Origin of the sequence: Aeromonas sp. s4 (assembly GCF_040907855.1) — a bacterium.
Lineage (GTDB): Bacteria > Pseudomonadota > Gammaproteobacteria > Enterobacterales > Aeromonadaceae > Aeromonas > Aeromonas caviae.
Genome location: NZ_JBFOCP010000030.1, coordinates 55597 through 108669 on the forward strand (window position 1 = coordinate 55597; position 53073 = coordinate 108669).

59 protein-coding genes (1 of these 59 only partly in view) are annotated in these 53073 nt (G+C 62.0%); 19 read left to right on the forward strand and 40 right to left on the reverse strand.

Annotated elements, in window-relative coordinates:
* From mdh to AB5Y89_RS08940, 5 genes are all read right to left on the reverse strand, one after another.
* Positions 1-602, reverse strand: partial view of a malate dehydrogenase gene (gene mdh / locus AB5Y89_RS08920; RefSeq protein WP_010673076.1) — the 5' portion only. 334 nt of this gene lie to the left of the window's left edge; the window shows 602 of its 936 coding nt (coding positions 1-602); it begins with the start codon at positions 600-602; its stop codon lies beyond the left edge, outside the window.
* Between the two features lie 242 nt (positions 603-844).
* Positions 845-1507, reverse strand: coding sequence for an arginine ABC transporter permease ArtM (gene artM / locus AB5Y89_RS08925; RefSeq protein WP_010673075.1), 663 nt, complete (start codon positions 1505-1507; stop codon positions 845-847).
* Between the two features lie 2 nt (positions 1508-1509).
* On the reverse strand, positions 1510-2160 hold the full coding sequence (gene artQ, locus AB5Y89_RS08930; RefSeq protein WP_042014905.1) for an arginine ABC transporter permease ArtQ: 651 nt from the start codon (positions 2158-2160) through the stop codon (positions 1510-1512).
* Positions 2161-2163: 3 nt separating this feature from the next.
* Complete coding sequence (locus AB5Y89_RS08935; RefSeq protein WP_010673073.1) at positions 2164-2901, reverse strand: arginine ABC transporter substrate-binding protein; 738 nt, start codon at positions 2899-2901, stop codon at positions 2164-2166.
* A 24-nt stretch (positions 2902-2925) separates the two neighbouring features.
* Positions 2926-3666 carry an ATP-binding cassette domain-containing protein gene (locus AB5Y89_RS08940; protein WP_041214472.1) on the reverse strand — a complete coding sequence of 247 codons (741 nt, stop codon included), beginning with the start codon at positions 3664-3666 and terminating at the stop codon, positions 2926-2928.
* A 200-nt stretch (positions 3667-3866) separates the two neighbouring features.
* Here AB5Y89_RS08940 and argR point away from each other — a divergent pair, with 200 nt between their 5' ends.
* Entirely contained in the window at positions 3867-4337 is a 471-nt protein-coding gene (gene argR / locus AB5Y89_RS08945; protein WP_005308670.1) for a transcriptional regulator ArgR, read from the forward strand.
* Between the two features lie 79 nt (positions 4338-4416).
* On the opposite strand, the gene AB5Y89_RS08950 is transcribed toward argR, so the two are convergent.
* The 5 genes from AB5Y89_RS08950 to glnK form a co-directional block, all read right to left on the reverse strand.
* Entirely contained in the window at positions 4417-5322 is a 906-nt protein-coding gene (locus AB5Y89_RS08950; RefSeq protein ID WP_202044593.1) for a Dyp-type peroxidase, read from the reverse strand.
* Positions 5323-5411: 89 nt separating this feature from the next.
* Positions 5412-6446, reverse strand: a complete 1035-nt coding sequence (locus tag AB5Y89_RS08955; protein ID WP_104451894.1) for an ABC transporter ATP-binding protein — start codon at positions 6444-6446, stop codon at positions 5412-5414.
* Between the two features lie 40 nt (positions 6447-6486).
* The gene (locus AB5Y89_RS08960) at positions 6487-8112 is read right to left on the reverse strand and encodes an ABC transporter permease (RefSeq protein WP_368223567.1); all 1626 of its coding nucleotides are present in this window, start codon (positions 8110-8112) and stop codon (positions 6487-6489) included.
* A gap of 39 nt (positions 8113-8151) precedes the next feature.
* Positions 8152-9159, reverse strand: coding sequence for a Fe(3+) ABC transporter substrate-binding protein (locus AB5Y89_RS08965; protein ID WP_039039971.1), 1008 nt, complete (start codon positions 9157-9159; stop codon positions 8152-8154).
* Between the two features lie 228 nt (positions 9160-9387).
* On the reverse strand, positions 9388-9726 hold the full coding sequence (glnK, locus tag AB5Y89_RS08970) for a P-II family nitrogen regulator (protein WP_005332325.1): 339 nt from the start codon (positions 9724-9726) through the stop codon (positions 9388-9390).
* A 201-nt stretch (positions 9727-9927) separates the two neighbouring features.
* On the opposite strand from glnK, the gene arfB reads away from it, so the two are divergent.
* Positions 9928-10344 carry an alternative ribosome rescue aminoacyl-tRNA hydrolase ArfB gene (gene arfB, locus AB5Y89_RS08975; RefSeq protein ID WP_053288110.1) on the forward strand — a complete coding sequence of 139 codons (417 nt, stop codon included), beginning with the start codon at positions 9928-9930 and terminating at the stop codon, positions 10342-10344.
* 26 nt (positions 10345-10370) lie between these two features.
* On the forward strand, positions 10371-10865 hold the full coding sequence (locus AB5Y89_RS08980; RefSeq protein WP_286700349.1) for a methylated-DNA--[protein]-cysteine S-methyltransferase: 495 nt from the start codon (positions 10371-10373) through the stop codon (positions 10863-10865).
* 607 nt (positions 10866-11472) lie between these two features.
* Here the strand turns inward: AB5Y89_RS08980 and AB5Y89_RS08985 are convergent.
* The 7 genes from AB5Y89_RS08985 to AB5Y89_RS09015 all read right to left on the reverse strand — a co-directional run bounded on the left by AB5Y89_RS08985 (position 11473) and on the right by AB5Y89_RS09015 (position 18933).
* The gene (locus AB5Y89_RS08985; RefSeq protein ID WP_368223569.1) at positions 11473-12669 is read right to left on the reverse strand and encodes a NupC/NupG family nucleoside CNT transporter; all 1197 of its coding nucleotides are present in this window, start codon (positions 12667-12669) and stop codon (positions 11473-11475) included.
* Between the two features lie 182 nt (positions 12670-12851).
* On the reverse strand, positions 12852-13787 hold the full coding sequence (locus AB5Y89_RS08990) for a LysR family transcriptional regulator (RefSeq protein ID WP_368223676.1): 936 nt from the start codon (positions 13785-13787) through the stop codon (positions 12852-12854).
* 82 nt (positions 13788-13869) lie between these two features.
* Positions 13870-14406: a glutathione peroxidase gene (locus tag AB5Y89_RS08995; RefSeq protein WP_010673063.1), complete on the reverse strand. Its 537-nt coding sequence runs from the start codon at positions 14404-14406 to the stop codon at positions 13870-13872.
* Positions 14407-14466: 60 nt separating this feature from the next.
* Complete coding sequence (locus AB5Y89_RS09000; protein WP_368223572.1) at positions 14467-15030, reverse strand: NnrU family protein; 564 nt, start codon at positions 15028-15030, stop codon at positions 14467-14469.
* A 262-nt stretch (positions 15031-15292) separates the two neighbouring features.
* On the reverse strand, positions 15293-16426 hold the full coding sequence (locus tag AB5Y89_RS09005; RefSeq protein ID WP_041210943.1) for a glycerate kinase: 1134 nt from the start codon (positions 16424-16426) through the stop codon (positions 15293-15295).
* Between the two features lie 9 nt (positions 16427-16435).
* Complete coding sequence (locus AB5Y89_RS09010; RefSeq protein WP_042014914.1) at positions 16436-17698, reverse strand: GntP family permease; 1263 nt, start codon at positions 17696-17698, stop codon at positions 16436-16438.
* Between the two features lie 119 nt (positions 17699-17817).
* Positions 17818-18933, reverse strand: coding sequence for a sugar diacid recognition domain-containing protein (locus AB5Y89_RS09015; RefSeq protein ID WP_039039965.1), 1116 nt, complete (start codon positions 18931-18933; stop codon positions 17818-17820).
* Between the two features lie 206 nt (positions 18934-19139).
* Here AB5Y89_RS09015 and AB5Y89_RS09020 point away from each other — a divergent pair, with 206 nt between their 5' ends.
* The 3 genes from AB5Y89_RS09020 to AB5Y89_RS09030 all read left to right on the forward strand — a co-directional run bounded on the left by AB5Y89_RS09020 (position 19140) and on the right by AB5Y89_RS09030 (position 20846).
* Entirely contained in the window at positions 19140-19514 is a 375-nt protein-coding gene (locus AB5Y89_RS09020; RefSeq protein WP_039039964.1) for a YacL family protein, read from the forward strand.
* 49 nt (positions 19515-19563) lie between these two features.
* Entirely contained in the window at positions 19564-19854 is a 291-nt protein-coding gene (locus AB5Y89_RS09025) for a hypothetical protein (RefSeq protein ID WP_039039963.1), read from the forward strand.
* A 161-nt stretch (positions 19855-20015) separates the two neighbouring features.
* Complete coding sequence (locus tag AB5Y89_RS09030) at positions 20016-20846, forward strand: lysostaphin resistance A-like protein (protein ID WP_368223574.1); 831 nt, start codon at positions 20016-20018, stop codon at positions 20844-20846.
* Positions 20847-20921: 75 nt separating this feature from the next.
* Here the strand turns inward: AB5Y89_RS09030 and AB5Y89_RS09035 are convergent, their stop codons facing one another.
* The 5 genes from AB5Y89_RS09035 to AB5Y89_RS09055 all read right to left on the reverse strand — a co-directional run bounded on the left by AB5Y89_RS09035 (position 20922) and on the right by AB5Y89_RS09055 (position 23882).
* Complete coding sequence (locus AB5Y89_RS09035) at positions 20922-21341, reverse strand: DUF4426 domain-containing protein (protein WP_319884623.1); 420 nt, start codon at positions 21339-21341, stop codon at positions 20922-20924.
* A gap of 18 nt (positions 21342-21359) precedes the next feature.
* Positions 21360-21659 (reverse strand): DUF167 family protein YggU, encoded by a 300-nt coding sequence (yggU, locus tag AB5Y89_RS09040; protein ID WP_041210939.1) that lies wholly within the window; start codon positions 21657-21659, stop codon positions 21360-21362.
* Positions 21659-22210, reverse strand: a complete 552-nt coding sequence (locus AB5Y89_RS09045) for a YggT family protein (protein ID WP_103260855.1) — start codon at positions 22208-22210, stop codon at positions 21659-21661. The genes yggU and AB5Y89_RS09045 overlap by 1 nt, the downstream gene beginning before the upstream one ends.
* Before the next feature lie 23 nt (positions 22211-22233).
* Positions 22234-23058, reverse strand: coding sequence for a pyrroline-5-carboxylate reductase (gene proC / locus AB5Y89_RS09050; RefSeq protein WP_368223577.1), 825 nt, complete (start codon positions 23056-23058; stop codon positions 22234-22236).
* A gap of 122 nt (positions 23059-23180) precedes the next feature.
* Positions 23181-23882: a YggS family pyridoxal phosphate-dependent enzyme gene (locus AB5Y89_RS09055; RefSeq protein ID WP_263308808.1), complete on the reverse strand. Its 702-nt coding sequence runs from the start codon at positions 23880-23882 to the stop codon at positions 23181-23183.
* A gap of 39 nt (positions 23883-23921) precedes the next feature.
* Between AB5Y89_RS09055 and tapT the strand changes: the two genes are divergently transcribed.
* From tapT to yaaA, 3 genes are read left to right on the forward strand one after another with little or no spacing between them, the layout of a single operon-like run.
* On the forward strand, positions 23922-24956 hold the full coding sequence (tapT, locus tag AB5Y89_RS09060; protein ID WP_010673050.1) for a type IVa pilus ATPase TapT: 1035 nt from the start codon (positions 23922-23924) through the stop codon (positions 24954-24956).
* Positions 24957-24979: 23 nt separating this feature from the next.
* Positions 24980-26089 carry a PilT/PilU family type 4a pilus ATPase gene (locus AB5Y89_RS09065; protein ID WP_041214461.1) on the forward strand — a complete coding sequence of 370 codons (1110 nt, stop codon included), beginning with the start codon at positions 24980-24982 and terminating at the stop codon, positions 26087-26089.
* Positions 26090-26121: 32 nt separating this feature from the next.
* Entirely contained in the window at positions 26122-26895 is a 774-nt protein-coding gene (gene yaaA / locus AB5Y89_RS09070; RefSeq protein ID WP_323934456.1) for a peroxide stress protein YaaA, read from the forward strand.
* A 186-nt stretch (positions 26896-27081) separates the two neighbouring features.
* Here the strand turns inward: yaaA and srmB are convergent, their stop codons facing one another.
* A complete protein-coding gene (gene srmB / locus AB5Y89_RS09075; protein WP_041210934.1) occupies positions 27082-28302 on the reverse strand; it encodes an ATP-dependent RNA helicase SrmB in 1221 nt (406 codons plus the stop codon).
* Positions 28303-28429: 127 nt separating this feature from the next.
* On the opposite strand from srmB, the gene AB5Y89_RS09080 reads away from it, so the two are divergent.
* Together AB5Y89_RS09080 and brnQ are read left to right on the forward strand one after the other, a co-directional pair.
* Entirely contained in the window at positions 28430-29140 is a 711-nt protein-coding gene (locus AB5Y89_RS09080) for a tRNA1(Val) (adenine(37)-N6)-methyltransferase (RefSeq protein WP_368223580.1), read from the forward strand.
* Between the two features lie 190 nt (positions 29141-29330).
* Entirely contained in the window at positions 29331-30638 is a 1308-nt protein-coding gene (gene brnQ, locus AB5Y89_RS09085) for a branched-chain amino acid transport system II carrier protein (RefSeq protein WP_323934453.1), read from the forward strand.
* Between the two features lie 89 nt (positions 30639-30727).
* On the opposite strand, the gene AB5Y89_RS09090 is transcribed toward brnQ, so the two are convergent.
* From AB5Y89_RS09090 to zur, 3 genes are read right to left on the reverse strand one after another with little or no spacing between them, the layout of a single operon-like run.
* Entirely contained in the window at positions 30728-30955 is a 228-nt protein-coding gene (locus AB5Y89_RS09090; protein WP_039039956.1) for a hypothetical protein, read from the reverse strand.
* 5 nt (positions 30956-30960) lie between these two features.
* Positions 30961-31422, reverse strand: coding sequence for a chemotaxis protein CheX (locus AB5Y89_RS09095; RefSeq protein WP_010673043.1), 462 nt, complete (start codon positions 31420-31422; stop codon positions 30961-30963).
* Positions 31412-31870, reverse strand: coding sequence for a zinc uptake transcriptional repressor Zur (gene zur, locus AB5Y89_RS09100; RefSeq protein ID WP_039039955.1), 459 nt, complete (start codon positions 31868-31870; stop codon positions 31412-31414). Before zur ends, AB5Y89_RS09095 begins: the two co-directional genes overlap by 11 nt.
* 136 nt (positions 31871-32006) lie before the next feature.
* Here zur and dusA point away from each other — a divergent pair, with 136 nt between their 5' ends.
* Positions 32007-32993 (forward strand): tRNA dihydrouridine(20/20a) synthase DusA, encoded by a 987-nt coding sequence (gene dusA, locus AB5Y89_RS09105; protein WP_368223583.1) that lies wholly within the window; start codon positions 32007-32009, stop codon positions 32991-32993.
* Between the two features lie 2 nt (positions 32994-32995).
* Complete coding sequence (locus AB5Y89_RS09110; RefSeq protein WP_080944170.1) at positions 32996-33145, forward strand: hypothetical protein; 150 nt, start codon at positions 32996-32998, stop codon at positions 33143-33145.
* Positions 33146-33228: 83 nt separating this feature from the next.
* On the opposite strand, the gene AB5Y89_RS09115 is transcribed toward AB5Y89_RS09110, so the two are convergent.
* Complete coding sequence (locus AB5Y89_RS09115) at positions 33229-33654, reverse strand: hypothetical protein (protein WP_029313758.1); 426 nt, start codon at positions 33652-33654, stop codon at positions 33229-33231.
* Between the two features lie 113 nt (positions 33655-33767).
* The gene (gene hupA / locus AB5Y89_RS09120) at positions 33768-34040 is read right to left on the reverse strand and encodes a nucleoid-associated protein HU-alpha (RefSeq protein WP_005305063.1); all 273 of its coding nucleotides are present in this window, start codon (positions 34038-34040) and stop codon (positions 33768-33770) included.
* Positions 34041-34378: 338 nt separating this feature from the next.
* On the opposite strand from hupA, the gene AB5Y89_RS09125 reads away from it, so the two are divergent.
* Positions 34379-34861, forward strand: a complete 483-nt coding sequence (locus AB5Y89_RS09125) for an Rsd/AlgQ family anti-sigma factor (protein ID WP_029313757.1) — start codon at positions 34379-34381, stop codon at positions 34859-34861.
* A 102-nt stretch (positions 34862-34963) separates the two neighbouring features.
* Entirely contained in the window at positions 34964-35350 is a 387-nt protein-coding gene (locus AB5Y89_RS09130) for a PilZ domain-containing protein (protein ID WP_029313755.1), read from the forward strand.
* A gap of 53 nt (positions 35351-35403) precedes the next feature.
* Here the strand turns inward: AB5Y89_RS09130 and radA are convergent, their stop codons facing one another.
* Complete coding sequence (gene radA, locus AB5Y89_RS09135; protein ID WP_368223586.1) at positions 35404-36768, reverse strand: DNA repair protein RadA; 1365 nt, start codon at positions 36766-36768, stop codon at positions 35404-35406.
* 100 nt (positions 36769-36868) lie between these two features.
* Between radA and AB5Y89_RS09140 the strand changes: the two genes are divergently transcribed.
* On the forward strand, positions 36869-39244 hold the full coding sequence (locus AB5Y89_RS09140; protein ID WP_045523168.1) for a PilZ domain-containing protein: 2376 nt from the start codon (positions 36869-36871) through the stop codon (positions 39242-39244).
* Between the two features lie 56 nt (positions 39245-39300).
* On the opposite strand, the gene AB5Y89_RS09145 is transcribed toward AB5Y89_RS09140, so the two are convergent.
* Both AB5Y89_RS09145 and serB read right to left on the reverse strand, forming a co-directional pair.
* The gene (locus AB5Y89_RS09145) at positions 39301-40206 is read right to left on the reverse strand and encodes an alpha/beta fold hydrolase (protein ID WP_201969710.1); all 906 of its coding nucleotides are present in this window, start codon (positions 40204-40206) and stop codon (positions 39301-39303) included.
* A 28-nt stretch (positions 40207-40234) separates the two neighbouring features.
* Entirely contained in the window at positions 40235-41239 is a 1005-nt protein-coding gene (gene serB / locus AB5Y89_RS09150; RefSeq protein ID WP_368223590.1) for a phosphoserine phosphatase SerB, read from the reverse strand.
* 193 nt (positions 41240-41432) lie between these two features.
* Here serB and AB5Y89_RS09155 point away from each other — a divergent pair, with 193 nt between their 5' ends.
* Both AB5Y89_RS09155 and AB5Y89_RS09160 read left to right on the forward strand, forming a co-directional pair.
* The gene (locus AB5Y89_RS09155; protein ID WP_010673032.1) at positions 41433-42041 is read left to right on the forward strand and encodes an AhpA/YtjB family protein; all 609 of its coding nucleotides are present in this window, start codon (positions 41433-41435) and stop codon (positions 42039-42041) included.
* Positions 42042-42106: 65 nt separating this feature from the next.
* Positions 42107-44353, forward strand: coding sequence for a PAS domain S-box protein (locus AB5Y89_RS09160; RefSeq protein ID WP_368223592.1), 2247 nt, complete (start codon positions 42107-42109; stop codon positions 44351-44353).
* Between the two features lie 64 nt (positions 44354-44417).
* Here the strand turns inward: AB5Y89_RS09160 and deoD are convergent, their stop codons facing one another.
* The 7 genes from deoD to AB5Y89_RS09195 all read right to left on the reverse strand — a co-directional run bounded on the left by deoD (position 44418) and on the right by AB5Y89_RS09195 (position 51636).
* Positions 44418-45134: a purine-nucleoside phosphorylase gene (gene deoD / locus AB5Y89_RS09165; RefSeq protein WP_005341325.1), complete on the reverse strand. Its 717-nt coding sequence runs from the start codon at positions 45132-45134 to the stop codon at positions 44418-44420.
* Between the two features lie 133 nt (positions 45135-45267).
* Positions 45268-46476, reverse strand: coding sequence for a phosphopentomutase (locus tag AB5Y89_RS09170; protein WP_039039948.1), 1209 nt, complete (start codon positions 46474-46476; stop codon positions 45268-45270).
* A gap of 14 nt (positions 46477-46490) precedes the next feature.
* The gene (gene deoA, locus AB5Y89_RS09175) at positions 46491-47822 is read right to left on the reverse strand and encodes a thymidine phosphorylase (RefSeq protein ID WP_069652232.1); all 1332 of its coding nucleotides are present in this window, start codon (positions 47820-47822) and stop codon (positions 46491-46493) included.
* An 82-nt stretch (positions 47823-47904) separates the two neighbouring features.
* Positions 47905-48678: a deoxyribose-phosphate aldolase gene (gene deoC, locus AB5Y89_RS09180; RefSeq protein WP_039039946.1), complete on the reverse strand. Its 774-nt coding sequence runs from the start codon at positions 48676-48678 to the stop codon at positions 47905-47907.
* Positions 48679-49065: 387 nt separating this feature from the next.
* On the reverse strand, positions 49066-49236 hold the full coding sequence (locus AB5Y89_RS09185; protein WP_010673027.1) for a XapX domain-containing protein: 171 nt from the start codon (positions 49234-49236) through the stop codon (positions 49066-49068).
* A 123-nt stretch (positions 49237-49359) separates the two neighbouring features.
* Positions 49360-50634, reverse strand: a complete 1275-nt coding sequence (locus AB5Y89_RS09190; RefSeq protein ID WP_010673026.1) for a NupC/NupG family nucleoside CNT transporter — start codon at positions 50632-50634, stop codon at positions 49360-49362.
* Positions 50635-50847: 213 nt separating this feature from the next.
* Positions 50848-51636, reverse strand: a complete 789-nt coding sequence (locus tag AB5Y89_RS09195) for a TatD family hydrolase (protein ID WP_161653085.1) — start codon at positions 51634-51636, stop codon at positions 50848-50850.
* A 40-nt stretch (positions 51637-51676) separates the two neighbouring features.
* Here AB5Y89_RS09195 and tppF point away from each other — a divergent pair, with 40 nt between their 5' ends.
* Positions 51677-52291, forward strand: a complete 615-nt coding sequence (gene tppF / locus AB5Y89_RS09200) for a type IVa pilus pseudopilin TppF (protein WP_029313748.1) — start codon at positions 51677-51679, stop codon at positions 52289-52291.
* On the opposite strand, the gene AB5Y89_RS09205 is transcribed toward tppF, so the two are convergent.
* Positions 52260-52430 (reverse strand): DUF5363 family protein, encoded by a 171-nt coding sequence (locus tag AB5Y89_RS09205; RefSeq protein WP_164882078.1) that lies wholly within the window; start codon positions 52428-52430, stop codon positions 52260-52262. The two genes, tppF and AB5Y89_RS09205, sit on opposite strands and share 32 nt — an antisense overlap.
* Positions 52431-52511: 81 nt before the next feature.
* On the reverse strand, positions 52512-53021 hold the full coding sequence (locus AB5Y89_RS09210) for an N-acetyltransferase family protein (protein WP_368223678.1): 510 nt from the start codon (positions 53019-53021) through the stop codon (positions 52512-52514).
* Positions 53022-53073 lie beyond the last annotated feature (52 nt).

Here is a 53073-nt window from a genome sequence, read left to right on the forward strand (position 1 = left end):
GCAGCCACTTCCTCAGCGGTGAAGCTGGCGCCTTCAACCTGGGAGAGCAGCGGCAGAATGGTCACGCCACTGTGACCGCCGATGACGTTGACACGAACCTTGTCAACGTTCAGGCCCTTGGCTTCGGCCACGAAGGTCTCGCCACGGATCACATCCAGGGTGGTCACGCCGAACAGGCGACGCTTGTCATAGACACCGGCTTTCTTCAACACTTCGGCGGCGATGGCGACCGTGGTGTTGACCGGGTTGGTGATGATGCCGATCAGTGCTTTCGGGCAAGAAGCGGCACACTTCTCCACCAGATTCTTGACGATACCGGCGTTGATGTTGAACAGGTCGGAACGGTCCATGCCGGGCTTGCGCGCCACGCCGGCAGAGATCAGCACGACATCGGCGCCGACCAGAGCCGGGCTCGGATCTTCACCGCAGAAACCTTTTACTTTCACGTCAGTCGGGATGTGGCTCAGGTCCGCCGCCACGCCCGGAGTGACCGGGGCAATGTCATACAGGCTCAGTTCGGAACCGGCAGGCAGGCGGTTTTTCAACAGCAGAGCGAGGGCTTGGCCGATGCCACCGGCGGCACCCAGAACGGCAACTTTCATGATCAACTCCATGTCTAAGCGTAGGTTTAAGGTTGTTTCTAGTTGGGTTAACGCTGATTCTTATTGTGCGCCTCACCTTAAAGGATCCCCTCCTAAAAAACAATCTGATAACAGTTGTAATCACGGGTTCTGTGAGCCAGGGAACAAGCGGCGATGAAAGCGGAGAGGAATATGCGATAAATGGGAGGAAAGACACAGATTTTCTGTGCTTCCCTCACCATTAAGGGGTAAATGTGACTGCTTCAGGACTGGAAAGCCAGTGCCCGACGCTCACACCAGCGGAAACCAATTGTTAACAATCCATTCATGGTCAGATAGAGCGCTCCGGCCACGGTGAACACCGCCAGGGTGTCATAGGTCTGGGCGTTGAGACGCTGGGCCAGCCCCATGATGTCCATGATGGTGATGGTACTGGCGAGCGAACTCCCCTTGAGCACCAGGATCACCTCGTTGGAATAGGCGGGGACCAGCCGACGGGCGGCATGGCGGGTCTTCATCCACAGGGTCTGTCCGGCCGAGAAGCCGAGCGCACGGCAGGCCTCCACTTCACCGGCGGGGATGGCGTCGAGCGCCCCTTTGAACAGCCGGGTGGAGTAGGCTGCGGTATTGAAACCGAGCGCCAGCACGGCGCAGAACCAGGGTTGCTTGAGCAGCGGCCAGAGCGGCCCCGCCTTGAGCCATTCAAACTGGCCAGGCCCGTAGTAGATGAGGAAGATCTGGATGAGCAGCGGCGTACCGGTAAAGACCAGCACCCAGAGCTGCACCAGCTGGGTCGCCACCGGAATGCGACGCTCCAGCACCCAGGTCATGCCGGCCGCCATCAGCACGCCCAGCAACAAGCTGAACGCGGTGAGCTGCAGGGTGATCGCCAGCCCTCCCAGCAGGGTCATCAGGTAATCCTGCATGGTCAGCCTCCGTAACGGCGGGTATAGCGGGACGCCTGCTTCAAGCCGAATTCACTCACCAGACTGATGGCCAGATAGATGAGGGCGGCAGCGGCGTACCAGGTGAAGGGTTGATAGGTGCTGGCCGAAGCCATCTGTGCCTGACGCATCATCTCGTTCACCCCGATGAGGGAGACCAGGGCGGTGTCTTTCAGCAGCACCAGCCACTGGTTGCCGAGCCCGGGCAGGGCGTGACGCCAGGCCTGGGGCAGCACGATGCGAAAGAAGGTGTGCCCCTTGCCCAGGCCGAGCGCCTGCGCCGCCAGCCGCTGCCCAGGGGGCACCGCATTGAGGGCGGCACGCAGGGTCTGGGTGGCGTAGCTCGCAAACAGCAGGGAGAGCGCCAGCACACCGCAGGCGAACGGGCTGAACTCCACATACTCCCCGGTGATGAGGAACAGCACCTGGGTCGAGCCGAAGTAGATGAAGAGCACCACCAACAACTCGGGCAGACCACGGATCAAGGTGGTCAGGGTGGCCACGGGCCACACCAACGCACGCTGCTTGCTCAACTCAGCCGCACTGAATGCCAGTGCCAGCACCATGCCACCGACCAGGGATGCCAGGGCCAGCCCGAGGGTCATCCAGGCTGCATCCAACAACAGGCTCAACATGGCTTACTGCGCGAAGTACTTGTCATAGATCTTCTGATAGGTGCCGTTGGCCTTGATCTCGGCCAGCCCCTTGTTCAGCTGGGTCAGCAGTTCCTGGTTGCCCTTGGCCACCGCGATGCCAAAACCGGTACCGAAGTACTTGGCGTCGGTCACCGGGGTACCCACCACGGCGTATTCCTTGTGCTGCTTGAGCCAGTCGGCGGCCACCGCCGTATCGGCAAACACGCCGTCAGTACGGCCATTCATCATGTCGAGGAAGGCGCTCTGGTAGCTGGCGTAGGGCACGGTCAGCAGACCCTTGCTCACCCAGTTGTCCACCAGATAGGATTGGTGGGAGGTGCCGTTCTGCACGCCGACTGTCTTGTCCACCAGATCGTCCGGCCCCTTGAAGGTCTCTTTCTTGGCGACGAACACCGCGGAGTTCTCGTAATAGATGTCGGAGAAGTCGACCTGGGCAGCCCGCTCCGGGGTCACGTCCATGGCGGCGATGACGGCGTCATAGCGACGGAACTTGAGGCTGGGGATCAGGCTGTCGAAGGCCTGGTTGTGGAAGCTGCACTCCAGCTTGGCCTGCTCGCAGACCGCGCGGGCCAGATCGATGTCAAACCCCTGGAACTCGTTCTTGTCATCCAGGTATTCGAACGGCGCATAGGTTGCCTCGGTGGCGAACTTGATCTCTTTGGCCAGCACAGAAGTGCTCAGCAGACCCATGGCGGCGATCAGCAACAGACTCTTTTTCATGACAGCTTCCTTATCGACTCAATATCAATGCATCAAGAATTCGGCAAACCGGCTGGTTTGCGGGGACTGGAAGATGGCGGCGGTGCCGGATTCGATGATCCGCCCCTTCTCCAGATAGATCACCTGACTGGCCACCTTGCGGGCGAACTCCACCTCGTGGGTCACCACCACCTGAGTGATGCCTGTCTGGCTCAGGGTGCGGATGATCTCCGCCACCTCTTTGGTAATTTCGGGATCCAGGGCAGCCGTCGGTTCGTCAAACAGCAGCACCTGGGGATCCATCATCAGGGTCCGGGCAATGGCGACCCGCTGCTGCTGGCCACCGGAAAGCCGTGCGGGCCAGGCGTCCCGTTTGTCGGCCAGTTGCAGCTGGGCCAGCAGATAGGCCCCTTTCTCGATGGCCGCCTCGCGGCTCATGCCGAGCACCTTGACGGGCGCTTCAATCAGATTCTCCATCACGGTGAGGTGCGGCCACAGATTGTACTGCTGGAACACCATGCCCACCTTGCGGCGCAGCGCCTGTGCCTGACGGTTGAATTCGGCAGTAGAGAGGCTGGACGGGAAAGAAAATTCACTGTCTGCGATGCGCAACACACCGGCATCCGGCGTGTCCAGCAAGTTCATCATGCGCAGCAGAGAGCTCTTGCCTGCCCCGCTCGGGCCCAGCAATACCAAGGTCTCGCCGGGAGCAGTCCGAAAGCTCACCTGCTGCAGTACCGGCACCTTGTGCCAGGATTTTTCGATGCCGATTAATTCGATACCCATACAGCCCAATTGAATAAGTTTTCAAAATTTCGTCCTGATTCTAGCGCCAGCATAAGTTGATGCAAGCTATATTTGAATCAATATGCAGAACAAGCGCCGCTTCCTTGCCAAAACAGGCATATGAATGCAAAATAGCAGCGCTGTTCGTATCTGCCGCCTGAGCGTGACAGGCGGTCACTCCCCTCATTCGTGAGTCCAAGATGAAACATAACGACAAGCAAGAAAAACTGGCCAAGGCCTTTAAAGCCTTGCTGAAAGAGGAGCGTTTCGGCTCCCAGGCAGAGATAGTGACTGCCCTGCAAGAGATGGGCTTCGAGAACATCAACCAGTCCAAGGTCTCGCGCATGCTGAGCCGCTTCGGCGCCGTTCGCACCCGCAATGCCAAGATGGAGATGGTCTACTGTCTGCCGGTGGAACTGGGCGTACCCACCACCTCCAGCCCCCTCAAGAACCTGGTGCTGGATGTCGACCACAACGGCGCTCTGGTGGTGATCCACACCAGCCCCGGCGCAGCTCAGCTGATCGCCCGCCTGCTTGACTCCCTCGGCAAGGCCGAAGGGATCCTCGGCACCATCGCCGGTGATGACACCATCTTCATCACCCCGACTAGCGATACCGACATCGAGGAGCTCTACCTCTCCGCCCTCGAGCTGTTCGAGCAGACGCCCTGATCCGGTCGCCTTGGGCGATCCGCACAAAAATCCCGGCCTTGGCCGGGATTTTTTGTTTTGAACGGTCGGCAGGCCGGGTTTATTTGCCCTCTGCCACCAGAAAATCGACGGAAGGGGCGAAGAAGGCCGCGCCGGTCACCGCCCGGGTGAAGCGCAGCAGGTGGTCGAAGTGGCTGCCTTCCCCTTTGTACATACTGGCCAGCATGGCGTTGAAGTGCAGCGGCGTGCGGCAGCAGGAGATGAAGTAGAGCCCCTGCTCGCTCATGGTGCCCCAGGGCATGCTCTGGCGCAGGATCTCCATGGACTCCCCCTTCGGAGTCTTGAGGTTGACCCGCTTGATGTGGGAGGTGAGCGGCTTGTCGGCGGACTCGTATTCGATGTTGTCGACCTTGGTGCGACCTATGATGTCTTCCTGCTCCTTCAGGGCCAGCTTCTCCCAGTCGCTCATGGCGTGGACCCAGCGCTGCACGTGGATGTAGGAGCCAGCGGCGAACTCGCCGCCGTCCAGCAACGCCACCTCGGCGCGGTGCTCATCCTGCGGGTTCTCGGTGCCGTCGACGAAACCGGTCAGATCCCGGCAATCCTGGTTGCGAAAACCGCGGACTTCCTCGGCCAATTCAACAAGCCCGGCCAGCAGGGCCATGACGCGATGACCGGCATGATGCAGCACGTCCACCCGATCAGCACGCAATTGTACGAAGAGATCGAACGGGGTATTGGGGGCCTCCTGACCGTTGGCGGATTGCGCCATGAAACCGCGGAACTGGGGCGGCCGGGCGGCAGGATAGAGATCATCCCAGGCGTCGGCCCCGACGGCGACCAGACCGCTGAAGGCCGCATCGGGGAAGTCGGCGCTCACCGCCTCCCAGAGTGCTGGCAGGCTGGCCAGGCGGGAGGTCAGGGCAGCGGCGTCACCGGTGCGATTGAACATCAGATAGAGGGCGTGCAGATTCGGCTCTGCGCAGATCCCGGCTTGGGCTTTCATGTCTCTCTCCAAGTGCGTTGGCTATGGGCGTGGCGCGATTATAAACCAGCGCGCTTCCAGTTCATTGATTTCACGACAATACCACGCACTCAGGGCAAGGGGTCAAACAACACCAGGGCATGAGGCGCCACGGTCACCCGCGCGCGCTCCCCTTCCAGGGGCTCACCGATGCTGGCTTCCAGTTGCTGGCCGCCACACTCCACCAGAACCCGACAGTGATGGCCCAGGAACTGTTGCTCACGCACCCGGATCTCACCGTCATCCGCCGCCGTCAGCGCCAACTGCTGGGGTCTGAGCATGAGCTGCAACCGCTCCCCCACCGCGCGGCCATGGGGCTCCTGACCGCAGATGGTTCCAAGGAGGGTCTGCACGCAGTGGCTGTCCACCACCTCGGCCGCCAGATAATTGACCCCGCCGAGAAACTCCGCCACGAAGCGGTTCCCGGGGCGGCGATAGAGCTGCTCCGGCTCCCCCACCTGTTCGATGCGACCGGCGCGAAACAGAGCCAGCCGGTCGGCGAAGGCGAAGGCCTCTTCCTTGCTGTGGCTGACGAAGATGGCACCAATGCCTTGCTGTTTGAGCAGGGCGCGGATCTCGAGGATCAGTTTCATCCGCACCTGGGTGTCGATGTTGGAGAAGGGCTCGTCCAGCAGCATCAGGCGCGGCTTGCACACCAGGGCGCGGGCGATGGCCACCCGCTGCTGCTGGCCGCCGGAGAGCTGGTGGGGATAGCGCTCCCCCAACCCCTGCAGGTTGACCAGCGCCAGCGCCTCTTCCACCTGCTGCTGGCGGCTGCCGCGATCCTGCCCGGTCAGGCCGAAGCCGACGTTCTCGGCCACCGTCAGGTGAGGAAAGAGAGCGTAATCCTGGAAGATCATGCCGATATGGCGGGCCTCCGGCGGCACACTCACTCCGGGGGCATCGAGCAGGGTCTCTCCCAGCCGGATCTCCCCCTGGGCCAGGGGCAGCAGACCGGCCACCGCCTTGAGCAGCGTGGTCTTGCCACAGCCGCTGGCCCCCAGCAGACAGACGATCTCGTTGTCGGCCACCTGCAGGGAGAGCTGCTCCAGCACGGGGCGGCCATTGTAGTGACAGCTGACCTTCTCGATATTCAGGCAGGACAAGGTTCTTTTCCTCTCGCGTAGTGATGCCGGACGGGGCCGCTCAATGGCCTGGACCATCCAGGGTACGGTTGATCCACAGCAGGGGAACCAGCCCCACCAGCACGATGACGATGGCACCGAGCGCCCCCCGCTCCAGCATCTCGTCCGAGACGAACTGATAGACGTGGGTCGCCAGGGTTTCGAAGTTGAACGGCCGCAGCAGCAGGGCGGCGGGCAGCTCCTTCATGGATTCGATGAACACCAGTATGGCGCCGGCAAAGAGGCCGCGCCGTACCAGCGGCAGGTGAATGCGACGCAGCATGCCGCCCGCCCCCTGCCCCAGAGAGCGGGCCGCCATGTCGAGGCTGGGGGAGATCTTGCTCATGCTGCTCTCCACCGACCCGATGGCGATGGCCACGAAGCGCACCAGATAGCCGAACACGATGGCGGTGAGGGTGCCGGTCAGGAGCAGACCGGGGCCCGGCATCCCGAGCCGCTCGGCCAGATCGTTGATGCCAAAATCAAGGGCCGTGAGCGGCACCAGCACGCCGATGGCCAGCACGGTCCCCGGCATGGCATAGCCCATGGCGGCGAGGCGCAGGGGCAGCAGGCTGCGAGTCCCCCCATCGAGGCGACGGAAGAAGCCGAGCAGCAGGGCAATGGCCATGGCCAGCAGGGCGGTCAGGGCCGAGATGGCAAGGCTGTTGCCCGCAAAGCGCACGAATTCGGGCGTCCACGACAGCGCGAAGTAACGCACCCCGTAATCGAACAGGATGACGAACGGCAGGGCGAACCCCGCCAGCACCAGGCCCCAGCACCAGAGCCCGGCCAGCACGCCCCTCAGGCCCCCGAGGGGGTAACGCAGGGGCTGCTCGAAGCCCATGGACTTCTGGAACACCTGCTGACGCTGGCGGGAGCGGCGCTCCAGCGCGATGAGCAGCACCACCGCCAGCAGCATCAGACAGGAGAGCTTGGCGGCGGTCGCCAGGCTGCCGTAGCCGAGCCAGGTGTCGTAGATGGCGGTGGTCAGGGTGTTGATGGCAAAGAAGTGGACGGTGGCAAAGTCCGCCAGAGTTTCCATCGCGACCAGAGATGCCCCCACCATGATGGCCGGGCGGGCCAGGGGGAGGCTCAGGCGGCGAAAGCTCTGCCAGGGGGTGCAGCCGAGCAGACGGCTGGAGTGAATGAGGCTGACCGACTGCTCCAGGAAGGAGGCCCGTGCCAGCAGATAGACATAGGGGAAGAGCACCAGCGCCAGCACCCAGGCGGCGCCCCCGAGGGAGCGAATGGCCGGGAACCAGTAGTCGGCAGGTCCCTGCCAGCCAAACAGGGCACGCAGCCCCGCCTGCAGCGGGCCCGAGTAGTCGAGCAGGTCGGTATAGACGTAGGCAACGATATAGGAGGGCATCGCCATGGGCAGCATCAGCGCCCATTGCAGGGCGCGGCGCCCCGGCACCTCGCACATGGCCACCAGCCAGGCGGTGGGCACCCCGAACAGCAGGCTGAGGCAGACCACCCCCAGCACCAGGCCGGACGTGTTTCGCAGATAGTCGGGCAGTACGGTATCAGCGAGGTGGGCAAACAGTTCCCCATCAGCCGAGAAGGCGGAGAAGACCAGGGCGAGTACCGGCAAACCCAGCAGCAGGGCGGTGACCCAGCTGCCGGCAATCCATCCAAAATGTTTCATGAGTCCACAGAAGTTGATGGGGCCGTTGGCCCCATCTGATTACAAGTCGAATTTCACTTCATCCAGCAGTTGCAAGGCGTCCTTGCGGTGCTTGGCATAATCGCTGACCGGCATGGGGTCAGACTTGAACGTGCCCCAGGACTTGACCATGGCAGAAGGCTCGACCCCCGCCTTGACCGGGTACTCGGCATTTACATCCGCATACATGTGCTGGGCGGTATCCCCGGAGAGGAACTCCATCAGCTTCTGTGCTGCATCCTTGTTCTTGGCATACTTGGTCATGGCCACGCCGCTCACGTTGACGTGGGCACCGCGATCACCCTGGTTCGGGAAGTTGATTTCCACCGCGTCGGCCCAGGACTTCTGCGCCGGGTCCTTCAACATGGCACCCAGGTAGTAGCTGTTGCCCAGGGAGACATCACAGATGCCGTCCTTGATCGCCTTGACCTGATCACGGTCGTTGCCCTGGGGCTTGCGCGCCAGGTTGGCCTTGACCCCTTCCAGCCAGGTCTTGGTGTCCGCCATGCCGTGATGGGCAATCATGGACGAAACCAGCGCCACATTGTACTCGTGCTTGCCACTACGGGTACAAATTTTTCCTTTGAATTCAGGCTTGACCAGATCTTCGTAGCGGATGGTGTCGAGCTTGCCAAGACGCTCCTTGCTGGAGTAGATGGCACGCACCCGGGTGGTCAGGGCGAACCAGCGGTTGTCCGGATCGCGATAGATGGAGGGGATGTTCTCCTGCAGCGTCTTGCTGTCCACCGGCTGCACCAAGTCCTTGTCCACCAGCTCGGTCAGACGGCTGATGTCCACGGTCAGCATCAGATCTGCCGGAGAGAGCTTGCCTTCCCGTTCCAGACGCTCGTTCAGCCCCTCTTTGGCAAACACCACATTGACCTTGATCCCGGTCTCCTTCTCGAACTGCTGGATGATGGGCTTGATCAGCTCATCCTGACGGTTCGAATAGACGTTTACCTCCTGGGCGGCGAACGCCGACTGGGCGACAAGCGTGGAGAAAGCCAGTGCCAACATCTTCATTTTCATCATCCGTTCCTTGTCTGCGTAAAGAGTGATAACCATTTTCGTTTGCATTCTGCATGAATCGGGAGGAGAGGATCAAGGCGGTTTGCTGGGTTGGAACGATCTATTTAATCAGCGGCCAAACAAAAAGACCGGATGGAATCCCATCCGGTCTTTCGACGACCACCCATTCACACTGTCGGCAGAACCTGCCCGGACCTTTGCCCGACCCGGCCGGGCAAAGGAGCGTACTCAGAGCGCCTCGTCGTCGCTCTCACCAGTACGAATACGCACCGCTTGCAGCAGGTCATAGACGAAAATCTTGCCGTCACCGATCTTGCCGGTATAGGCCGCCTTGCAGATGGCCTCGATCACCCCTTCGACGTTCTCGTCTGCGGTAGCGATCTCCAGCTTCACCTTCGGCAGAAAGTCGACCTGGTACTCGGCTCCCCGGTATAATTCGGTGTGCCCCTTCTGGCGACCAAAACCCTTCACTTCGGAGACGGTCAGGCCTTCCACCCCCAGGTTGGCGATGGCCTCGCGCACGTCGTCCAACTTGAAAGGTTTGATAATCGCAGTAATCAGCTTCATCTGGTTGCTCCCAATCCATGGTATGTCACGAATGGGTCATCAATTCTTGTGCCAAGTATTTTTATCGTTTATTTTCATATAGATAGACATGAGACTCTGAGCCAGAAAGGCTCAGGATCACCAAGGAAGCGCATCTCGCCCCATAATGAGGCACCAAGCTGCACCAGACTCCCTTGATGCACCAAATGAGAGCATCACCCCATGTTAGTCATCTCCAACAGCGTGATCATCCCCTGGCATGAACTGCAATTCCAGACCATGCGGGCCCAGGGCAATGGCGGCCAGCACGTCAACAAGACCGACTCCGCCGTCTGGCTGCGCTTCGATTATCGCGACTCCCCCAGCCTGCCGCCGCTCTACAAGGAGGGACTGGAGCGGCTCAGCGACAACCGGGTTCACGACGGCTTCATCCAGATCAGGGTCGAGACCCATCGCAGCCAGGACATGAATCGCAAGGAGGCCATGAGCCGCCTGACCGAGCTGCTGAAAAAAGCCGCGTGGCGCCCCAAGGCCCGCCACGCCACCAAGCCGACCCGCAGCTCCCAACGCAAGCGGGTCGATGCCAAGAAACGCAAGGGAGAGATCAAATCCACCCGCGGCAAGCCCGTGCTGGAGTGACCTGCCACAACCCCGAGGACAAGAGAATGCAGTACAGCTTTTGTGAATGTGCCAAGGGGCCCCTGCTCATCGCCATCGATGGGGCCGGGCTGCGCCACGTGGAATTCATGCAAGGGGAGCGCCCCGTCCTGCCGCAAGCGGAGTGGCAGCGGGATGATGCCGCCCTGGCCCCCTTTGTCGAGCAATTTGCCGCCTACTTTGCCGGCCGCCTGCGGCGCTTCGATCTCCCCCTGGCCGCCACGGGCACACCATTCCAGCAGGCCGTGTGGCGGGCGTTGTGCGACATTCCCTACGGCGAGACCGTCAGCTACCTCCAGATTGCAGAGGCCATCGGCAACCCCAGGGCCGTGCGGGCAGTGGGCGCCGCCAACGGCCGCAATCCCCTCAGCATCATAGTGCCCTGCCACAGGGTCATAGGGCGCAGCGGTGAACTGACCGGCTATGGGGGAGGTATCCCCATCAAGCGCTGGTTGCTGGCACTGGAGCAGGAGACCGCAGACCACTTCGCGCTGACCCCATGAAAGGGTGCGCCTCCTGTCAAATGCGGGTTGCGGGTGCAGGCACCACAGACCGCAGGCCACTTGCGCGGATCCTCTGACGAGCGGCATCTTCATCACATACGAGTTGCTGGGCCCAACAGAAGACCGCAGGCGGCGTTGCACTGCCCATGACGGACAGAATCTCCATCACATGCTGGTTGCTTGCCATCTGACAGTATGGTTGCGTGATGTGTTGAGCCTGCACCGGGATAATCTGCCGCCGGATCCGCCCCATGGCAGGAGCATGCCCACCGCCCCGATTCATCTTTCCTTTGAGCCGCGCAGCAAAATAAATCACTGATTATTTATTTTATTTCAGCATCAATAATTTAAAAATCACATTGCAGCAGCATTTTGAAAATGAACACAGTATGAAGAATCGCCTCAGAAGCGCTTCAGAGAGCATCAGGCATCATGGCTTCACACTTGGATGGGACGGCTCATCCCTCATTCAGGTGGCACCCATGTGACGCTTCCAATCTGTCTTTTCCCTGCGCCTCCCCAGAGGCGCTTTTTTTTGCCTGCAACCGGGTGCAAAAAAGCCCGCCGAAGCGGGCAATGACCGGAAGGTGCTGACTTCCAGGGTCTATCAGAGGGCGAGGAACAAGCCTGCCAGGGAGGCGCTCATCAGGTTTGCCAGCACCCCCGCCAGGATGGCGCGCATGCCGTAGCGGGCGATGAAGGACTTGCGCTCCGGCACCATGGCCCCCAGGCCGCCGATGAGGATCGCCATGGAAGAGATATTGGCGAAACCGCACAGGGCGAAGGTGACGATGGCCTTGCTCGACTCGTTCAGGGTCTGATCCTGCACCAGGGCGATGAAGGCGACGAACTCGTTGATGACGATCTTGGTGCCGATCAGGGCACCAGCCGCCTGGGCCTGATCCCAGGGAACGCCAATGAGCCAGGAAACGGGGGCAAACAGCCAGCCCAGGATGATCTGGAAGCTCAGCTCCAGCCCCACCAGGTCGCCGGCCCAGCCCAGCAGGCCGTTGAGCAGGGCGATCACGCCGACGAAGGCCAGCAGGGTCGCCCCCACGGCGACGGCGATGTTGAGACCCGCCATGGCACCATCGGCGGCCGCTTCAATGACGTTGGTGGCGCGGGTGATCTCCACGTCTTCGTGGTGATCTTCCTCTTGCGCGGCGGGCGGCACCAGGATCTTGGCCATGGCAAGCCCGGCAGGGGCGGACATGAAGGCCGCCGCAATCAGGTATTTCAGCTCGACCCCGATGCTGGCGTAGCCCACCAGGGTGCCGCCAGCTACCGAGGCCAGTCCGCAGCTCATCACCGCAAAGAACTGGGAATCGGACATCCTGGAGAGATAGGGTTTGACCACCAGCGGCGCTTCCACCATGCCGACAAAGATGTTGGCGGTGGCAGAGAGGCTCTCGGCGCGGCCGGTGCCCAGCAATTTCTGCAGGCCGCCGCCGAGCAGGGCGATCACTTTGGGCATCAGGCCGATGTGATAGAGGATGGCGATCAGCGCGGAGAAGAAGATGATCACCGGCAGCACGTTGAAGGCGAAGATGAAGCCCAGCTTGAACTTGGCCAGATCCCCGAACAGGAAGGCAATCCCCTCCTGGCCGTAGCCGATGACGCTGCTGACGCTCTCGCTGACACCGTTCAATACCTGCTGACCGGCGGGCAGCCAGAGCACCAGGGCGGCGAAGAGCACTTGCAGGCAGAGGGCAAAGCCCACTGTTCGCAACGGGATACGACGACGATTATCAGAGCAGAGTGCGGCCAGGGCCAGGATGCTCAGGATACCAAGCAGGGCAATCATGGGGATTCCATCCAGTGAGGCTGAAGATGGGCGCGGATTCTGCTCCCCTCCCCTCACCGCCGCAACCCCGCCGGGTTACAACCCTGTTAGCAAAAACGTTTGCACGATATCGGTTGCGCCAACTGACTGATTTGACACAACTTTGAAACCGCACTCACGCCAGTGTTCTTGTATGGAAACGATTATTCCTCGGTGCCGGACAATTTCCCCCCGAGCCAGGGTGCGAGTCGCTGCGCCCAGTAGGGCCCGGGTCCGAAGCTCTCCTTGAGGAAGTCGATGAAGAGGCGGATCTTGGGATCCAGATGCTCTCGCCTGGCATAGACGGCGTGCACCGCCATCTTCTGGTTCGGTTGCCACTGGGGCAGCAGAGGGATGAGCTGACCAGATTGCAGCTCCTTGTCCAGCAGGTAGTTGGCCACATAGGCGATGCCGAGCCCGGCCAGGGCGGCGTCCCGCACCGCTTCCGCCAGATCCACCCGATAGTTGCCCGCCACCTGCACCGTCTGGCGCTCCTTGCCCTGGCGAAACGACCACTCGTGGTAGCGCCGCTCCCGGCTCTGGTAGGTGATGCAATTGTGATGGGCCAGATCCCTGGGGTGCAGTGGCGTGCCGTGACTCAGCAGATAATCCGGCGAGGCCACCAGCACGAAGCCGATGTCTGCCAGTCGCTGCCCTACCAGGGACTCAGGTTTGTCCTCGTAGGTGGTGATCCAGAGATCCAGCCCCTCATCCACCAGATTGGTGCGGTGATCGAACAGGGACACCTCCAGCTCCAGATCCGGATAACGTGCTTGAAACGCCTTGAGGCGCGGGATCACGTGCAACCGCCCGAAGGATTGACCAACCCCCAGATGGAGCACACCGCTCACCTTGCCACGGCGCTCCGCCACCATGGACTCCGCCTCCAGTGCCACCGCCACCAGAGCGCGGCAGTGGCGGGCATACTCCTGACCCAGTTCGGTGAGCCCGAAACGACGGGTAGTGCGCTGTACCAGCTGGGCGCCGAGCGCGGTTTCCAGCAGGACGAGCTGCTTGCTGATGTGGGATTTGGAGACCCCGAGGCGGCGCGCAGCCGCCGAGATGCCCTGTTCACGAACCAGGGCATCGAAGATCACCATTTGGGGAAGACGTTGCAGCACGGTGTCACCGGAGTGGATGGCGGGGCCGCATTATTCCAGAGCGGCCCGCCATGGGGTAGGGTCAGTGCCCCAGGGCATCGATGATCTGCTGTTTGAGAGGATCATCCGACGGATTCTGGTTGGCGCCATAGCTCGCAATCAGCTTGCCGTCCCGCCCGACCAGGTACTTGTGGAAGTTCCAGTTGGGCGCATCACCGTCAGCAGCCGCGGCCAGCCCCTTGAACAGAGGCACTGCATCCGAACCCCGCACCGCCACCCGGTTGAACATGGGGAAGGTCACCCCGTAGTCCCGGCGGCACACCTCGGCGGTCTTGTTCTCGTTGCCCGCCTCCTGCCAGAAATCGTTGGAAGGGAAGCCCAGCACCATCAGCCCCTTCTCCTTGTAGCCCTGATAGAGGGCTTCCAGATCCCGGAACTGACCGCTGTAACCGCAGTAGGAGGCGGTGTTGACCACCAGCACCACCTTGCCCTCGGTCAACTGGCAGAGGTTGTGGCGCTGGGTGCTGTTGAGCTCCCGCATCTCCACGTTGAAGTAATCGGGGCAGGCGGCGGAGACCGCACCCGAGCCGAGCATCAGCAGCAGGGTGAACCATTTCATCGACGTGACTCCCATTGTTTTGTCCATCATACGCAAGATCCCGGAATCTGGTTCAGGGATTCAGTGCAGGGGGATCCCGGTCAGCCAGCCGTGTCCCCAGAAGATAAGCAGAGCCGTGAGGGCCAGCCCCGCCCCCAGACTGATCCCCGTCCCCTGCCAGGTGGCGGCGGCACGGGGGTGACGGCCCCACTCCCGCATCGAAATCCAGACGATGCTGATGAGAGCCCAGAGACCGAGCCCGCCAAATAGCACCAGGGAGCGCGCCTCGCTGTTCACCGCCAGATGGGCCCCCGACCAGAGCAGCACCCCGAGCAGCTGGGGATGCACCAGCCAACGGCGGAAATGGTTCGCCCCCTGCCCCGCGCACAGCAGGATAAGGGCGATCGGCATGACCCCCATCACCAGGGTGGGCCCCCAGACAGGCAGAAAATAGAGGGGCATGGGGCTGGCACTGCGCCAGCCTGCGAGGATGCAGCCGATGGCGACGAACACCAACAGCGAGAAGAGCCCCTTGTAGCGGTTCTCCCCCAGCCGATCCCGCAGACGGGCGCGGTGCTGTGCCGCAAAACAGGGGTAGAGATGAGTCAGGGTGAACAACACCACCCCCAGGGTCAGCAGGATCATGGCTCGCTCCTCGCATATTGCCCCCCCGGAATGGGAATCCCTCCCTCAGGCGGGCCTTGTTTCTCGTGGCTCCTTCACTGTCGGGAGATCACTATGCCGCAAAGCCCCTTGTCAGAATACAAAAACCATATGAAAGACAGCAGGATAATAAAAAAAGCCGACCCAAGGATCGGCAAGTGCGTCAGAGGTGCCACGCCGGGCCGCTCACTCTGCTGCACGGGGCAGGGTCAGGCCGATGCACCGCATCGGCCAGGAGAGAGGGTCATTTGCGCAGCAGGTAGAGAGCCGCCACGTTGCGGGCCGTGAGCTGCAGGTTGGTGGTGGCGGTGGCCAGCGCCTCCGGCAGGGACATGGCCCGATTGACCACGGCGAATACCGCATCCAGTCCGTGCTCGTGCACCACGCCGCAGTCATCGGTGAGGCATCCGGCGATGCCGATCACCGGCTTGCCGAACTGCTTGGCACAGCGAGCCACCCCGATGGGCGTCTTGCCGTGGATGGTCTGGCTGTCGATGCGGCCCTCGCCGGTGATGACCAGATCCGCATCGGCCACCGCCTCGGCCAGGTTCAGCGCCTCGATGACGATCCGGATGCCGGGTTTGAGCTCGGCGCCGAGCAGCCCCACCAGGGCTGCCCCCATGCCGCCTGCGGCCCCCGTTCCCGGGATCTCCTTCACCTGCTTGCCAAGCGCCTGCTCGATGCAGTCCGCGTAACGGGCCAGATTGGCATCCAGCTCGGCCACCATCTCGGGGGTTGCCCCCTTCTGCGGACCGAACACGGCGGACGCCCCTTTCGGGCCGCACAGCGGATTGTCCACGTCGCAGGCCACCTCGATGGTGAGTCCGGTCAGACGGGGATCCAGCCCGCTCAGGTCGATGGTGGCCAGCTCGGCCAGACCGGCACCGCCCGGCGCGATGGGGGTACCATCTGCTTTCAGGAGCTTGCCGCCGAGTGCCTGGATCATGCCAGCACCGCCGTCATTGGTGGCGCTGCCGCCGATGCCGAGGATGAGGTGGTTCACCCCCATCTCCAGCGCGGCCAGGATCAGCTCCCCGGTGCCGACACTGGAGGTGAGCCGCGGATTGCGCAGCTCGGGCGCAACCAGATGGAGGCCGGAGGCCGCCGCCATCTCGATGACGGCGCGCTTGCCATCCCCCAGCAGGCCCACGAAGCCCTGCACCCTGTTGCCGAGGGGGGCGGTCACCTCGACCGGCAGGATGCGACCACCGGTGGCATCCACCAGAGACTGCACCGTCCCCTCGCCGCCATCGGCCATGGGCAGCTTGACGTAGGTGGCATCCGGCAGCACCTGCTTGAAACCGGCCTCGATGGCATCGGCCACCGCCATGGCGCTCAGGCTCTCCTTGAATGAATCGGGGGCGATCACAATTTTCATATCAGTTCCTTAGGCGAGGCCAAACACGCCAAACATCAGGGTGGAGACAACGGCGATGGTCAGACCGACCGCGGTTTCGTAGGGGATGAGCTTGAGTCGCTCGCCGACGCCCATGTGGACGCTGCCGCCGGTGGCATGGAAGAAGGAGCCGTGGGGCATGTGGTCAAACACGGTGGCGCCGGCGTGGATCATGGCGGCCCCTGCCAGGCTGCTGATCCCCAGTTCAATCAGAGTGGCGCTGAACACGTTGGAGGCCACCACAGTCCCGGCCGTGGTCGAGGCGGTCGCCAGCGACATCAGGGCACCGGAGATGGGGGCCAGCAGATAGGAGGGCAAACCGGAAGCGGTCAGGCCACTGATGAGCACATCTTTCAGGCCGGAGTTGGCGATGATGCCCGCCAGGGTACCCGTCCCCAGCAGCATGATGGCCACCGGCGCCATGCGGGCCAGGCCCGAGACGGCAAACTGGTTCACCTTGGTGAACTTGCCCATCATCAGGGCCCCCACCAGGCCGCCGAGAGGCAGCGCAATGAGCGGGTCCACCACGATGCCGGCGATGGGACGCAGGGCCAGCAGCAGGATGGCGACCAGGGGTGCACTGATGGCGGCGGCAAAGCCGGGCAACTTGGCACCATCAACGCTCACCACCTCGTCGGCGGCCACCTTGCTGCCCCGGTTGTTGAGGCGCTTGGCGAGCCAGTAGGCCATCACCAGACCGAACAGGCCGGGAATGATGCCCGCCGCCATCACCGAGGTGAGAGGCAGGTGGAAGGCATCGGCTGCCGCGATGGCGTTGGGGTTGGGAGACATGACGTTGCCCGCCTTGCCACCGCCTATCATCGCCAGCAGGATGGCCGCCTTGGAGAGATCGGCACGGCGGGCGATGGCCAGCGCAATGGGGGCGACCGTGATGACGGCCACGTCCACGAAGACGCCGACCGCGGTCAGGATCAGGGTGGCCAGCGCCAGGGCCAGCAGGGCGCGGGTTTCGCCGAGTTTCTTGACGATGGTCTCGGCGATGGTGGTGGCGGCGCCCGATTCGATGAGCACCCCGGCCAGCACACCCGCCGCCAGGATCCGCATCACTGCCGTGGTGATCCCCTGGGCGCCGCCGATCATCAGGGCGACGGTCTGGGTCAGGTCGGCGCCACCGATCAGGCCACCGGCCAGGGCACCGACAATCATGCCGTAAGCGGGCGGCACCTTCTTCAGGATGAGGAAGATGGCGATGGAAAGCGCGGCGAGCGCGCCGAGCGCGGAGACTGGGATCATGACGGGCACCTTGTTGTTGTAATGAGTGGCGCCATTATGGGGATCCCCGCCTGGAATGCTTTGGCCATAAAACCAAAAAAAGCATTTACCGGCCTTGCATTTTTGTTGGAAAAGACAAATCAGCTATCGAGACTGAGCCCGAGATAGAGCAGAAACTTGTCATCTAACTTGTTGAAATTCAAACCGGTTATCTGCTCTATCCGGGTCAGTCGATAACGCAGGGTGTTGGGGTGAATGAACAGGGCTTCGGCACAGGGATGCAGATCACAATCCTGCAAGAAATATTGGCGCAGCGTCTTTTGCAGCGTTCCCTTTGTGTCCTCCTGCGCCAGCTTTTGCAGCGGAGCCCGCAGCTGATCCGCCTGCCAAGAGTCCGCCAGGGTGCCGAGCAGCACTGAGAGCCGGTAATCCTCGAAGAAATAGACCTGCTTGCGGGGCGACTGGCGCATGCCACGGCGCAAGGTGTCTCGCGCCGTCTGGTAGGAGAGCGCCAGCCCGGGGATGCCGGCGAAGTAATCACCCACCCCGATGCGAACCTTGAAATGGGGAATACGGGAGAGCAGCTGCCGGATCCGGCTGCGCTCCTGCGCCGACTGCCAGACGCCGTCGCTGAGCTGGGCGGGTTTGAGCACCACTATCTCGTCCAGGCCGTTGATGGCCACCAGGTTGTCCCGCTCCGGGTTTTCCAGCAGGTGAACCAGCTCCCTCACCTGGGCGGGCTCGGCCTCCTCCAGCGCCAGCACGGCCACCACCCGGGGCTGGGCGAGATCCAGCTCGAGGAAGCGGGCCACCTGTTGCAGTTGATCGGCCCGCCCTTCGCCGCGAATGAGCTGCAACACCAGCTCCTCCTTGTGGCGCTTGTCCCACTGCAACTGCTCGGTGAGTGCAGCCTGTTCCAGGATGAGCTCGGCGGTCATGCGCACCAGCTCGGCGTAAGCACGCACGATGTCCGGATCCCCAGAGATGCCGATGACGCCGAGCAGCTCCCCCTGATAGGCGATGGGCAGGTTGATGCCGGGCCTCACCCCCTTGAGCTCCCGGGCGGTGGCCTCGCTTATCTCCACCACCCGGTTCTCGGTCAGGGCCAGCACGGCCCCCTCGTGGCGCTGGTGCAGCCGCTCCGGATTGCCGGACGCAATGATGAGTCCCCGTTCATCCATGACGTTGACCGAGAACGAGAGGATCTTCATCGCCCGGCTGACTATCTGATGCGCGAGCGCGTCGTTGAGCTGCATTGCCTCTCCATACCATTCGTTGACAGGGTCCCCGGCGTGCGCCATCACCGGGATCACCCGTTAAAGATCCCACATCATCAAGACAAGCGCGGGGGGGATCGCTAGAATAGGCCACTTTACGCTATCAGTGCCCCACCATGGATCAAGGATCCGGCATCATGCCGCTTTGCGCCGTGGTGGTTTCACCCTCCGATATGGACTCCGCTATGGATTATGAATTTCGCCGCGACCCGTTCGGTGGCTATCGCGCCCGGTTCTCCATGGGCCATGAAGCCATCGGCCAGTGGTTGATCGACGAGGTGGGCAAGGATGAGGAGAAGCTCGACGAGCTGTTCGCCATCATCGACCAGCTCTCCAGCCGGGCCCGCACCGAATACCGGCTGCTGGGGGGCGACTACTCCCTGCTGCTGACCCACGAGGAAGCCGAGGTGAAGGCCAATGTCCTCAATATCGAGCAGGATGAGGATCTCGACGATCTCGCCTACTACGATGATGAACAGCTGGCCATGTGCGGGCTGGAAGATTTTGCCCAGGTACTCGGCTCCTGGCGCGCCTTTATCCGCAACGAGGATATGGGCTGATTACCCCCATTCGGGCGAGCATGCCCCTTGCAACCCAACAGGATTGACTATGTCCATTTACGATTTTGATGACGAACTGCCGGAAGACGAGCTGGATCAACCGAAGAAACCCGCCCAGCCCAAGAAGAAGGGCAAGCAGGTGCTGAACACCCAGGTCAACCTGAGCCCGCGCGATGCCAGCCGCCTGAACGGCATGCACGTCGAGGCCATCACCACTCTGGATGACGTCAGTCTGCCGAAGAACGTCATCTTCAAGGCCGGTCTCATCGCCCTGGGCGAGCTGGAAGCCAGCAAACGCGCCGACATCATCGCCCGGGTCATCGCCGAGTCCGGTCGCTGATACGGGAAGGCCATCGCCTCTCTCGGTGACATCTTGCCGCCGCCCAAGCCGGAGCCCAGCTCCGGCTTTTCATTGCGCGTCTTCTGCCGGCCAGTCCCTTTTCCTTGAACCAGACCATGGGGATCGTTAAGGTGCGCCCTTCATTCATACAAGGAGACTCGATGTTACCACTCCCCGATATCCTCATCTGGCTCGTCCTGGGGCTGGCCGTACTCTGCTGCCTCGCCCGCCGGACCAGGCCCGGCATGCTCCTGCTGGGACTTGCCCTGCTTACCGCCCTCTGGCTTGAGCGACTCGCGCCCCTCGCCGCTCTTGTCAGCCTAGCCGGTCTGCTGCTGGCCTGGCGTACCCCCACCCTGCCCCCACCCTGGCGCGGCGCCGCACTGACGCTGGTCCTGCTGTGGTCCCTCGCCCTGACGCTGCATCTGGTGCCCGGCTTTGACAATCTCAGGGTGCTCGACAAGGTACAGGCGGGCCCGGCCAGCGTGCCCTTCACCCTCTACCTCAATCTGGACAAGCCGCTCATTTTCTTCGCCCTGCTGCTGGCCATCCCCGGCCTGCTCGGCCCGGGTGGAACGATGCGCTGGCGGCCGCTGGCCCTGCTCATCCTGCCGCTCGCGGCCCTGCTCATCACCGCTTGGCAACTGGGCGCCCTCAAACCCGAAGCGGGACTGCCCCACTGGTGGTGGCTGTTCGCGTTCAACAACCTGCTGTTCACCTGTGTGGCGGAAGAAGCGCTGTTCCGGGGATGCATCCAGCAAGGGGTGGCAAGCCGAAGCACGCCCTGGGCAGGTCTCCTGGTCGCCAGCCTGCTGTTCGGCGCAGCCCATCTTGCCGGTGGCCCGTTGCTGGTGTTGTTCGCTGCGCTGGCGGGGGCCTGCTATGGCCTGGCGTTCCAGCTGAGCGGGCGCCTCAGTGTCGCCATCCTGCTCCACTTCCTGTTCAACTTCGCCCACCTGGCCCTGTTTACCTATCCCCTGGCCAGCCACTGACGTCGAGCACAGGTTCACCGGGCAAAAAAATGCCCCGCCCCCGTGGGGGCAGGGCATCTGCATTCACCCTGCAATCTAGTCGACGTAGAAGGTCTGCTGGAAGGTCAGCGTCTGCTGCTGCCCCTCCCCCATGATCTTCAGGGTGAACTGGTAGGTGTCCTCATTGCGATAGGGCAGCACTGCCAGGTAATAGATGGCATTCCCCTCTTTCACCTCCTGAAAATTCAGGGGGCGAAGGGTGCCGGTCAGATTGCGGGCTTCGCCGCTGATCCCCACCGCCTGTGCCATCCCCTGCTTGTTCTGCACCGCGATATTGACGATGCCGTTATAGCGGCTGCGCTCCAGGCCATAGGTCCTGGCTACCTCGGGGGTGAGGAAGCTGGAGTTGAACGCGCTGTAGTGCACTTTCCAGGGGCCCAGCTCCTGCATCTGCTCAGCCCGCAGCGGCAGCGTCATCAGGAGTGCCAGCAGGCAACTCATCCAGGCAGTTTTCATGATGTCATCCCTCTCGTATCAATCCTGATTATCGAGCAGAGCGGCAATCTCGGCGGGGATCTGCTTTGGCGCGTCGATGGCGACCGTCTTGTGCCGACCCAGCTCCCCCCGCAGGATGCGAACCTGCCCCTTGGCCACCTTGCACTGCTTGGCCAGGTACTTGATCAGGTGACTGTTGGCCTGACCATCCACCGGCGGTGCCGTGATGGCCACTTTCAACTCGTCACCGTGCAATCCGATGATCTGATCCCGGCTCGCCTTGGGCTGGATCATCAGATGCAACACCAGCTCGTCCCCTTCCAGCAGGACGGCGGGCATCAGATCATCCACCACAACTGGCCGAACAGATCCCCCATCAGGTAGTTGATGGCCTGCAGCGCGATGAAGGCGACCAGCACGGAGAGATCCAGCCCGCCCAGTGCAGGCAGGATGCGGCGAATGGGGGCCAGGAAGGGTTCAGTGAGCTGGTGCATCACGTATTCAATGGGGTTGCGACCCTGGCTGACCCAGCTCAGGATGGCGCGGATCAGCAGGATCCAGAAGATCATGGAACCCGCTTTCTTCAACACGGTGAGCGTCGCAAACAGACAGAGAGTGAGCCAGTCCGCCTGCAGCACATTCATGCTCTTGAGCAGGAACAATTTGCCAAAGGCGATCAGCAGCGCCAGCAGCACAGAGGCCATGTCCAGCCCGCCAAAACCCGGGATGACGCGGCGCAGGGGCACCACCAGCGGGTTGGTCAGCTTGACCACCATCTGGCTCATGGGATTGTAGAAGTCGGCCCGCGCCCACTGCAGCCAGACCCGCAGCAGCACCACCATGAGGTAGAGATCAAAGACAGTGTTAATCAAAAAGTAAGCCGTGTTCATCCGGGCTCCTTGCTAAAAGGGATTCAGAAAAGGGTTTCCATTTCGCCGGCCCGGGTAACGGCCGCCTGCATGGCTCTTGCGGTCAGCGGCATCAGCCCCTGCTCCTGGAATGTCTTGACGGCCTCGGCCGTGGTCCCGCCCTTGCTGGTCACCTGCTCGCGCAGGGTCTGCAGCGACAGATCGGGATTTTGTTCCACCATGGCGGCCGCCCCCAGGGCGGTTTGCTGCACCAGCAGTCGAGCCTGCTCCGGCGTAAAGCCCATGGCCTCGGCCTCCTCGGCAATCGCCTGCATGAACAGGAAGAAGTAGGCCGGGGCACTGCCCGCCGCCGCAATGACGCCGTTGATGCCGGCCTCCTCATCCACCCAGAGGGTCTTGCCCACGGATTGCATCATCTGTTCGGCCACAGCCCTATCGGCCTGCCCGATGGCGGGCGGTGCATAGAGCCCGGTCATCCCCAGCCCCAGCAAGGAGGGGGTGTTGGGCATGGTGCGAATGATGCGATCGTGACCGCCCGCCATCTCCTGCAAGCGCGCGACGCGAATGCCGGCGGCGATGGAGATGAGCAACTTGCCATCCAGCGAGCCAAGCTCGGCCACCAGCGCCGTCAGCATGTCCGCCATCAGCTGGGGCTTGACCGCCAGCACGATCACCTCGGCCTCCCGGGCCGCCTCGGCGTTGTCCTGGGTGATACGGATGCCGAACTGGCTGGCCAGTTCGTCCAGCTTGGGGCGGCTGGGATTGGCGGCGATGATACGCTCTGCCGGGTAACCCGCCTGGATGAGGCCGGCAATGATACTGCGGCTCATGTTGCCTGCCCCGATGAAGGCGAGGGTTCTCTGCTGCATCAAACACTCCTGTTACTGACATCGCAGCGGATGCCGACCCAGCCTGTGCAGGCTGACAGCATCACACGCGCCTGTTTACCTGAAAAAAGCACGACCGGGGTGTTTCTCGCCCCGGCTCTTGCTCATGAATAGTCACGGGCCCCGAAGATGGCGGTCCCGACCCGCACCATGGTGCTGCCATGGGCAATGGCCGGCTCGAGATCCTCGGTCATCCCCATCGAAAGGGTGTCGACGCTCGGGTATTGTTGCGCAAGCTCGGTGAACAGAGCCTGCATGCGCGCCATCTGGGCCGCCAGCACCCCCTCGTCGCGGGTATGCTCGGGGATGGCCATCAGGCCGCGCAACCGCAGCCGCTCGCTTTGGGCCACCAGAGAGGCCAGGCGGAAAATCTCTTGCTCCGACGTACCGGATTTGCTGCTCTCTCCGCTAATATTGATTTGCAGACAGATATTTAGCGGCGCGAGCCCACCCGGTCTCTGATTGTTGAGGCGTTCGATGAGCTTGTCGCGATCGACACTTTGAACCCAGTCGAACCGCTCCGCCACCAGCTTGGACTTGTTCGATTGCAGCGGGCCGATAAAGTGCCACTCTATGTCTGTACAGGCGTTCTGCTCGCGCAAGGCATCAATCTTGAGCGCGGCCTCCTGGGCGTAGGATTCGCCAAAGCACCGCTGACCGGCGGCATAGGCAGCCTGAATGTCCCCCAGCGGCTTGGTTTTACTGACAGCAAGCAACTGGATGTGATCTGGGCTGCGGCCAACACGCCGGGCAGCCTCTACAATACGTTCCTTTACCTGAAGCAGGTGCTGGGCAATCTGGCTCATATTTCGTTCGTAATCTTGTGATGGGAGAATAACAAATCTATGGATATCACAGAGTTATTGGCATTCAGTGTAAAGCATAAGGCCTCGGATCTACACCTCTCGGCCGGGGTCCCCCCGATGATCAGGGTTGATGGGGAGGTTCGCAAGATCAATTTGCCCGCCCTGGATCACCGGGAAGTCCATGCTCTCATTTACGACATCATGAATGACCACCAGCGCAAGGAGCTGGAAGAGAACTTCGAGGTGGACTTCTCCTTCGAAGTACCCGGCATGGCACGCTTTCGGGTCAACGCCTTCCAGCAGGCGCGCGGCTCGGGCGCCGTGTTTCGTACCATCCCGAGCACCGTTCTGACCCTGGACGATCTGGGGGCGCCGGAGATATTTCGCAAGATAGCGGAGTACCCTCGCGGCCTGGTGCTGGTGACTGGGCCCACCGGCTCGGGCAAATCCACCACCCTGGCCGCCATGGTCGATTACATCAATGACAACTTCCACCACCACATCCTCACCATCGAGGATCCCATCGAATTCGTGCACGAGAACAAGCGCTGCCTGGTGAACCAGCGGGAAGTACACCGCGACACCAAGAGCTTCAGCAACGCCCTGCGCTCGGCCCTGCGGGAAGACCCGGATATCATCCTGGTAGGTGAAATGCGGGACCTCGAAACCATCCGCCTCGCCATGACCGCCGCCGAAACCGGTCACCTGGTGTTTGGCACCCTGCACACCTCCTCGGCTGCCAAGACCATCGACCGTATCATCGACGTCTTCCCCGGCTCGGAGAAGGACATGGTGCGATCCATGCTCTCCGAATCCCTGCGGGCGGTCATCTCCCAGACCCTGCTCAAGCGTATCGGTGGCGGCCGGGTGGCGGCCCACGAGATCATGCTGGGGATCCCGGCGGTGCGAAACCTCATCCGGGAAGACAAGGTGGCCCAGCTCTATTCCGTCATCCAGACCGGGATGACCCACGGCATGCAGACCATGGACCAGAGCCTCAAGCAGCTGGTCAACCGGGGGGTCGTCGCCTCCCTCGATGCCAAGGCCAAGGCGGTCGATCCCAATACCATTTAAGCTCGCACACCCAAGGAGTCGCCATGAACATGGATGTTCTGCTCGCCGCACTGGTTGAACAAAAGGGCTCGGATCTCTTCATCACGGTCGATGCTCCCCCGACCCTCAAGGTCAACGGGCGTCTGGTGTCGCTCGGACCAGCCCCCCTCGACAAGACGACGGCGCTGGCGTTGATCAGGGAGAGCCTGGACGAGACCCACTTCGAACGCTTCCTGCACACCCGCGAGGCCAACTACGCCATCCAGCGAGGCTCGCTGGGGCGCTTTCGGGTCAGCGCCTTCTGGCAACAGGATATGCCGGGCATGGTGCTGCGCCGCATCGAGACCCGCATCCCCACCTTTGACGAGCTGGTGCTGCCTCCCATCCTGCAGGAGGTCGCCATGGCCAAACGCGGGCTGGTGCTCTTCGTCGGCGCCACTGGCGCCGGCAAGTCCACCACCCAGGCGGCCATGATAGGCTTTCGCAACCAGCACGGTGACGGCCACATCCTGACGGTGGAGGATCCGGTGGAGTTCGTCCATCAGCACGATCGCTGTCTGGTGACCCAGCGAGAGGTGGGGATCGACACCGCATCCTTCGATGTCGCCCTCAAAAACTCCCTGCGCCAGGCCCCGGATGTCATCCTCATCGGTGAAATCCGCTCCCAGGAGACCATGGAGTTCGCCATCCAGTTCGCCGAGACGGGGCACCTCTGCCTCGCCACCTTGCACGCCAACAATGCCAACCAGGCGCTGGATCGCATCCTGCATCTGGTCCCCCAGGAGAAGCACCGCCAGTTCCTGTTCGATCTCTCCTTCAACCTGCGCGCCATCGTCGCCCAGCAGCTGCTCCCCTCCGCTCATGGGCAGCGCCGGGTCGCCGCCTTCGAGATCCTGCTCAACACCCCGCTCGTCACCGACATCATCCGCAAGGGAGAGATGCACAGACTCAAGGAGGTGATGACCAAATCCGGCGAGCTCGGCATGCAGACCTTCGATCAGGCGCTGTTCGGCCTGTTCTGCGCCGGCCAAATTGGCTACAGTGAGGCCCTTGCCCATGCCGACTCCGCCAACGACCTGCGACTGCTCATCAAGCTGTCGGGTCGCGAGCAGCTGGGCGCAGGCACTCTCGACAACGTGACCCTGGATGAATGAGGGGCGTGCGTCACCGCTAGTAAAGGACAGTTATGCTGATTGTGGTTTCCCCGGCCAAGACGCTGGATTACGAGTCACCCCTGGTGACCTCCCGTTTCACCCAACCCGAACTGCTGGACCACTCCGCAGCACTGATCACCCGGGCTCGTCAACTGAGCCCGGACCAGATCGCCAGCCTGATGAAGATCAGCGACAAGCTCGCCGGCCTCAACGCCGCCCGCTTTGCCGAGTGGCAGCCTGACTTCACGCCGGCCAACGCCCGCCAGGCGCTGCTGGCCTTCAAGGGGGATGTCTACACCGGTCTGGCCGTAGAAGATTTCAGCGAGGCCGACCTCGACTTCGCCCAGACCCACCTGCGCATGCTCTCCGGCCTTTATGGCGTACTGCGGCCGCTTGACCTCATGATGCCCTACCGCCTGGAGATGGGGATCCGCCTCGACAACCAGCGCGGCAAGGACCTCTACCAGTTCTGGGGCGACATCATCACTGAGCACCTGAACAAGGCGCTGGCAGCCCAGAGGGACGACGTACTGATCAACCTCGCCTCCGACGAGTATTTCAAGTCGGTGCGCCCGAAAGCCCTGCAGGGGCGCATCATCACCCCGGTCTTCAAGGACGAGAAGAACGGCCAGTTCAAGATCATCAGCTTCTACGCCAAGAAGGCCCGCGGCATGATGGCACGCCATATCATCAAGCATCGGCTCACCCGGGTGGAACAGCTGACCGGTTTCAATGCCGACGGCTACTACTTTGTACCGGAAGAGTCCGACGCCAATACCCTGATGTTCAAGCGCGCTGAAAATTAATTACACATTCAAGGGAACCAAGTCGGAGATCCTCGGGTCTGACTCTGTGAATCCTCTGTTGTAAGCACTTTTTGTTGGCCGACGTCCTTGCGTCGGCTTTTTTCTGCGCCTCTCTCAGGCCACTCCCCAGGCAGCAGACAGCAAAACGGCCATCCTGGGATGGCCGTTTCAACTGTGCTCGGGGCATTACTTCTTTTTCTTCTTTGCCGACTTCTTGGCATCCTTCGGCTTTTTCTTCTTCACCGGCACCCGCGCTTCCTTGTGTCTGGGGCGCAGCTCATCGATCACCCGGCGCTTGAGGCGCTCCTCGGTGTAGCGTTCGATCTTGGCGACCATGGCCATGTCGTGAGCTTCCACCAGGCTGATGGCGCAGCCACGGTTGCCGGCACGACCGGTACGACCGATGCGGTGCACATAGACATCCGCGCCGTAGGGCATGTCGTAGTTGATGACATGGCTGACGTTCGGCAGGTCGATACCGCGGGCGGCCACGTCGGTGGCGATGAGGAAGGGCACCTCCCCTTCGTGGAACTTGCGGATAGACTCGATGCGCTTGGCCTGCTCCATCTCGCCACGGATCCAGGCGCAGGGCACGCCTGCCGCCTGCAACTGGCCGGAAAGCTCCGCCAGTCGCTCACGGGTCTTGACGAAGATGATGGCCTTCTGGGTTTCCGGGTTTTTCAGGATGTGCACCAGCAGAGCCAGCTTGTGGGCGGCATCATCGGCCAGGTGGATCCACTGGGTGATGGGGCGGCGCTCGCTGCGGGGCGGCTCGGCGTGCAGCTCAACCGGGTCTTTGAGGATCTCGCTCGCAAACTTCTCGAGGCCGGCCCCTTCCAGGGTGGCGGAGAAGAGCATGGTGTGCTTGCGGTAGCGCGCCTCTTCCACGATGCGGTTCACGTCCTTGATGAAGCCCATGTCCAGCATCCGGTCCGCTTCATCCAGCACCAGCACCTCGATGTCGTGGCTCTCGAACTCCTCTTTCTCGATGTACTCGAGCAGACGGCCCGGGGTGGCCACCACGATGTCGGTGGTCTTGGTCAGGGCAGGCAGCTGCTCTTCATGGCTGACGCCACCGATGATGGTCTCGATGCTGAGATGGGTGTGCACCGCCAGGGCCTTGGCGTGAGCACTCACCTGCAGCGCGAGCTCGCGGGTCGGAGTCAGGATCAGCATGCGGCACGGACCCGGCTTGCGACGCGGGAAGTCCAGCAGGTGCTGCATCGCGGGCAGCAGGAAGGCGGCGGTCTTGCCGGTTCCGGTCGGCGCAGAAGCCAGAATATCGCGGCCGTCCAGGGCTGGCTCCAGCACCATCTGCTGGATGGTGGTGGGGCGGGTGAATCCCATCTCGGCCAAGGCCCGACTGAGGGCTGGATTCAGGTCGAAATCATCAAAGGACTGGCTCATGGCAATACTCGGTCATTAAGGAAGCGGCAGATTATAGGCGATTATGCCGCCGGCTCCTATGGTGACTGTGGCTTAGCCGCTATAATCGCCGGCCATTTTCCGCGGGCAGGCACAGGAGGAGGGCCGAATGGGGCGCAACAACGGTTTCACGTTCAAGCAATTTCACATCGATCACGACCGCTGCGCCATGAAGGTCGGTACGGACGGCATTCTGCTGGGAGCCTGGGCGCCGGTCGACAGCGCCCGCCGGGTGCTGGACATCGGCACCGGCAGCGGCCTCATCGCCCTGATGCTGGCCCAGCGCAGCACGAACGACTGCCACATAGACGGGGTGGAGCTGGATAAGGATGCAGCCATGCAGGCCCATGAGAATGTGACGGCCTCCCCCTGGCGTGAGCGGGTCACCATCATAGAGAGCGCCATTCAGGATCACCTCGCCCCCCCTTACGATCTCATCGTCTCCAACCCGCCCTATTTCCCGGCAGGCCAGACACTTCGCGATCCAGCCAGGGCTCTGGCCCGTCATACCGGGGGGCTCGACCCAAGGGGATTGCTGGCCGCCAGCGATCGCCTGTTGAGGCGTACCGGGCAACTGGCCCTGGTGCTGCCCACGGCGATGGCGGATGAAATTTTATGCATTTCGTCGAGTTATGATCTGTATGAGCGTTGTTATCTGGCTGTTACTACCAGAGAGGGGAAAGAGGCAAATCGTGTTTTATTGCTGCTTGGCAGAGGATTAAACAAGTGTGAGAGGGGTGAAATTGTGATCCATTCTGCCACGGGAGGCTATTCCGACAGATATATCCAACTAACCAGCCCCTTCTATTTGAAGATGTAAATTTTGCCTTGAACTATTTTTTCACATCATTATGCTGACTGCTAAATGAGCGCCCGCTCAAGACCAGTTCAAACCACTGGTCGCGATGAAAAAACCAGCGGGGCTCTTTTTTTTACCCCCGGAAAGTGCCGGTCACTGACAAATAAAAAACTATAACAAGCAATAGTTTACAAGACAGACGAGGTTGAACTTGACGAAATCACTCACATTGTCCGATGTACTCGGATTGGGCTTCATGACCTTTGCGTTCTATCTGGGCGCAGGCAACATCATCTTCCCGCCCCTGGCCGGCTTCATGGCGGGTGAGCACCTCTCTCTCGCCATGCTGGGCTTCCTGGTCACCGCCGTGGGCCTGCCCCTCATCACCATCATCGCCGTCGCCAAGGCTGGCAACGGCTGGGCCGGCATGACCAAGCTGCTGCCGGCCGGCGTGGCCACCGCACTGGCCGTCGCCATCTACATCATCATCGGCCCGGCCTTCGCCGCCCCCCGTACCGGCCTGGTGGCCTACGAGATGGGCCTCAAGCCCTTCCTTGGCGACATGGGACCATCCGGTCTGGCTGCCTACACAGTACTGTTCTTCGGCGTGGCCATCCTGGTCTCCCTGAACCAGGGCAAGCTGATGGATGCCATCGGCAAGTACCTGACCCCGCTGCTGATGCTGCTGCTGCTGACCCTGGCCATCGGTGTCTTCGTCGCACCGCAAGGAAGCATGCCTGCCGCATCCGGTGACTACCAGAGCACCCCCTTCGTGAAGGGCATTCTGGAAGGCTACAACACCATGGACACCCTGGCGTCCCTGATGTTCGGCGCCCTGATCGTCGACCTGCTGCGCCAGAAAGGCATCCATGACTACCAGAGCCAGTTCAAGTACCTGGCCATCGCGGGCATCATCTCCGCCATCGGTCTCTCCGTGGTCTATGTCTCCCTGTTCCAGCTGGGCAACACCGCTGCTGGCGTCGCCGCCGACGTGAGCAACGGCGGTGCCATCGTCAACGCCTACGTGCTGAGCCTGTTCGGCCAACCGGGTCAGTTCATCCTGGCTGCCATCATCACCCTGGCCTGCTTCACCACGGCCGTCGGCCTCATCTCCGCCTGCTCCGACTTCTTCCACAACCTGACCGGCATGAGCTACAAGAAGCTGGTCGTGCTGCTGGGTGTCATCTGCGGCGTCGTGGCCAACGTGGGCCTGAGCCAGCTCATCAGCCTCTCCATTCCGGTGCTGGTCGCCATCTACCCGGTTGCCGTGGCGCTGGTACTGGTCACCTTCCTGAAGGGTTACTTCGGTCGCCCCCGCCTGGTGTTCCGCTCCGTGCTGCTGGTCGCCTTCCTGTTCGGCTGCCTGGACGGCCTGGGCGCCGCCGGCATGAAGATGGATGCGTTCGCCTTCCTGCCGCTGTTTGACAAGGGCCTGGCCTGGTTGCTGCCGACCCTGCTGGCCTGTGGCCTCGGTGTCATGGTGCGTGGCAATGGCAAGCTGGCTGCAGAAGCGGCCTGATAACAGATCTTGACCAAATAAAGAGGCCAGCATTCGCTGGCCTCTTTTTTGTTGGTGCAATCTGGTCCATCCGTTGTGGAGAGTGCTCCTCAGAGTACGGTTGCGGGCTTGGGTTTGCCTGCAAGACCGTACCAGTGATGCTCAAACCGGCCCGCATGCCAGCGCAGGGTGCCCCAGGGCTGGTCAGCCTGCCAGCGCGGGAAGTTGATCTCCACGCGGTTGTCTTCGTACTTGTAGAGAGAGGTGCTGATCTCGATATCCGACAGGATAAGCAGCACCACCCCACCGATGACACTCCATTTCAGCATCTTCCACATGGCGATTACTCGAAGCAGATCTCGATGGTGGCACGGCCATACTCCGATTCGAACGGCATCATGATCTTGGCGCCGTCGGCCCGGTGAGTGATGGTGTGATTGGGACCGGAGACGATGACCGGGGTCGCCATGTCGAACTCATAGCCCTTCTCCCCCAGCATGCGTTTGGCGCCGCCCGTCACCATGTTGGTGATCTCGCCCACCATGTCGGTCACTTCCTCGTTGATGGTGGCCGGCGCCTCCCCCAGCATGCGACGCATGATCTCCAATGCCAGCCCCTTCTCGAAGCTGATGGAGAGGGAACCCCGGGTCTGCGGACCCACCATGCCAATCAGGCCGGAGACATCTCCCCGAGCCAGCTCGTCCGTCTTGCGCTTGGGCGCGCCCGGTTTGAGTTCCAGCTGTGCCATGGTGGAGAGCACGTTGAGCAGGGAGAGCAGGAACGGGTTTACAAAATCAGCCTTCATCTTGACTTCCTACGGTAGCGGAACAGCGGGCACATTGACCATGGGCTTCTATGGTCTTGTTGGTAATAGTAAAACCATGCTGATGAGCCTGCTCGGAAAAGGCGCCGTCGATGGCGGGATCGTGCAGCTCCACTACCTCACCGCAACGATCGCAGATCAGCAGTTGCATCGGGTGGGCATGGTCGAAGTGGCAGCAGAAGATGAAGGCGTTGAGCGACTCCACCTTGTGGGCAAAGCCCTGTTCGAGCAGGAAGTCGAGCGCCCGATAGACGGTAGGCGGTTTGGCATGAGCCTCGGTCTGCTGCAACTGGGCCAGCAAATCATAGGCACTGATGGCATTGCCGTGGGCGGCAAGCAGCCGGAACACCTGGCGCCGTGTCGGGGTGAAACGGATCCCTCGCTGCTCGCAGAGGCGTTCCGCTCGTTGTAGAAGTTGGTCTTGATTCATGTTCACGCAGATACCCTGTCAATTAGCCGGATACTATCACAGGGCCCCCAGTGCGCGGCGACAAAATTCATTTTCTGGGGCTGTCTCACGTTGTGATAGAATCCCGCCCCTTGTTTGGCCAACCCGGATGATTTTTATGCAGGCGCAGCGCTTTTCCATCGCCCCCATGCTGGACTGGACCGATCGGCATTGCCGTTATTTCCACCGTCTGATGACCCGCCAGACCCTGCTCTATACCGAGATGGTGACCACGGGCGCCATCATCCACGGCAAGGGCGACTATCTGGGCTACAGCGAGCAGGAACACCCTCTCTCCCTGCAACTGGGTGGCAGCAACCCGGCAGACCTGGCCCGCTGCGCCAGGCTCGCCGAGGAGCGCGGCTATGACGAGGTCAACCTCAACGTCGGCTGCCCTTCCGATCGGGTGCAAAACGGCCGTTTCGGCGCCTGCCTCATGGGCGAACCCGCGCTGGTGGCTGATTGCGTCATGGCGATGCGCGACGTGGTCGACATTCCGGTCACCGTGAAGACCCGTATCGGCATCGACGAGCAAGACTCCTACGAGTTCTTGCAGGCCTTCATCGAGCAGGTTAGGGACGCCGGTTGCGATACCTTCATCGTCCATGCCCGCAAGGCCTGGCTGAGCGGCTTGAGTCCGAAAGAGAACCGCGAGATCCCGCCCCTCGATTATCCTCGCGTCTACCAGGTCAAGCAGGATTACCCGGATCTGACCATTGCCATCAACGGCGGGGTGACCAGTCTGGAACAGACTCTTGAACATCTGCAGCACCTCGACGGGGTCATGATGGGCCGCGAAGCCTACCAGAATCCCTACATTCTGGCCCAGGTGGACAATCTGGTGTTCGGCGGGAACCATGCCGTGCCAAGCCGCCACGAGGTGGTGCGGATGATGCTGCCCTACATCGAACAGGAGCTGGCCAAGGGCAACTACCTCTCCCACATGACCCGCCACATGCTGGGGTTGTTCCAGAACATGCAGGGGGCGCGCGCCTGGCGTCGCCATCTGAGCGAGAATGCCTGCAAACCGGGGGCCGACATTCAAGTGGTGCTGGACGCCATGGCCAAGGTGCCGGAGTTCGCGCCGGCCGACGCGGTGGAGTGATCATGTACCGCTTCACCGGATCCTGGCTGCACAAGGCCCTGGTGCGTCTGTGCGCCGGCCTGCTCACCATTCTCGGCATCAAGCTCAGCGCCTTCTATTTCATCGGGCTGCTGATCGTGCTGGGGCTGCACCGGGACCAGATCCTGGGCTAAGCGCCCCACGCTCCCGAACAAGAAAAAGCCGGCGCCCCTGCGCCGGCTTTTTTGTCACCACGGAGGCGACCCGACAATCTGGCTTACTCCTCCTGAACCATGAACTGGAGTTCAGGGGGAGAAGAGGTCAGCACATCGGCGCAGTAATCCCAGGTCGAGATGCGGTAGTGCTGCAAATCTTCATCCAGGTGCAGTCCATCGGATTCCTGATGGAACCAGCTGGCGAAACGGGACGGGGTGATGAGCTGGATCTGCTCCTCGATGACGTGGCTGTCACGCCCCTCCGCCAGATCGCAATCCTCCATCACCCGCACTGCGAAGATGTGGCGAAAACTCACCCGGCACAGGGGCAACGGAGGCAGATCGATGCTGCGAGCACGCCCCAGCATGACGGTCAGGGTGTCGCTCCAGATATCCTGATGCAGTTCGGCCACGACCAGGCCGGGAGGGAGTTGACGAGAGGGAGCCCAGGGGACGGCTACCTGCCGAATGGCATTTTTCTGTTCCATATCCACCTCGCTACAGCGCATGCCATATCCTGAGTGTATCTGAAACAAATTTTGACGAAGATGGCAAGAAAAAACCCGGCACAAGCCGGGCTTCATTTGATTACAAGACGACCTTATTTGACGGCGTCTTTCAGCGCCTTGCCAGCCACGAAGGACGGCACATTGGCAGCTGCAATCTGGATCTCTTTACCGGTTTGCGGGTTGCGACCGGTACGGCCCGCGCGATGGTTGACCTTGAAGGTACCAAAACCCACCAACTGAACGGCATCGCCCTCTTTCAGGCTCTGGGTAATACCATTGATGATCTCTTCCAGAGCGACTTTGGCCTGAGCTTTGCTCAGGTCTGCTTTGGCGGCAATTGCATCGACAAGTTGAGCTTTGTTCATAACATTTCCTTTATGATCGGGCATTTAGCACCGGGCCACTCTATTCAAAAAAAAACACTCAGGCAAAGGCTTTATCAGCCGGATTGGCTTGAATGCTGGGGTTTTCATCAAGATCTGCGGAAATAGTCACATATATCGCCCCCTTGTCCCCTGGATGGGCGACAGGATGCGAAGCACCGGTGGGGAGAGGCATGCAAATCCCCGCCTGATGTAACAATATCCCTACACTCCTATTGACGGTCAACTGGATTTTCCCTAGTTATAGGAGTGTCGTCAGTCGATGAGAATGACCGGAGGCGTGCGACCCGAGTGCCGCATGCCATGCCCATGGAGGGACTATGTTAACTGAACTGGAAAAAACCAAGCGCGCGCTGGCAGGCAAGCACAGAGCAATAGATGACTGGCTGGATGCCAGACAGGCGTTGCTGGTCGAGTACATGCGACTGGCAGGCCTCATGCCCGCCAAGTGCAAGCAACGCACCCTCCCAGGCCATGTAGAACTGCAACGTTTTTGCGAACAACTGGTCGACTACGTCAGCGCAGGCCATTTCGAGATCTACAACCATGTCGTCACCGCCTTTGAGCAAGCCAGCGGCGACAAACTGGAGCTGGCCAAGCGTATCTACCCCCATATCCGTGCCTGTACCGAATTCGCGCTCGAGTTCAACGACAAGTACAGCAACGCCGACGAAGCCCAGTTGCTGCAACTGGACGAGGATCTGAACCAGCTCGGCCCCGTGCTGGAGGACAGGTTCAAACAGGAGGATCGGCTGGTCAAGGCGCTGCAGGTGGTGGAATCCCTCAGCCATCAGCAGGTCTGATATTCAATATCGGAGCCAGTTCAATATCCTGGCGTGCCAGCTGGATTACACTCTGCAACATGAAGGATGAGCATCTTGCTCGCACGCAGACCGGAGACGACCATGGCCGAGCGCCGCCACTTTACTCGGATTTTCTATTTGACCGCCGCCAAGCTCACCCAGGGTGAACACCAGTGGCGCACCCAGCTGGTCGATGTCTCCCTGCAGGGAGCCCTGCTGCTCAGACCCGAGGATTGGGTCGCCAGCGAGGACAAGGAGTACGAAATCTGCTTCGTGCTCGGGGGCAGCGACATCGAGATCAAGATGCAGGTCGAGCTGACCCACGAAGCCAGCAAGAAGCTGGGGTTTTACTGCCACCACATCGACATCGACAGCGCCACTCACCTCAAGCGGATGATCGAGCTGAACATCGGAGAGGAGCAACTGCTCCATCGCGAGCTGGAGCAGTTGCTGCAAGAGCACCGAGACCACGTCCCCCCCGAATCCTGAGCGGGCGGGCAGAAAAATAAAGGAGCGTCCATACGCTCCTTTTTCATGGTTGGTTACAGGGCCTCGAGGGCATCGGAGAGTTTCTTCACCGGCACCACCTCCATCCCCTCGATGGGATGTTTGGGCGCATTGGCATGCGGGACGATGGCTCGGCGGAAACCGTGCTTGGCCGCCTCCTGCAGTCGCTCCTGACCCGAGGGCACGGGCCGTATCTCGCCGGAGAGTCCCACCTCACCAAAGACCACCAGATCCTTGGGCAGGGCCTGATCCCGGAAGCTCGACACCATGGCCAGCAGCAGCGCCAGATCCGCACTGGTCTCCTCGACTTTGACGCCACCCACCACGTTGATGAACACATCCTGATCCGCCATCTGCAACCCGCCGTGACGATGCAGCACCGCCAGCAGCATGGCGAGGCGGTTGTGGTCCATCCCCACCGCCACACGGCGCGGATTGGAGAGCTGGGAGTAATCCACCAGCGCCTGCAACTCCACCAGCAGGGGGCGCGTGCCTTCCCAGATCACCATGACGATGGAGCCCGGAGCCTGCTCCTCCCCGCGGCTGAGGAAAATCGCGGAAGGGTTGCTCACCTCCTTCATTCCCTGCCCGGTCATGGCGAAGACCCCCAGTTCGTTGACCGCACCGAAGCGGTTCTTGTGGGAGCGCAGGGTGCGAAAACGCGAGTCGTGCCCGCCATCCAGCAGCACGGAGCAGTCGATGCAGTGCTCCAGCACCTTGGGACCCGCCAAGGTGCCGTCTTTGGTGACGTGGCCCACCATGAAGATGGCCACATGATTCTGCTTGGCATAGCGTGTCAGCAGCGCCGCCGACTCCCGCACCTGGGAGACGGACCCCGGCGCAGACTGCACATCCGCCACGTGCATCACCTGGATGGAGTCGATGACCATGATCTGAGGTTGCTCCTGCTGGGCGATGAGGCAGATCTGCTCGACACTGGTCTCGGACAACATGCGCAGCTTGTCCGTGGGCAGACCCAGCCGACCGGCCCGCATCGCCACCTGTTGCAGTGATTCCTCACCGGTCACATAGAGGGTCTTCATGCGCTGCGCCAGGCCGCACATGGTCTGCAGCAACAGGGTCGACTTGCCGGCCCCGGGGTTGCCGCCGATAAGAATGGCCGAACCAGGGACCACGCCGCCACCGAGTACGCGGTCCAGCTCCTTGAAGCCCGAGCTGAAACGGGGGATCTCCGTAGTGGCGATCTCTGCCAGGGTCTGCACCTGGCTGCCGACGGCGCCCGCATAACCGGTATAGCGAGCGCTCTTGCCGGGTGCCGTCACCCCCAGTCGCACCTCGGTGATGGTGTTCCATTCCTTGCACTCGCTGCACTGGCCTTGCCAGCGGGTGAAGTCGGCTCCACATTCGGAACAAACATAGGCGGTTTTGTTTTTGGCCATGGATAACTCGGGGACAGGATGAATTCCTGCTTGATATACTTGTTTGCGACCGGCAGATCAAACCCAGAATCGGAAAAGTGACTTTCCGCGGCAGGAATACATGGATTCAGAACAACCACTACATCTGATAGAACAACTTGTCCCCCTGCTCCGGGAAAAGGACTTCGACGAAATCTTCAACCGTCTAACCCAGAACGAAAATACCAACAGCCGGTTCCTGCTGAAGATGGAACTCAAACGCAAGTGCACCCCCTGCCGGCGCGTCATCGACATGCGCAACGAGCTGGGCGCCCTCTGTCAGGTGCATGAGTTCGACGGGGTGACCCACTTCATGCCCGCCGAGGCCATCGAGCTGTTTCAATCCCAGTGCTACCTCTACCGGGACAGCTACACCCTGGGGGTCTACGAGGCGCTGCAAGCCTGGTACAAACTCAACCAGGGGCGCAGCGACAATCTGGCGCTGCCCATCAGCCCGTTTCGTCCGTTCGATGTCAGCGCCATCCCCTTCGCCAGCCATTACGGGCGACAGGAAGAGCGCATGCACTTCAGCTCTCCCATGGTGCTCCAGCTCGCCAACGGCGAGAAGATCCTCGCCAAGAGCTCCGACATCTCCCTCGGCGGCATCCGGGTATCCGTGCCCTATCTGCCCGACTACCAGACAGGCGACCTGATAGCCGTCTTCTTCACCGGACTGGAACGCGATCATCCCCATCCCCTGCTGCGTGACCCGGTCAGCTACCAGATCCTGGGGGAGGAGAGAAAAGAGGACAAATTCTGGCTAAGGCTGCTCAAGAACGGCGAGCATCCGGTGTTCGACGAGTTCCTGCGCGACTTCATCGAGCGCAACCGCAGCCGCTATCGCGTCAGCGTCGACTACCTGCTCTCCGCCGCCGTCATCAAGGGGTATGAGCAGTTCTATCTGCCACGCATGACCGGCATGCCACTCTATTTCGGCAAGGGCAGCGTCCCCGCCCTCGAGATCGCCCTGCGCACCGAGAACAACCAGCACATTCTCGAATACTGGCGCGACGCCAAGAACCGCGACATGCTCGCCAGCCTCTTCACCGCTGCCCGCATGCCCTCATTGCTCCCAGGCAAAGAGGGGCTGCGCGAGACGCTGATCTACAGCTTTACCCATGCGGTACGCAGCCACCTCTACTTCTTCTCCGCGACCCGGGAGGAGCTGGAACAGAGCGGACTGACCGCGCTCTTCTTCCAGATCGGCGCCCGCCGCCCCAGTTGGCGGGTGTACAAGTTCAGCATGGAAGCCTGCACCCTGCGGGAGGCCGACCTCGACAACCCCCAGGGCGGGGCGAGCCAGTTGCAGGACAGGCTGCTGCGCGAGCGCCTGGCCCAGCTCGGTTACGTGGGCATGCTGCAGGAGATAAACCTGGACAACCAGCGCGACGAGTTCCAGCGAGAGACGGGTCAGGATCCGCTCAACGCCAACGCCTTGCAGCGCTTTGGCCATGACATCCATGCCGCCCCCTTCGAGATAGAGACGCTGCACTATGTGCAACTGCGCAAGGAGGCGCGCTACATGCACAAGACGGCCATAGTCTTGCATCACAAGGAGCGATCCTGGGTCGGCTGGACCCGAGACATCTCTGCCCACGGCATGCAAATCGAGCTGGAGGAGCCGTTCGACGGGGAGAAGGGAGACATCATCACGGTGGCTCTGCCCCGCTTGCAGGAGCTCGCCAGGAACATGGACCTGCAACGCCTGCCCTATCGGCTGGTCAGCCTCAACCTGAGCAGAACCGTGCTGCATCTGTGCATCGAGGGGACGGCCGAGCGCCATACCGGCCACCAGTTCTTCAGCCTGCTTATCGAAAGCAACCAGAACAAGCTCAAGACCACCCGGGAGTTCAATCGCTATCGCGGCATGGCCAGGGCGCTGCGCAACCTCTACACCCACCACCTGTTCAACACCCCCGTCTATGTGAACAAGCTCAAGGCCGCCCCGAAACTGGCCGCGGCCGGCCTCTCGCCACAGCCACGCAGCCTTTCCCGTCTGCTGCGCATCTGTGCCGAGCAGGATCAGCAGTTGAACCTGTATCCCCTGTTCCAGGGGGCACTGCTCAAGGCCCTGCTGCTCAATCCCCTGCGCGCCATCGAGCGGGAAGACAAGCCGGAAGAGGAGGAGGTCTACATCGCCGCCCTCCACTCCCAGGGGGGAACACCCCTGTTTCGCAGCCACCTGGCCAGCAGCTTCAGCTCACCGGATCAAAAGCGCCGCTTCATCGAGCTGGCCCGGCAACAGGGAGAGTTCTATTCGGTACTGGTGGGTATTTCGCGCACCGGCCGCCCGGACACCAGCTTCATCGCGGGTGAACTGGACTACATCGCCAAGTTCGCCATTCACAAGGCCAAGAAGCTGGAAGAGGAGCTCTGGAGTGTCGTGGGCGTGGGTGAACTGACCGATACCACCGAAGCGACCCTGTTCCGCCTTGGCATACCATCCGGGTCCCGCTAGCCAGCAGGGCAGGAAGACAACAAAAAACGGGCACGCAAGTGCCCGTTTTTTGTCTATCAGGCAGCCTGGGGGTTGCGCAGCCAGGCGAGGATGTCGGGGAAGTGATCCTCCTGTGCCTGGGGCGCCGTCAGCATGTTGATGTGGTCGTAATCGAGCCGGTTGCCGTTGTCCCGGCCAAGGCGGGTATGGCGGGCGGCCGACCCCATCTCGTCGCTGAAGCGGCGCACGTCGACGGGGTGGCCAAGGACCTTGTCCGCCTTGGCGGAGATCATCCAGAGAGGGGGCCAGTTGACCCGGCTCGCCGCCTCGTCATAGGCGAAGCCGTCAAAGGGATCCTGCCAGGGCCCGCACTTGACCCAGGGGATGGTCTCCTGCAGGTAGCGCAGAGGCTCATCATCGGCCCCTATCTTCAACCGGCGGGCGGCCAGAAACCCCCGGCGGCGCGCCAGCCAGGGGGCAAGCCGGTTCCAGATCAGATCCACCTTCAACCAGCGCTCCGGGTTCTGCACCGAGACCCCCCGCTTGGTGCCGAAGAACACCAGGCTGGCAACCTGCTCCGCCAGCTCGGGGAAGCGCACCAGGGTCGAGGCCATGATGACGCCGCCCCAGGAGTGGGCCATCCAGTGCACCCGGGCACCGGCATGGCGGGTCGATACCCAGCGCTGCAGGGCGGGCAGATCCTCGGTGATCAGCTCATGCTGGCCGTGGCCGGCCCGCTCGGCGATGGTCGGTGTGCTCAGACCCCGACCACGCAGATCCGCCACATAGACCTGATACCCGTGGCGAGCAAGAAAGCAGGCAAGCCCCTTGCCCGATTCGGTGTAGAAGATGCGGCCGTTCTCGATGGCCCCGTGCACCATCAGGATGGGGTCGGCATGCACCGCGACACCGGGCTGGATATGGCGCACATGGAGTCGATGCTCACCGCAGGGGACAAACAGGGATTGCTGTAACAGTTCCATCTCGTGATCGACTCCTCCTTGAGCGGGATCAGCACCAGCGTCGGTCGCGACAAGCCATGGCGCCGAGCAGGCAGAGCACCCCTTCCAGATCGTGGTGATTGAGTGTCGCCGCCGCCTGGGCACGTACCAGGGGTTTGGCATGAATGGCAATGCCCAGCCCCGCCACCCCCATCATCTTGAGATCGTTGGCACCATCGCCGACCGCGACCGTCTGGGATGCAACCACCCCGTACTCCGAGGCCAGCTGTTGCAGCGCCTCGGCCTTGGCGGCGGCATCGACGATGGGGCCGCTCACCTTGCCGGTCAGCAGGCCCCCTTCCACCGCCAGCTCGTTGGCGAAAATGGCATCCAGACCCAGAGCACGCTGCAACTCGCCGGCAAAGCGGGTGAAGCCACCGGAGGCGATCGCCACCTTCCAGCCAGCCTGCTTGAGGGCATCGACCATGAGTGGCAGGCCCGGCATCCAGGGCATGTCGGCCGCCACCTCGTCGAGGATGGTGACCGGCGCCCCTTCCAGCAGCGCCACCCGGGCACGCAGACTGTCGGCAAACTCCAGCTTGCCCTGCATGGCCGCCGCGGTAACGGCCGCCACTTGCTCACCGACCCCGGCCAGCCGCGCGATTTCGTCGATGCACTCTATCCTGATCGCGGTGGAATCCATGTCCATCACCAGCAGACCGGGCTCACTCAGGGTAGGCAGGGCGGCCAGATGACACAGGTCGATGTCCCACTCCTGGGCTTTGAGCGCCTGCACCAGCTCGGGGGAAAAGCGGTTGGTGCCAAGCAGCAGCAGCGGAATACCGGCCTGCTCCCCTGCGGGATAGAGGCTTGACTCAAGCCCCAGGGCATCCAGCTGCTGGGCCAGGCGGGCCAGATGACCGGCCTCCAGCCCCTTGCCAAACAGGACAATCCAGGCGCTGTCGTGGGCGTTGGCCGCGGGCAGCAGGGCTTCGTTGGTGAGCTGCCAGCAGGGGGCACAGCTCAGGGCCCCGGACCAGTCGTGCAGGGAGCGGGGAAGTTGGGACAACAACATAAGAGAGACGCCTTCCTTGGAAATCATGGGGTTCATCATGCGGGCCCAGAGTAGCGTATTGCTTTTTGTACAGGCAAGCGCCAAGATCCCGCCTGCGGTGCGGGCAGACATGGAAACAGACCACCCTGTTTCCCGCTTCGCGGCACCGGGGCACCAGCCAGCCCCGCTCATCCATTACCAGAGGCCCGGTTCTGTGCGTCATCTTCCCATCAAACGTGTTGTCAGCCTGGCGGCGGGAGTCCTGCTCGGTCTCTGGGTGCTGGTGCTGCTCATCCACATGCAGGGAGAGAGCCAGGCCGCCCTGCACGCGGCGGCACGGGACAGGGCACAGGCGCTGGTCGCCTATGCCGCCCGGGACATGCGCCGCTGGATCAAGGAGGACAAGGAGAGCGAACTGGAGAGACTGGCGCAGGATCTGGCCGCCGAGCCTGACATTCTGGATGTCACCCTCTATGACGCCCGCGGCATTCCCCTCGCCCAGTCGGACAACGCCCTGCCGCTGGACAGTCTGCTGCCCATCGGCAGCGACAACAAATCCCTGCCGGAGCAGGGCAAGGGGCGCATCCAGTTCGTCCAGGAGATCCAGGACGGAAACCTGACCCTGGGCTATCTGAGGATCACCCTGGAAGAGCAGAAACTGCTGGCCGCACAAGATACCCATCTCAAGGTCAACCAGGAGAAACAGCGCCTGATGCTGCTGGTGATGCTGCTGGCCGGCCTGCTCATCTCCTACGGGGTGCGTCGCAACTACATGCGGGTGCGCAAGCACAAGAAACAGAGCAAACCCGCCGCTCCGCAATAAGCGGGAGTGGATCACATCCTCCGGCTTGTATATAACACTGGCAAGATCACTGGCAGGAGAGCCACATGATTGCCCCCCCCTTGCCGCGGGATGAACACAGTCGACTGGAACGACTGCGCATCCTCGGCCTGCTCGACCACGAGCCCATCGATCAGCTTGATCGCCTCACCCGGCTCATCACCCGGCATTTCGCACTCCCCATCGCCATGGTCTCCCTGACCGACGTGAACAGGCAGTGGTTTCTCGCCCGCACCGGGGTCGATATGTGCGAGATCAACCGGGAGCACTCCTTCTGCGGTCATGCCATTTTGCGCCCCGACATCATGCAGGTACCGGATGCCAGACGGGATCTCCGCTTTGCCGACAATCCGCTGGTGACCGATGATCCCGGCGTGGTCTTCTACGCCGGCCGCCCCCTGCGCGCCCTCGATGGCGTGGTGCTCGGCACCCTCTGCCTGGTGGACCATGTGCCGCGCCATCTCGATGAAGAGGCCTGCCGGGATCTCGACGACTTCGGCCGCCTGGTGGAGAACACCCTGCACGATCTGGAGCGGCGCCACCAGGTGCGCACCCTCAACCAGGTGCTGGAAGACAAGGAGCATCTCTTCACCCTCACCTTCAACCAGTCGTCGGTGGGCATGGCCCTCTCCTCCCTCGAGGGGAAATGGCTGAGAGCCAACCCGGGGCTGGAGCGGCTGCTCGGTTACAGCGAGCATGAGATGCTGAGCCGGACCTGGCTCGCCATGACCCATCCCGAAGATCTGCAACGGGAGCAGCCCCTGTTCGATGCCCTGATCGCGGGGCAACGGCAGGATTACCGGCTGGAGAAGCGGATGATCCGGGCCGATGGCACCCAGTGCTGGGTCCAGCTCAGCGTGACCCTCTGCCAGAGCCGCACCATGGCCCCCCACATGATCGCCGTGTTTGCCGACCTCACCGAGCGCAAACAGGCCGAAGCCGAACTCGTGCGGCTGCAACAAGGGCTCGAGCAGCAGGTGCAGTCACGGACCCGGGAGCTTTCCCGCACGGTGGAACAGCTGCATCAGGAGATGCGCGAGCGCGGCGCCATGCAGCAGCAGCTGTGGCAGGAGCAGCGCCGCTTGCAGCACATGCTGGAGCACACCAGCAATGCCTTCCTCGAGCTCGATGCCGATTTCATCATCACAGGCTGGAACCCGGCCTCCACCACCCTGCTCGGCTGGCACGCCGACGAGATGCTGGGCCGTCCCCTCTTCGGGCTGCTCGGCGCCGAGCATCCCCTGCTGAGCCTGTCAGGCAACCCACAGAGTCCGCCACGGCGGCTGGAGTGCGACATCATCACCCGCACAGGCCGGCACATCCCGGTCGAGGTGATTGCCGAGCGTTACCAGTTCGACGACAAGGTGCGCATCGCCCTGTTTTTGCACGACATCACGGCCCGCCGCCAGGTGCTCGCGGAGATCGAGCGTGGCCGTGCCCGACTGCGGGCCATCACCGATGGCCTGCCGGTCACCATCAGCATGGTGTCGCCCGAGGGGCGTTACCTGTTCGCCAACCAGGCCTATTGCCGCTACTTCGGGCTCGATACCGAACAGATGCGGGAAATGAGCGTGCGGGACGTCATCGGCGAGGAGGCCCACGGCAGGGCCATGGCCTATGTGGCAAAGGCCCTCGCCGGTGAGCAGGTGAGTTTCGAGCACCGTTTCGATCTCCCCATAGGCCGACGCGACCTCAGGATCACCATGATCCCGAGCCGGGGCGACGAGCCCGGGGTCTACATCCTCGGCAGCGACATCACCGAGTTCAAGGCGCTGCAAAGCCAGCTAGAACACGAGGCGGCTCACGACCCCCTCACCGGCCTCCCCAACCGGCGCGCCTTCACCCTGCGCCTCTCCCGGGAGCTGGAGCGGGTGCGCCAGAATGCCGAACCCCTGGGCCTGCTGTTCCTCGATCTCGACGGCTTCAAGGGGATCAACGACAGGCTGGGACACCATGTCGGCGATGCCCTGTTGCAACGCTTCGCCCAGGTGCTGAGTGCCGAGGTGCGCCCGGGGGACATGGTGGCGCGCCTGGCCGGCGACGAGTTCACCATCATACTGCCCGCCCTGCGCCAGCCGGAACTGGAGCTGCCCGCCCTGTGCGAGCGGCTGCTGGCGGCCATGGCGGTTCCTGGGGACGTGGCCGGTCACCGGCTGCCCCTTGCCGGCAGCATAGGAGGCGCCCTCTGCCACTCGGGCCAGTATTGTCACATCGACGATCTGCTGCACCGGGCCGATGCCGCCATGTACCGGGCCAAGCAGTCGGGCAAGGGGCGCTTCGCCCTCGATCTCTGACCGTGCTTCGCAAAAATGCAAAACGGCGGCCCGAGGGCCGCCGTTTTTTTATGCGCGAGGGGGATCAGTTGTCACCCAGCAGGACGGAGTCCAGCGCGATTTCGATCATGTCGTTGAAGGTCAGCTGACGCTCTTCGGAGGTGGTCTGCTCACCAGTACGGATATGGTCGGAGACGGTGCAGATGGTCAGCGCCTTGGCACCGTACTCGGCGGCCACGCCATAGATACCGGCGGCTTCCATCTCGACACCCAGGATGCCGTATTTTTCCATGACGTCGAACATGGAGGGGTCCGGGGTGTAGAACAGATCGGCGGAGAAGATGTTGCCCACGCGCACGGCCACGCCCTTGTTCTTGGCAGCCTGAACGGCATTGGCCACCAGGTCGAAGTCGGCGATGGCGGCGAAGTCGTGGTCCTTGAAGCGCAGACGGTTCACTTTGGAGTCGGTGCAGGCACCCATGCCGATCACCACGTCACGCAGTTTCACGTCTTCACGCACGGCACCGCAGGAGCCCACGCGGATCAGGGTCTTCACGCCGTAGTCGGTGATCAGCTCTTTTGCGTAGATGGAGCAGGACGGGATGCCCATGCCGTGACCCATGACGGAGATGCGACGACCCTTGTAGGTGCCGGTGAAACCGAACATGTTGCGCACGTCGCACACCTGCTCGACGTTCTCCAGGAAGGTTTCGGCGATGTACTTGGCACGCAGGGGGTCGCCCGGCATCAGCACGGTATCAGCAAAGGCGCCATCTTTCGCATTGATATGAGGAGTTGCCATTCTCTTTATTCCTTCACACTAGGTTGAGTTTTATTGTCTTTATGGATTGTCCGCTGCCTGCGCGGCGGCGGTACATTACAGGAAACCGGGGCCCTGTGGCACCCCGGGCAGGCGAACCGGCCCGGGGTCACCATCACAGGAAGCTGGTACCGTATTGCAGCTTGGGCAGGCCGTGGTAGGCCGCGATGCTCTGGCCGATGTCGGCGAAGGTCTCGCGACGACCGACGGAGCCCGCCTTGACCGGCTTGCCGTAGAACAGCACCGGGATGTATTCGCGGGTGTGGTCGGTACCGCTCCAGGTCGGGTCACAGCCGTGGTCGGCGGTCAGCACCACCACGTCGCCATCCTGCAGCAAGTCGAACAGCTCCGGCAGGCGGGAGTCGAAGTACTCCAGCGCATCGGCGTAGCCCTTGACGTCACGGCGGTGACCGTAGGAGGAGTCAAAGTCCACGAAGTTGGTGAAGACGATGGTCTGGTCACCGGCCGCTTTCACCTCTTCCAGAGTCCTGTCCCACAGCTCGGTCAGACCGGTCCCCTTCACCTGCTTGGTGATGCCCTGCTGGGCATAGATGTCGGCGATCTTGCCGATGGAGACCACCTGGCCACCCGCCTCCTTCATGTAGTCCAGCACGGTCGGCGCCGGCGGCAGCACGGAGTAGTCGTGGCGGTTGCCGGTGCGCTTGAAGTTGCCCTTGCCGCTGCCCACGAACGGACGCGCGATGACGCGGCCGATGTTGTAGGGCTCCAGCAGCTCGCGCACGATGTGGCACAGCTCATAGAGCTTCTCGAGGCCATAGGTCTCTTCGTGGCAGGCAATCTGGAATACGGAGTCGGCAGAGGTGTAGAGGATCGGCTTGCCGGTGCGCATGTGCTCTTCGCCCAGATCGTCCAGCACCTGGGTACCGGAGGCGTGGCAGTTGCCCAGATACCCGGGCAGACCGGCCTTCTCGACGATGGCGTCCAGCAGCTCCTGCGGGAAGCTGTTGTGGTGGTCATGGAAGTAACCCCACTCGAACAAGACGGGCACGCCGGCAATCTCCCAGTGACCGGACGGGGTGTCCTTGCCGGAGGAGAGCTCCTGGGCAAAGCCGTAGGCACCGATCACCTCGACATCCTTGTTCAGTCCGGCCGGGAAGGTGCCGCTGGCGAGTTCGCCCGCGTGGCCCAGACCCAGCTTGCTGAGGTTTGGCAGGTTGAGAGCGCCACGGCCCTCGATCTCACCGGCGGCGCACGCCTTGGCGATATGGCCAAGGGTATTGGCACCCACGTCGCCGAACTTGTCGGCATCGGCGGCAGCACCAATACCGAAAGAGTCCATCATCAGAATAAAGGTACGTTTCATGGGACTTCCCCTTGTTACAAATCAGCCAGACCGATGCGACGGTAAACCTCGGGCAGCGCCTCTGGTCGGGTGTCGCCGATCTTCACGGCAGCCTGCACCATGCGGGCAGCCTCGGCAAATTGAGCTTCTGTCTGAGCGTGGATCAGGGCGAGCGGCTTGTCAGCATCGACGCTCTGACCCAGGCGGATAAAGTCGGTCAGACCGACGGCATAATCGAGTTTGTCGGCGGCGGCGCGGCGACCGCCCCCCATGGCGACCACGGCCAGACCCAGTTCACGGGTATCCATCGCGGTGACGAATCCGCTGTGGGCCGCGTAGACGGGACGCACGATGGCGGCTTTGGGCAGGTAGGCGTCGTAGCGCTCCATGAAGTCGGCGGGACCACCGAGGCCGGTCACCATGCGGCCGAAGATCTCGGCTGCCTTGCCGTTGTCCAGCACCGCCTGCAACCTGGTGCGGGCATCGCCGTCATCGCTGGCAAGACCGGCGGAGATCAGCATCTCGGCGCACAGGGCCATGGTCACTTCATGAATGCGCGGGTTGCGATACTCACCGGTCAGGTAGCGCACAGCTTCGCGCACTTCCACGGCGTTGCCGGCGCTGGAGGCCAGCACCTGGTTCATGTCGGTCAGGAGTGCAGAGGTGCGGCAGCCGGCACCGTTGGCCACGGCGACGATGCTCTTGGCAAGCTCTTCAGAGGCTTCAAAGGTCGGCATGAAGGCGCCGGAGCCCACCTTCACATCCATCACCAGGGCTTCGAGCCCGGAGGCAAGCTTCTTGGAGAGGATGGAGCCGGTGATCATGGCAATGGACTCGACGGTGGCGGTGATATCCCGTACCGCGTAGATACGCTTGTCGGCCGGGGCGAGATCGCCGGTCTGGCCGATGATGGCAACACCCGCCTCTTTCACCACTTTCAGGAAGCGGTCGTTGTCGACTGAGGTCTGGTAGCCGGGGATGGCATCCAGCTTGTCCAGGGTGCCGCCGGTGTGGCCGAGACCACGGCCGGAGATCATGGGCACGAAACCGCCGCACGCAGCGACCATGGGGCCCAGCATCAGGGACACGACGTCACCCACGCCGCCGGTGGAGTGCTTGTCGACGATGGGGCCGCCCAGATTGAGGTGATCCCAGGTCAATACCATGCCGGAGTCGCGCATGGCGCAGGTCAGGGCAACCCGCTCATCCATGGTCATGTCTTTGAAGTAGACCGCCATCGCCAGGGCCGCAATTTGCCCCTCGCCGATGGTGTTGTTGGTTATGCCCTGGACGAAGAATTGAATCTCTTGGGTACTGAGCGCTTCACCGTTGCGCTTCTTGCGAATAATTTCTTGAGGCAAAAACATCTTTCATTCCCTCCGTGCATCACGCACGAACACAGACCGAACCAGATCCGGAAGGGGGCGGCGCACCGCCCCCTGCCACCGCTTAGTAACCGCTGGTATTGGCAGGCTTGTCGCCATGCCCCAGGGTCGCCAGCAGGCTGGCCAGCAGGCTGGAGGCGCCGAAGCGGAAGGTGCGGGCGGATACCCAGTCCTTGCCCAGGATCTCTTCGGCCATGGCCAGGTACTGACCCGCCACGGCGGCGTCTTTCACGCCACCGGCCGGCTTGAAGCCCACTTTCGGGTTCTTGGCCTTGATCACTTCCATCATGATGCGGGCAGCTTCCGGGGTCGCGTTCACTGGCACCTTGCCGGTGGAGGTCTTGATGAAATCGGCACCGGCGTCGATGGAGATCTCGGAGGCGCGACGGATCAGCGCCTCTTCCTTCAACTCGCCGGTCTCGATGATCACTTTCAGCAGTACCTTGGCGCCGCAGGCTTCCTTACATGCTTTGACCAGATCGAAGCCGACCTGTTCATTGCCAGCCATGAAGGCGCGGTACGGGAAGACCACGTCCACCTCGTCGGCACCGTAGGCCACGGCGGCGCGGGTCTCGGCCACGGCGATCTCGATGTCGTCGTTGCCGTGGGGGAAGTTGGTCACGGTCGCGATGCGCACGTCGGCTGCGCCGATGTCACGCAGGGTCTTGCGCGCGATGGGGATGAAACGGGGGTAGATGCAGACGGCGGCGGTCAGGCCGGCCGGAGACTTGGCCTTGTGGCACAGGTCGATCACCTTCTGATCGGTGTCGTCATCGTTCAGGGTGGTCAGGTCCATCAGGTTCAGGGCGCGTTGGGCGGCCACTTTCAGATCAGTCATGCTATGTCTCCAAAGTCTTGTTAAGCCCCATCACCCGCGATCGGCTTCACCGAACACCAAGGGTCGGCAGAGACGTTCCCGGAGCAACGGGATATGGAATTGCAGCGCAAATGCACAGGCAATACGGCTGCAAATAAGGCAAGAGCCCTGTCACTTTCTTACAAAAGTGCGGACTTGGTTCCATGAAGACTTGAGAAAGGCCGACTACGCAGACCCGACTTCCCAATCAATTCCATTTGACCGCCAACACCCGGATTCACCGGGCATTAGTCAATGCCAGCACCCTGCTGGCATCGCCTATTTCAGCCGAGATACCCCGTGTTTGCAAGCCGGATTTGCCAATTTCAGAGGTACCTCACACCCGGCAAATCCAGCGCTGGAAGGCGCTTAAGAGAAGAAGCGGGTCAGGATCCAGGAGTAGGCAATGCCCCCCAGATAGACCCCCACGATCCCCATGACGCCGGAGAGGACGGGCGGCGCCGGTATCGGCAACTTGAGGAAAGAAAACAACACCCCAACGATAAAGCCGGCCGCCATAGCCAGTAGCACTTCATTCATAGAACCTCCGATTTGACTCACTTTATTATTAGTCTTGACAGGAAAACGGTTGTCACCACCCCAAACGAGAACGCCACAGCAAATCGCTGTGGCGTTCGTCTTTATCCTGTCAGTCAGGCGATGTTACATGCCGGACAGCGCCAGGAAGAAGCCTGCGATGGTCGCAGACATCAGGTTGGACAGGGAACCTGCCAGCACGGCCTTCAGACCGAACTTGGCGATGGTGCCGCGACGGTTCGGTGCCATGGAGCCCAGACCACCCAGCAGGATGGCGACGGAGGACAGGTTGGCGAAGCCGCACAGGGCGAAGGAGATGATCGCCTTGGTGTGCTCGGACATGGCCACACCGTTGATCAGCACTTCATCCTTCAGGTAGGGAGCGAAGTTCAGGTAGGCCACGAACTCGTTGACCACCAGCTTCTGACCGATGAAGGAACCGGCCACGACCGCTTCGCTCCAGGGCACGCCGATCAGGAAGGCCAGCGGGGAGAACAGCCAGCCCAGCAGCAGCTCCAGGGAGAGTTGCGGGTAACCGAACCAGCCGCCCACACCGGAGAAGATGCCGTTGATCATGGCGATGAGGCCGATGAAGGCCAGCAGCATGGCACCCACGTTCAGGGCCAGTTGCAGACCGGCGGAGGCACCGGCGGCGGCAGCGTCGATCACGTTGGCCGGCTTGTCGTCCAGCTCACCTTCTGCGGTGTTCTCGTCGTAGCTCGGGGTCTCGGTTTCCGGTACCAGCAACTTGGCGAACAGCAGACCACCCGGGGCAGCCATGAAGGAGGCGGCGATCAGGTATTCCATCTTGACGCCCATGGAGGCGTAACCGGCCAGCACGGAGCCGGCAACGGAAGCCAGACCACCACACATGACGGCGAACAGCTCGGAGTCAGTCATCTTGGAGATGAAGGGACGTACCACCAGCGGGGCTTCGGTCTGACCGACGAAGATGTTGGCAGTGGCGGAGAGGGATTCGGTACGGGAAGTGCCCAGCACCTTCTGCAGACCGCCGCCCAGCAGCTTGATCACCCACTGCATGATGCCGAGGTAGTAGAGTACCGCGATCAGGGAAGAGAAGAAGATGATGACGGGCAGGACGCGGAAGGCGAAGACGAAGCCACCGCCACCGAATACTTCGAACATCTTGTTGCCAACCAGACCACCGAACAGGAATTCGATGCCGTTCTGGCCATAACCGATGACGCTGGAGACGGCGTCGGACACGCCTACCAGGATGTCACGACCGACCGGTACGTAGAGCACGAAGGCCCCCAGACCGGCCTGGATGGCAAAGGCGCCACCTACGGTACGAATTTTGATTGCCTTGCGGTTGCTGGAGAACAGCACCGCAATAAGGATGAGCGTCGCCATCCCTACCAGACCCATTATCAGATTCATTATTAACACTTCCTCTTTAGTAGCACCTGCCAGCTTGTTAACGATTTGTGTATTGAAGCCGCTAATCAAGGGTGCGCATTATACTAATTACGGTGCGACAAAATAGAATACTGGTCACATTTTATAAGCCACAAACGGCCTGAACATCGTTTAATTAGACCGCAAACGATTTTTATGGGCCCTGTTTTTTATCACTCGGTCATCATTTGATAATCAAATGTTAATTTCATGATTTCCTGGGGGGAACAGCCGCCGGGTGGAGTCATGTAACACCGAAATAACATCCTCCAGCGGTTGCTGCCGCAATTGTGCCAACAAGCGGGCTATGGTCGGCAGGCTGGCCGGCGTGTTCACCTCCCCCTGCTGGCCTTGCAGCGGCATGTCGGGAGCGTCGGTTTCCAGCAGCAAGGCCTCCAGCGGCATCTGGCGTATCGCCTCCCGGGTCTTGTTGGCCCGCTCATAGCTGATGACCCCCCCGATCCCCAGCCTGAAACCCAGTTGCCAGAACACCTCCGCCTGATGCAGGGAGCCGCTGAAGGCGTGAATGACCCCCCCTTGTGGCGGAGTGAAGCGCCGCAGGATCTTGGCGACCGTGTCGTTGGCCCGCACCGAGTGGACGATGAGGGGCAGCTCATGCGCCATGGCCAGCCGCACCTGCGCCTCGAACATCTCGACCTGCCCCTCCTGCGGCACATGGGAGCGCAGATCCAGCCCGCACTCCCCCACGGCCACCAGCCCACGGGGCCGACTCGCCAGCAGGGTCTCCAACCGGGTCAGTGCATCCCGAGGCTGCTTGCCCACATACCAGGGATGGATCCCCAGGCCATAGCGGATGTCGTCGTGGCGCTCGGCCAGCGCCATCACCCGCCCCCAGTTTTCCTCTCCCACGGCGGGGATGATATACTCGCCCACCCCCAGCTGGCGCCACCGGGTCAGCAGCGCCTCCCTATCGGCGTCAAAGACCGGAAAATCGAGGTGGCAGTGGGTGTCTATCAATTCCATGTCGCGCTTACCTGTCTGTCGTACTCAATGGGTTCATTCCATGCCAACACACGTTTCCCGAGGCTTTACCCTGATAGAACTGGTGCTGGTCATCATCGTGCTGGGGATCCTGGCCGTGACCGCCCTGCCCCGCTTCATCAACATCCAGGACGACGGGCTCAAGAGCAGCGTCTCGGCCACGGCGGGCAGCTTTGCCAGTGCCGCCCGGCTCGCCCACGCAGGCTGGGCGGTCAAGGTAAAGGGGGAGCCCCTGGCACTCTACAACTTTAGCGGCATGGGCAGGCAGGATCTCGACATCAACAGCCATGGCTGGCCGGTGGGCACCAAGGAGGACCAGGGAGGTCAGGGGCCCGATACCGTCTTCCCCGGTGGCGACAGCGATCAGATCTCCGTCAGCAGCCGGGACGACTGCGAGAGCCTGTTTGGCGCCCTGCTCGATACCGATCTGACGGTGGCCGATGAGTTGCACCAGGATTCGGACAGTGACTACATCTCCCGGCTCATCCCGGCAGACGCTCAGGCTGACGGCGCCCTTCGTCACGACAACTGCCGCTATACCCTGCGCAGCTCCGTTGGCCGCTTCCCGGCATACCCCGACGGGCTATCGTTCGACTACAACAGCGTCACTGGCGCCGTGACCCGCCAGTTCCAGTGAGGTCGTCGCCCTTCTCCGGGCGCTTCTCGTCTTCATCATGGCGTACCGGCGCGCAGCAGCGCCGGTTCTCCGGTGTGAGTCCCCACTCCTGGCACCAGGCATCGTAGCGAGCCAGCCAACGCAGCAATATCCCCTTCATGGGCGCCTCCTTGTCTCGATGGTTTCCCCACAAGCCTGCCCCAATCCAACTCCCCAGACCAGCATCTCGGGGCCAGCGGCGTCATGGCCTGTCCAGCGGCAGCAGCAGCCCCATGGAAATCTCGTCCACATAGCCCTCGTCCAGCCGATAGGCCTGCCGTCTCACCCCTTCCTCCACGAACCCGCACTTGCGATACAAGGCGTGGGCCACCTCGTTGTGGGCCATCACTCCCAGCTCCAGCCGGTGGATACCGAGATCCCTCGCGGTCGCGATCAGGGTACGCAGCAACCGTTCCCCCCATCCCTGCCCGCGCGCCCCCGAACGCAGCCCCATCACCACCAGAGCGCAGTGGCGGTTGCGTGCCAGGCCGCCACCAAGGAGCGCGGCAAACCCTTGCACCTCCCCCGCCAGCTCCAGCAACCACATGGCCTGATTGGGGGCCGCGGCCATGGCCTCGAGCCGCCTGCGCTGCCCCGCGATGTCCGAGGGGCGCTCTCCCGCTTCATGCAGCATGAAGCGGGTCTCCCTGTCCAGTTGCCCGAAGAATCTGTCCAGCGCCGCCGCATCCTCCACCCCTGCCATACGAATCATCACGCCGACCTCCCTGCCTGGTGGCTCTGCCGACCACGACCATAAAAAAACG

What these genes read in the sequence shown, in the direction of transcription:
- AB5Y89_RS08960 (WP_368223567.1), bottom strand. Translation starts at nt 8,112, where the DNA reads ATGAAACATTTTGGATGGATTGCCGGCAGCTGGGTCACCGCCCTGCTG.
- AB5Y89_RS09185 (WP_010673027.1), bottom strand. Translation starts at nt 49,236, where the DNA reads ATGAATGAAGTGCTACTGGCTATGGCGGCCGGCTTTATCGTTGGGGTG.
- deoD (WP_005341325.1), bottom strand. Translation starts at nt 45,134, where the DNA reads ATGGCAACTCCTCATATCAATGCGAAAGATGGCGCCTTTGCTGATACC.
- deoA (WP_069652232.1), bottom strand. Translation starts at nt 47,822, where the DNA reads ATGTTTTTGCCTCAAGAAATTATTCGCAAGAAGCGCAACGGTGAAGCG.
- AB5Y89_RS09125 (WP_029313757.1), top strand. Translation starts at nt 34,379, where the DNA reads ATGTTAACTGAACTGGAAAAAACCAAGCGCGCGCTGGCAGGCAAGCAC.
- AB5Y89_RS09205 (WP_164882078.1), bottom strand. Translation starts at nt 52,430, where the DNA reads ATGAAGGGGATATTGCTGCGTTGGCTGGCTCGCTACGATGCCTGGTGC.
- AB5Y89_RS09080 (WP_368223580.1), top strand. Translation starts at nt 28,430, where the DNA reads ATGGGGCGCAACAACGGTTTCACGTTCAAGCAATTTCACATCGATCAC.
- AB5Y89_RS09065 (WP_041214461.1), top strand. Translation starts at nt 24,980, where the DNA reads ATGAACATGGATGTTCTGCTCGCCGCACTGGTTGAACAAAAGGGCTCG.
- tppF (WP_029313748.1), top strand. Translation starts at nt 51,677, where the DNA reads ATGCCAACACACGTTTCCCGAGGCTTTACCCTGATAGAACTGGTGCTG.
- AB5Y89_RS09030 (WP_368223574.1), top strand. Translation starts at nt 20,016, where the DNA reads ATGTTACCACTCCCCGATATCCTCATCTGGCTCGTCCTGGGGCTGGCC.
- AB5Y89_RS08935 (WP_010673073.1), bottom strand. Translation starts at nt 2,901, where the DNA reads ATGAAAAAGAGTCTGTTGCTGATCGCCGCCATGGGTCTGCTGAGCACT.
- AB5Y89_RS09170 (WP_039039948.1), bottom strand. Translation starts at nt 46,476, where the DNA reads ATGAAACGTACCTTTATTCTGATGATGGACTCTTTCGGTATTGGTGCT.
- yaaA (WP_323934456.1), top strand. Translation starts at nt 26,122, where the DNA reads ATGCTGATTGTGGTTTCCCCGGCCAAGACGCTGGATTACGAGTCACCC.
- AB5Y89_RS09055 (WP_263308808.1), bottom strand. Translation starts at nt 23,882, where the DNA reads ATGAGCCAGATTGCCCAGCACCTGCTTCAGGTAAAGGAACGTATTGTA.
- AB5Y89_RS09195 (WP_161653085.1), bottom strand. Translation starts at nt 51,636, where the DNA reads ATGGAATTGATAGACACCCACTGCCACCTCGATTTTCCGGTCTTTGAC.
- AB5Y89_RS08965 (WP_039039971.1), bottom strand. Translation starts at nt 9,159, where the DNA reads ATGAAAATGAAGATGTTGGCACTGGCTTTCTCCACGCTTGTCGCCCAG.
- tapT (WP_010673050.1), top strand. Translation starts at nt 23,922, where the DNA reads ATGGATATCACAGAGTTATTGGCATTCAGTGTAAAGCATAAGGCCTCG.
- AB5Y89_RS09210 (WP_368223678.1), bottom strand. Translation starts at nt 53,021, where the DNA reads ATGATTCGTATGGCAGGGGTGGAGGATGCGGCGGCGCTGGACAGATTC.
- glnK (WP_005332325.1), bottom strand. Translation starts at nt 9,726, where the DNA reads ATGAAGCTGATTACTGCGATTATCAAACCTTTCAAGTTGGACGACGTG.
- AB5Y89_RS09005 (WP_041210943.1), bottom strand. Translation starts at nt 16,426, where the DNA reads ATGAAAATTGTGATCGCCCCCGATTCATTCAAGGAGAGCCTGAGCGCC.
- AB5Y89_RS09090 (WP_039039956.1), bottom strand. Translation starts at nt 30,955, where the DNA reads ATGTGGAAGATGCTGAAATGGAGTGTCATCGGTGGGGTGGTGCTGCTT.
- AB5Y89_RS09000 (WP_368223572.1), bottom strand. Translation starts at nt 15,030, where the DNA reads ATGATCCTGCTGACCCTGGGGGTGGTGTTGTTCACCCTGACTCATCTC.
- arfB (WP_053288110.1), top strand. Translation starts at nt 9,928, where the DNA reads ATGTTAGTCATCTCCAACAGCGTGATCATCCCCTGGCATGAACTGCAA.
- AB5Y89_RS08990 (WP_368223676.1), bottom strand. Translation starts at nt 13,787, where the DNA reads ATGGTGATCTTCGATGCCCTGGTTCGTGAACAGGGCATCTCGGCGGCT.
- AB5Y89_RS08980 (WP_286700349.1), top strand. Translation starts at nt 10,371, where the DNA reads ATGCAGTACAGCTTTTGTGAATGTGCCAAGGGGCCCCTGCTCATCGCC.
- deoC (WP_039039946.1), bottom strand. Translation starts at nt 48,678, where the DNA reads ATGACTGATCTGAAAGTGGCCGCCCAACGCGCCCTGAACCTGATGGAC.
- AB5Y89_RS09190 (WP_010673026.1), bottom strand. Translation starts at nt 50,634, where the DNA reads ATGAATCTGATAATGGGTCTGGTAGGGATGGCGACGCTCATCCTTATT.
- srmB (WP_041210934.1), bottom strand. Translation starts at nt 28,302, where the DNA reads ATGAGCCAGTCCTTTGATGATTTCGACCTGAATCCAGCCCTCAGTCGG.
- AB5Y89_RS09035 (WP_319884623.1), bottom strand. Translation starts at nt 21,341, where the DNA reads ATGAAAACTGCCTGGATGAGTTGCCTGCTGGCACTCCTGATGACGCTG.
- AB5Y89_RS09010 (WP_042014914.1), bottom strand. Translation starts at nt 17,698, where the DNA reads ATGATCCCAGTCTCCGCGCTCGGCGCGCTCGCCGCGCTTTCCATCGCC.
- AB5Y89_RS09020 (WP_039039964.1), top strand. Translation starts at nt 19,140, where the DNA reads ATGGATTATGAATTTCGCCGCGACCCGTTCGGTGGCTATCGCGCCCGG.
- AB5Y89_RS08940 (WP_041214472.1), bottom strand. Translation starts at nt 3,666, where the DNA reads ATGGGTATCGAATTAATCGGCATCGAAAAATCCTGGCACAAGGTGCCG.
- proC (WP_368223577.1), bottom strand. Translation starts at nt 23,058, where the DNA reads ATGCAGCAGAGAACCCTCGCCTTCATCGGGGCAGGCAACATGAGCCGC.
- AB5Y89_RS09095 (WP_010673043.1), bottom strand. Translation starts at nt 31,422, where the DNA reads ATGAAGGCTGATTTTGTAAACCCGTTCCTGCTCTCCCTGCTCAACGTG.
- AB5Y89_RS09045 (WP_103260855.1), bottom strand. Translation starts at nt 22,210, where the DNA reads ATGAACACGGCTTACTTTTTGATTAACACTGTCTTTGATCTCTACCTC.
- dusA (WP_368223583.1), top strand. Translation starts at nt 32,007, where the DNA reads ATGCAGGCGCAGCGCTTTTCCATCGCCCCCATGCTGGACTGGACCGAT.
- zur (WP_039039955.1), bottom strand. Translation starts at nt 31,870, where the DNA reads ATGAATCAAGACCAACTTCTACAACGAGCGGAACGCCTCTGCGAGCAG.
- AB5Y89_RS09130 (WP_029313755.1), top strand. Translation starts at nt 34,964, where the DNA reads ATGGCCGAGCGCCGCCACTTTACTCGGATTTTCTATTTGACCGCCGCC.
- hupA (WP_005305063.1), bottom strand. Translation starts at nt 34,040, where the DNA reads ATGAACAAAGCTCAACTTGTCGATGCAATTGCCGCCAAAGCAGACCTG.
- AB5Y89_RS08995 (WP_010673063.1), bottom strand. Translation starts at nt 14,406, where the DNA reads ATGAAATGGTTCACCCTGCTGCTGATGCTCGGCTCGGGTGCGGTCTCC.
- AB5Y89_RS09115 (WP_029313758.1), bottom strand. Translation starts at nt 33,654, where the DNA reads ATGGAACAGAAAAATGCCATTCGGCAGGTAGCCGTCCCCTGGGCTCCC.
- argR (WP_005308670.1), top strand. Translation starts at nt 3,867, where the DNA reads ATGAAACATAACGACAAGCAAGAAAAACTGGCCAAGGCCTTTAAAGCC.
- AB5Y89_RS09145 (WP_201969710.1), bottom strand. Translation starts at nt 40,206, where the DNA reads ATGGAACTGTTACAGCAATCCCTGTTTGTCCCCTGCGGTGAGCATCGA.
- AB5Y89_RS08985 (WP_368223569.1), bottom strand. Translation starts at nt 12,669, where the DNA reads ATGATTGCCCTGCTTGGTATCCTGAGCATCCTGGCCCTGGCCGCACTC.
- AB5Y89_RS09025 (WP_039039963.1), top strand. Translation starts at nt 19,564, where the DNA reads ATGTCCATTTACGATTTTGATGACGAACTGCCGGAAGACGAGCTGGAT.
- AB5Y89_RS09110 (WP_080944170.1), top strand. Translation starts at nt 32,996, where the DNA reads ATGTACCGCTTCACCGGATCCTGGCTGCACAAGGCCCTGGTGCGTCTG.
- artQ (WP_042014905.1), bottom strand. Translation starts at nt 2,160, where the DNA reads ATGTTGAGCCTGTTGTTGGATGCAGCCTGGATGACCCTCGGGCTGGCC.
- AB5Y89_RS09015 (WP_039039965.1), bottom strand. Translation starts at nt 18,933, where the DNA reads ATGCAGCTCAACGACGCGCTCGCGCATCAGATAGTCAGCCGGGCGATG.
- AB5Y89_RS08950 (WP_202044593.1), bottom strand. Translation starts at nt 5,322, where the DNA reads ATGAAAGCCCAAGCCGGGATCTGCGCAGAGCCGAATCTGCACGCCCTC.
- artM (WP_010673075.1), bottom strand. Translation starts at nt 1,507, where the DNA reads ATGCAGGATTACCTGATGACCCTGCTGGGAGGGCTGGCGATCACCCTG.
- serB (WP_368223590.1), bottom strand. Translation starts at nt 41,239, where the DNA reads ATGTTGTTGTCCCAACTTCCCCGCTCCCTGCACGACTGGTCCGGGGCC.
- AB5Y89_RS09160 (WP_368223592.1), top strand. Translation starts at nt 42,107, where the DNA reads ATGATTGCCCCCCCCTTGCCGCGGGATGAACACAGTCGACTGGAACGA.
- radA (WP_368223586.1), bottom strand. Translation starts at nt 36,768, where the DNA reads ATGGCCAAAAACAAAACCGCCTATGTTTGTTCCGAATGTGGAGCCGAC.
- yggU (WP_041210939.1), bottom strand. Translation starts at nt 21,659, where the DNA reads ATGCCCGCCGTCCTGCTGGAAGGGGACGAGCTGGTGTTGCATCTGATG.
- AB5Y89_RS09140 (WP_045523168.1), top strand. Translation starts at nt 36,869, where the DNA reads ATGGATTCAGAACAACCACTACATCTGATAGAACAACTTGTCCCCCTG.